The following is a 57,671-nucleotide window of genomic DNA, read 5'->3' on the forward strand; positions in this document are numbered from 1 at the left end:
GGTTCTGCTAATATCTTTTACGGTGCTGGGGTCGGTAATAAAAAAATCGATGTACGGAATATCGCCGAATACCTGCACCAGGTGAAAATAGCTGAAAGCCCGCACAAACCGCGCCTCTGCTATTAAGTGGTTGATTTCGTTCTCCGGTAATTTTAAAGATTCGGCACCCGATATAGCTGCGTTGGAAGCACTGATAACCTGGTACCAAACCGGCCAGAACTGATTTACCATGTTGTTGTTATCGTCCATGTTAAAATCGTTTACCTGCTGCCGTTCGGCCGGTGTACCGCGGTCGCCAATATCGGCCATATCGCCGCGCAACATTAAGGCCGTTACAAACTGCCGGCCATAGAGCCGCTCCGTAGCTATCCAGCCATAAGCGCCAAAGATGGCAGTTTCTACATCTTTGGTGGTTTTAAACATACTTTCGGGAGCCAGAATACCAACCGGCTTTTCTTCCAGATCTACACAACTCAGGAGCAAACCCGATAGCGTGAGTACCAGAAATTTATTTACAAACTTTTTCATTTTAATATTTTCGGTTAAAAAACGCTTAGAAACCAATATTGATACCTACTGTGTAAGATTTGGCATTAGGATAGCTACCATAATCCAAGCCCAGGTTACGGTTACTGTTGGTAGCACCTTCCGACATATAATTTACTTCCGGATCGTAGCCTTTGTATTTGGTTATGGTCCAGATGTTCTGGGCACTAATGTACACCCGCAGCTTACTCATTTTTAACGAATTAGTAATTGAATCTAGCAAATTGTAGCCCAGGGCTACGTTTTTCAGACGGGCGTAACTACCATCCATTACCCAGCGCGTAGATACCCGACGGGTACGGCCAGAAGCAGCTTTGGGTATATCGGTATTGGTATTTGTGGGGGTCCAGCGTTTCAGGGCATCGGTAGTAGCATTGTTAATACCCGATAACAGGTTAAGCTCCATGAGGGTATAACTTAGAATATCGTTGCCCTGCGAGCCCTGAAAGAAAATATTTAGGTCAAAACCTTTATAACTGAAATCGTTGTTGAAACCCCAGATAAATTTAGGGTGCGGGTTACCAATAATGGTGCGATCGTCGCTGTTCAGCACCCCATCGGGCTCGCCGGTTAAATTACCCTGGGCATCTCTCTTACCATTAATATCTCTAAATTTCTCGCCGCCGGCCATTCTTTCAAAACCGCCACCGGCTAAAAATTCATCTCCTTCCTGGTATACGCCATCGTAAATCCAACCAAAAATAGTACCTACCGGATAACCTTCGCGCAGTACGTGGGTATTGCCTAAACCTACTAAGTGGCCCGGCGCAGCCGAGTACTGCAACTCATTGCCGCCGGGTAATTCCAGTACTTTATTGCGGTTCCGCGAAATATTAATATCAGAACTCCACTGAAATTCGCCTACCAGGTTCCGGGAGTTGAGCGTAAATTCAAAGCCCTTGTTTTCTACGGAGCCTATATTCTGTAACTGGTTAGGATAGCCGGAATATTGCGGCAGTTGTACACTAAAAAGCAAATCGCGGGTTACACTCCGGTAATAATCCAGGATAAAATTCAGCCGGTTGTCCAGCAAACTAATATCGGTACCTATATCTAGTTGGGCCGTTGTTTCCCAGGTTAAGTCGTTATTGGCTACTACCGTTGGTCTTACTGCATTTACGGCTAACCCGTCAATAATTGTGTATACGTTCGAGAAGCGGGCCAGCGTCTGGTAAGGGGTAATGGCCTGGTTGCCGGTTAAGCCATAACTAGCCCGCCATTTCCATTGGGTAATTGCACTAATTCCTTGCATAAAAGGCTCGCTCGACATTTTCCAGGCAAAAGCGCCGGAAGGGAAAGTGGCCCATTTATGGTTTTTACTAAAGTTAGAAGAACCATCGCGCCGGATAGTAGCGGTAAATAAATATCGGTCGAGTAAAGACAAATTAGCCCGGCCATAGAAAGAACCCAGTTGCCACTCGGTAAGGCCGGAAGACGGACTTTGCCATACAGAGGCGCCTCCCAGGTTCCAGTAAGATACTGCGTTTGAGATAAAAGACTGTCCCGTGCCACCCCAGTTTTCGCTGGAAGAAGTTTGGAAAGAATAGCCGCCCATTACCGAAAAATTGCTTGATGTTCCAAAGTCTCTGGTATAGGTTAAATAATTTTCGTTCAGGAGCAGGGTACTTTTAGCACCTGATACCGTAGCCTCACCACCTACCGTACGGCCAACATTAAGAGTAGTAGGCGCAAAATAGCCGGTACGGCCGCTGTTGGTGGTGGCCCCAATGGTTGTCCGGAATTTAAGTTCTTTTAAAATATCGTACTCGCCGTAGAAGTTACCCTGAATGCGGTCGTTCAGCGACTCGTTTTCTAATTGCGTGGCTACGGCATACGGGTTATCCTGCGGGTCGTTTAACCGGGCAACGGTAAACCGGCCGGTATTAGGGTCAGTAATAGGTTGATCGGGCTCAAACTTAAAGGCCGCCGAAATTACGCCCGGCGTAAGACCACCGGAACCTTCCTGCGTATAGGCTTGCTGTTGCGAAGCGCGTTGGGCAAATAAATTTAACCCTACTTTCAGCTTTTCGGAAGCTTTAATATCAATATTACTGGTAACCGAAAAACGCTTAAAGCCGGAGTTCAGGATTACCCCTTTCTGATCGTAATAATTACCGGAGATGTAATAATTTACGTTTTCACTGCCACCCGAAAAAGAAAGCTGATGGTTTTGAATAGCGCCTCTTCTGAATATTAAATCCTGCCAGTCGGTGTTGGCGTTGGCCGATCCTAAATCGAAAGCAGGCCGGGCTTCTTTGATATAAGCTCTAAACTGATCGGCATTTAATAAATCAAGCCGGTTAATCTCGTTCTGCGAAGAAACCGATGAATTAATATTAATGCGGGGTTTGCCGGCTTTTCCTCGTTTGGTCGTAATCATGATTACCCCGTTGGCCCCTCTTGACCCGTAAATAGCGGTAGCCGAAGCATCTTTTAATACTTCCAGCGATTCAATATCTTCTGGTGGCGGCAAAGCCCCGCCCACAAAACCATCTACTACATAAATTGGGTCGGAGCTGGCATTTATAGAGGTTCCACCCCGAATACGCACTTTAAAAGAAGCCCCCGGCTGGCCGTTATTGGCCTGAATTTGAACTCCAGCCGCTCGCCCCTGCAAAGCCTGCACGGTGCCCTGGGCCGGGTAAGCCGATAATTCTTCTGACGATACAGATGATACCGCACCGGTTACATCGCTTTTCTTGACGGTACCATAACCCACCACCACTACTTCTTCCATGGCTTTGGCATCCATCACCAGGCTTACGTTTAGGGTAGTGCGGTTATTAATAACTACTTCCTGCGAAACATAACCAATGTAAGAAAATACCAAGGTACCGTTTGCGTTGGGTAGATTAAGCGAATAATTTCCTGCTACATCAGAAGTAGTTCCGACGCTAGATCCTTTCAGCACAATTGTTACCCCGGGCAAGGCTTCTCCGCCATTACCGGTAACTTTTCCGCTAACCAGTATGCCTTGCGCGAAAGCCCCAACTACCAGAAACAAAAAGAATGGTAGCAGCAGTAGCCACTTTAATTTAAATGATAAAATTCTATTCATAATCTATTTAGTAACTGGTTGAAAAATAAATAAATACATTTTAAAACAGAAAACAAAGGAAATTAAAGCTAGTACATTTTTATTTTTTTATTGTACTTAATAATGTTACGAAAATCTTAGTTTTTAAGTTGGTTCAGGGTATAACAGATTATTTTGTCTTTCAAAATATTACCGTCTGTGCCGCTAATATTGCCTAATTGCAGTTCGTACACGTACCCGGGCTTTAAGGCAGCCAACGTTAAAAACACCTTTTTCCGATCCGCCGAAACCTGCACATCCGTAACCGCTACTTTTTGCGCATTAAACTGGTCGGAGCCGTATTTGGCGTGATACGCGTAATAATATTCTTTAAATTTATAGTTCTCCGGCTTACTGGCAGCAGTTACTTCGATTGGTTGAGTAAAAGTTAAAGCAAAACCGGTGGGGGTTAATTGCATATTAAGAATATCCAGCGGCAACTGACCGGCAAAAACAATGCGCTGAATGCCTTCGTCACCGGCCCAGCCGTGGTCGCTTTGGCCCACCCACAAGCTGCCATCGGGGGCAAAAGCCAGCCGGTTGTTGCCTTTGCGCAAACCCTGCCCATCCAGAAAAGGCGTACAAGCACCCTGCAACGTACCATTTACCCGTTCCAGCATTACCCGCACAATCCGTTCCTGGTTCATTTCGCCCACCAATAATTGGCCGCCAAACGGACCGAATTTGCCATTGGTATTATCAAAAACTGGTTGGGTAATAGAATTGGCTATAATATTGTGCGGAAATAATACTGCTGCCTGAGCCCGCTTTTTATTTAACTCCGCTACGGGTATTTCGAAAGGGTTCTGCTTTTTCGAGCCTTGTTCCCAAACGAGCCCCGCCGGGTGACCGTAAAATTTGCCTGCTTGCACTTCGTACAACGGACTGGTTCCCACCCAGTCGCCCTGGTTATCAGTAACCAATAAATTATTTTCGCCATCCAGCACCAAACCATTAGGCGAGCGAAAGCCGCTGGCATAAGGCAATAATTTACCCGTCGGCGTTAATTGCATAACCCAACCCCGGTAGGGCACCACCGAAAACATTTGCCGCCCATACTTGCCCAAGGTAGTAGAATCCAGTTTGCCCCGTACTTCGGGCCGCACGCCACCATTGGGCGAACCAGTATTTAAGGCGATAAATAAATTGCCTTGTTTATCTTTTACCGGCCCGTAATTAAACTCATGAAAATTACCCGAAATGCCGAAATCATCGGTTAAGGTTTCGTACAAATCGGCTTGCCCATCGCCGTCGGTGTCTTTTACCCGGGTTAGTTCCGGGCGCTGCATTACTAATATTTCCGAATTGCTAACGACTAATATTCCGAGCGGGTCGTGGAGACCGTGGGCAAATACCCGCCATTGTTTCTTTTGCGGGTTATAAATCATTATTTCGCCCCGACTAAACCCAGCCACCAACTCGCCGTTGGGCAAAAATTCTATAGCCCCGGTTTCACTTACCAGGTTGTCCGGCATTGGAATCGACTCTACGCGGTAAGCTGGGGCAGCATTAACGCCAGGTGTAGGTTTAACCGGGTCGGCGGCCATAAACCAGAAAGAGAAAAAGATTGATAAAAGCAACCAGGCTGATTTCATAACTTTACTCCCTCCTTCCGGGTCATGGTAATGCTAAAGTGCCGGGCTTGCCGCGCTGTAAGTTTTAATTTGCCACCAATCCATTTACCGGCCGTAGCTTCGTACTGCACACCATCTACCGAATCTGTTACAAACCAAACCTTTTGGCTATTATCAGGTATCCGGAAAGTCCGGATTAAGCCAGCCCCGTCGGCTTTGGGTTTAATCAGTTCGTATACTGTTATCCCGTTCAGGTTGTATTTAAATTCCGGGTAGCGTTCTCTCAGTTGATATCCTTTAAAAGCCACGGACGGAATATTTTCGGGTTGATTCAGCCGTAGCGGGTATGGCGTTTTATCGCGGTAAAATACCTGGCCTATAATAATGCCGTAAGAATCGCCTTTGCCTTTCCATGAATCTGAATTATCTAAAAAGCCACCTTGCCAGGCGTAACGCAACCGGCAGGTACCGGCATCCCAACAGTAAGATAGCTCCTGGGGTAAACTAACCGCAATAGCCGCCGGACTCGCATCGGGCATAAAAACCCGGTACAAAAAAGGTGCTTGCAGTTCGTACGGATGAGCCGGTTTGGCCGTAGTTGCGGGGTGAGCAGTATGCCTATTACCGTTGGCAGCACCCCTAGCAGCAATAATATTTTCGGTACGGCGAGCAGGCGGAATATTTAAATCATTTGCTAGCGGCAAAGCAACTTCGCCCACGTACATGGCGCCGTACATAATAACTCCGTGGCCGGGATAGGTGCACACGTACGGATAAACGCCCGTAGTTTTAGGTGTAGTAAAAGTTATGGATTTTGTTTCGTCTGGCTCCAGCACGGGTATGCTCCAAAGCACTTGTGGCGAAGGGGGAATAAAATTCAGTTTCAGACCCTGCTCACCCAACTTTAAAGCCGCATTTACCACCGCATCGCGGGCTCCCGGCCGGGTAATTACCAGGTTATGGCTCATATCGTCGGTGTTCGTTAAAATTAATTTAACCCGGGCATTCGGCTTCACCTGAAAACGCACCACATTGTACTGCAAACCGGCTATGGCTTTTATATGCACCGTCGTAACCGAATCTGCTACCGGATGGGCGTGCACCGGCAAAGCCAGCAGCAAAACCAGCCACACGTATATCCATTGGTAATATTTAAGCACGCGGAACAGAAGCAAATTATTTTCTGGCACTTTCAACTACTTCAACAAATTCAGGGTTTTCTATTTTGTACCCGACCAAAACGGTATGTCTGCCTCCCCAGTCCGTAAGTACCCGCTGATTGGCTTCACGACATGTACCTGGTTAAACTGCCGGGAACATTTGCTGGTAGTGAGCCGAAGGTTCCATGATACCGGCACTGCGCTGGTAAAACTCCTTAGATAACTCAAAAACGCCGTTGCGGGCCTGCGACCACGAAGCGCCCGCCGCCGGATTATATTTTATCATCTCGGCCCAGTTGCGGTAATTCATATCGCCGTTAGTTTCCATCAGCCCCATGCCTAAGCCCGGGAAAGGTGCAATCCGGCCGGCCAGGTTGCGGTGCCAGTCTATTAAAATGGGGTTTACCGTTAAATCGGCGCACAAGCACGGCACATTGCGGTCGGCGGCCAGTTTGGCTAATTTCATAGATAAGCTCAGGGTTTTGGCAATGCCTTTGAGTACAATAGCACCGTAGCCTTGCTGCAACCGGCGCATGGCGCCGGCTTCGTCGTGTACGCTTTCGTCGCCGGCAACCCGGATACCCACATCGCCTACTTCTTCGTCATTTTTTTCGCTTAGGGGCTCTTCAATTAATAATATCTGCTCAAATGCACCTATTTTTTTGGCGTGGTCGAGATAACGCAAGAGGGTTTCTTTTTTCTCGTAGCGGGCATTGGCATCCAATGTATAAATCAGCTTGCCGTTCTTGGTTTGGTTTGTACGGGCATCTTTCAGGGTATTATGAATTTGGGTTAACTTATCGATGTCCTTCTGCAGCATTTCGGCCTGGGTGCCGGGGTGGCCGGTTTTGATTTTAATCACAAAATAACCTTGCTGCGCGGCTTTCTTTAAATCCTCCATCGGCATACCGTAAGGCACCTGGTACATAATGGCAATTTTATCGCTTTGGTGGGCAAGTGCTTTCCGGTAAGGGGCCGGAATCATGGCATCGAAGGTTTTAAAATTATTTTCGGCAGCGTACAACAGCCAGGCGGCGTTATCAACGCTTACCATGGCATTGTAAATAAAATTCAGGTTCAAATCCTGCTTACCCGTAATGCGCTTGCCCTGGGATATTACGGACGGCAATATTTTATCGAATAATTCTACCGGCGTGGTAAAAGGTACTTTCTTTGCCGTTTGCAGCGCCTTTTCGGTAAGAGCATACATCATGGCATTACCACCGGTTTCGGAGTGCGCGGCAAATAAATCGGCATCGCCGTACAAAACGCTTTGGGTACCCAGGCCTATGTTCCCTTTATAGTTTTCCGAATCTAACCGGGCTACGGCTTGCCATAACTCTGTTAAAAAACCACCTTTAAATCCAAACGGACGAATTAATTTTTCGCGTTCAAAATTAGAATCGGTACGGGTAATCCGAATGGATTTTAACTGGTCTGGCATAGCTGATTTAAATATTTCGCTCGGGCTGATATTACTCAAAGCCGCAAAAGCACCCGCATTTTTTATAAAATTTCTTCTGTTCATTTTTAAAAAATCAATTGCATTTAAGCACTGAAAAGTCCCCCTTAGGAGAGAGTAGGGGAAGGATTAATTTGAAATAAATAAGTAGCAAAAATATTCCTGCTCATAATGCTATTCTTCTTTCTTGACAGGCAATTCTATTTGCTGCTGTACTGGTCCTCCCCCTACCCCCTCCCAAGGGGGACGAAATACCTGAACAGCATAATGTGATTTATCTGAATTGCGATCGTACTTAAACTTTCCGGCTGCCTAAACTTCTTTACTTATTTTTCATACAATTCCTTACACCTTGGGTTCCCAACCTGGTTCGTAGGTGCGGCTCCAATATTTCATGGCTTCGCTGTCGTTTAGAATGTGGCCGTTTTCAGGGTTGATGTTTAGGGTATGGCCGGTACGCAGCGCAATATTGCCTAATTGGCAAAGCAGTGTACTTTTATGGCCACCCAAAATATCAGCGTTTTGTTTGGCACCTTTGCGAATGCCGTCGAAGAAGTTCTGAATATGGAAAGCATCCAGTTCTTGGGCTGGGTTGGTGAGGTTGCGGGCATCTACCAGGGTTTGGTTTTTAGCTTCTTTTACGAGTTTGTTCTTCTCGTCAAAAACCTGGTAACTATTGCCGTCAATCAGCAAAGAACCGTTTTCAGCGTAAAAAATAATGCCTGCGGTGTTGCCTTCTATTGGCCGGCCGTTGCAACTGCGGCCTTCCCATAACACGCTGGTATTATTCGGAAATTCGAGGGTGATTACCTGGGTATCGGGAGTTTGCCAGTCGTCCTGGTAACGGTAACGGCCGCCGGCCGAGGTAACACGGGTCGGGAAATCAACACCTAAGCCCCAACGAGCCAAATCTACCATGTGGGTACCGTTGTTCAGGGCTTCGCCGGTGCCCCAGTTCCAGAACCAATGCCAGTTGTAATGTACTACGTTGTCGCGGAAGGCTTGTCGGGGAGCTGGGCCTTGCCACAATTCGTAATTCAGCCAGGCCGGTACAGCGGTTTCTTTGCCTTTACCAATAGATGCCCGGTTATTGGTATACCAGGTTTTGGCAAAATAAGGCCGACCAATAATGCCGTTTTTTAAATCCTGAATAGCCGCCATTACGTTGGGCCAGGAACGCCGCTGGTTGCCCATTTGCACCACCCGCTTGTATTTGGCCGCAGCGGCCGTTACCAGTTCGCCTTCGTTGGGATTATGGCTGGCGGGTTTTTCGAGGTATACGTGCTTGCCGGCTTTACAAGCCAATATTGCCGCCGGAGCATGCCAGTGGTCTGGGGCGGCTACTACCAACGCATCTAAATTTTTATCTTCCAGCGCTTTCCGGAAGTCCGGCGCAGCTTTTGGTTTCTTTTTCTGAATGGACTCTACTGCTGCCATGCATTTTTCAGCCGCACGGCTATCAACATCGCTAATATATAAAACCTCGCAGTTTTGTTGGTTGGCATAATTGGCTGCCAGCGCCGATCCGCGACCGTTTACGCCCATTATGGCAACTTTTATACGGTCGTTGGCACCTAAAATATTGCCGTAGCTTTTGGGGCTAAACCCTGGCAAAATGCCGCCTACCGATACGGCTGCCACACCCGTAATAGCTTTTTTAATAAATTCCCGGCGATTATTATTTAAATCTTCCATAAAATAGTTGGTTGTAATAATTAAAAGCGGTGGTGTTTGAAAAATATTAAATTTTTATGAATATTTTCTTTTTGTACATCCAGTACAAAACATAGAATTCTATTAGCAATACCAGCGTACCTTTTACCAGCGAGGCATACGGCAGGCCAAATATTTTATCAAAATCCTGGCCCAAATGAATATACAGCGAACCCGAAATAAAAGAACCCAGGCCATCGGCAATAATGTAAGCCGCAATAGAATTCATCCCGATTACCATTAAAGGGAAAGCCCACTTCCGGTAATTGGCTACATCAATCAGGCCGTAAAAAAAGGTTAACAGCAAAAAGCACCAGCCCCCACTAAATAAAGTCCAGGCGGGCGTCCAGATGCGTTTTACAACGGGATTAACGCCGGTAAAATGCAGCAAAGCACCCAAGGCCAATAAAGCCAAACCAGTAATTAAGAAAAAGCGGATTTTCTCGCGGGCAGTGGTAGCGGCTTTTAACGCATTGCCAGCCAATAAACCCAAAATCATGGTACCCAGCGTAGGAATAAAGCTTAAAGTAGAATAACCACCGCCGTTGTTGGTAAAGGTATTTTCGCGCGGAAAAAGATTCAGAAACCATTGGTCGAAGGCCCAGGCAAAGTTGGTATTTTTGTTCCAGTGCGCGGCAAAACCCTGTAAGTTATGTTCCCAATCGGGCGTAACACCGGCAGCGGCATAATCGAAGGCTGCACCGGGCAAAGGATATAAAGCAAAAGCCGCCCAGTACCCAATCAGCAATAATACCAGCGCACCAATTTGTACCCGCTGCGAGTAAAAACCCAATATAAACAGGAAAACGTAGCCTAAACCAATTTGGGTTAAGGTATCCTCAAAGGTAAAATTGGTCTGCTCCGAGTGCATCGACCGCAGAAATATTCCCAGAAAGATTAATATTAGGGCTCTTACCATGGCGTGCCGCAGCAATGCACTAAAAGTGGCACCTTTGGCTAAGCGGCTGCCAATGGAAAACGGCAAGGCCACGCCCACCAGAAAAGAAAAAGAAGGCTGAATTAAATCGTGGAGCGAGCAGCCCACCCAGGGCACGTGGCTCTGGTGAAAACTCAGAAACTGCCAGAAATCGCTATCAGGCAAGGCCCGCGCTACCCGCGACAGCGACAATACTTCGGCCATCATTAGCAACATAACGAAGCCCCGGTATACATCAACGGAGGCAATGCGGCGGGTGGCTATGGTGGGGTTTATAATGGGGGCAGAAGCAACAGGAGCAGTGGCGGTTTGCATAAAGATTTAGCTTAAATATTTAATTATTAGCCAGCACCAATATTTTGGCACTAGCTAATGGCCTAATAATTTAGTTATTCTGAACTAATTTCCCAACGCCGGGTAACCATTTCAGGGCATTCTGGCGGTATATTTTATCTACTACTGTGCGCGGCAATTGCATACCTTTAAAAGCGCCGGTAACTTTGGGCACCTGCATTTGCTCGTCGGTGGTAAAAAAGCGCCAGTGCCGCAGCCAAATATTATGGGCATTTTCTTTTACTTCGGCCGGATTCTGGTTATCCTGCGCAATAAAATCGGTGGCATAAATAAGCCGATCCTGGTATTTAATAAAAAAGTCGTGTACTTTCTGCCAATCGGTTTTGGCCTGGTGCTGCAGGTGCGAAATTCGCTCGGCCATATCCACGGCCATGTTGGGGTATTTATCCAGGCGTTTGGCCAACTCGTCTACGCTCCATTCCAGGCTACCCAAATGCGCACCCACAAACCTAAGTTTCGGGTGTTTTTCCAGCATCCGGTCGCGGGCGGCAATTTGTTCTTCGTACGACGGATATTCAGGATGCAGGTACATGTGGTACTCGGGGTTTTGGCTGAAATAATCCCGGTCGCCTTTTACCGTCATTTGGGCTACCGGCAACCAGCAATTCTTGGGCTCGCTGAAATGCCCAATCATCGGAATATTATTTGCTTCCAGCAGGTTTATAATCGGGTCGAAACGCGGGTCATCAATCATTACAAACTTTCCGTCTTTGTCCCGCAACTCCAAGCCAATATTTTTCCAGCCTTTCACGGCAATAGCCCCTTTCGCAAAAGCATCTTTTAAATGGGCTAAGGTTTTTTCCTGCCAGTCAGGTTCGTGCCAGTTCTCTACCGAAAAACTAGCCACAAAAACTAGTCGCTCCGGATTAGCTTTTACCACCTGCTCTTCCATGGCGATAGAAGGCGAATTAACGCTAACCGTTATTAGCTTAAAATTATCGGCGGCCGCCTGCTGCACATAAGCCGGGTTGCTTATTGTCCGGACGTGCACGTGCGCATCAATTTTTTCGACGGAAGAAAAATCTTCAACCGTATAATATTCATTATTGGTTTTTGGCGAGTTTGTGCAGGATTGCAAAAACACAGCAAAAAAGCAAAATAGCAACTTAGCGTAAACAGGCCACTTCATAGGTAAAGTATTTACTGCGCATTAAAAAGTCATTTGGTCTTAATAATCTATTCTTTCTTCCAAAAGAATATTTGGCAAGCCAAAATAGTTGAACCGCAGCCCTATTTTAAGTTGCCGCGAAATATTAGGTTAGGACTTTCGCAAAAAATTAAAAACCTACCGCTATAGCTGTTAATCCCAGAGAACTGGCCGGTGAAAACACACGGCCAAGGCGGCTATTGCAAAAGTTCTGTAGGTAATATTTTAATTTCGGGAGGCCTGCTTCGCCTTTTGGAGCATACTTTCCAAAGAAACCGGTACACCGCCTTGCCGCTTGCTTTCGTCGGCGGCTTCCATAAACGCAAACATTTCGGTGGTTTCTTCGGCGCTCACGGGTGGCTGCCCCGTCTGGAAGAATTTAATAATCTGGGCCAGTAAAGCGTTGTAGCCGCCGTAAGGGCCTAAAGCCAAATTACCTTTCTCGCCGTAGACCATGCCGCCGTAATCTAGTTTACCGCTGCGCAAACCCCGGAACGTGCCAATCCGGCCATCGGCCCAGGTACCTACTACTACATCGGTATCGGGCGTATGCACCCGCACCACACTTTTGCAACCGGTACCCATTACGGTATAAAGCGTTTCTACCCCGTGAATACCGTACCAAACCAAATCCGGGTGGGTACTTTCCAGGTGCATCGGGCTGAAGGCTTCGGCGCCCAGTACTTTGCCTACTTTACCCTGCACTACTTCCTGGGCGCTGGGCATGTACCGCAACGACGACGACGAAAAAACCGGCACTTTGTATTTTTTAGCGACCTCAAATATTGCCATGGTATCGGCCAGCGAAGCCGCAATGGGTTTATCAATAAAAGTGGGCTTACCCGCTTTAAAAACCTGCAGGGCTTGTTCCAGGTGCAAACGACCGTCGTTGGTTTCCAGCAGCACCACATCTACCTCGTTCAGCAGTTTTTTAACAGAGTCTACAATTTTAACCCCATATTTTTGTACTTCCTCGGTGTAGCCGGGTATACGCTTGGTGCTCGATTCAATGTCGTTGCTGCCTTTGGGGTAAGCCGCCACTACTTTGTAGCCGCCGTATTCCGGAGCAGCCTGCGGGTCGTTCAGCACTTTGGTAAATGCCACACTGTGTGAGGTATCTAACCCAATAATGCCCACGCGTTTTTTTTCACGGGAAACATTCTGGCCGTATAAAGAAAAAGCACTGCCGGTAAGGCCTAATGCCAGCCCGGTGGTGGCCATACTTTTAATAAAATTTCTTCGGGAAGAACTGGATTCCTGCATTATTTAGTGGCTTTAGAAATGGTTATTGGATTAGTAACTTCAGGTTATTTTGTTATTGGCTTAGACCGAAACGGTACCGGATAATTTCGTTTTCTTATCCTGTGCCAGAAACTCTTTTACAAACTCATCGTCGTGGAGGTGCGGGTAAGCCGCGTACACCCGGTCAATTTCTTCCATTTGTCCCGCCGACAATTCTTCGTTCGGGTTTAAACACCAGCGACCTTCCAAAAGGCCTTGCCGCCGCAACACTTCGTGAATGCCCGGAATACAGCCGTGAAAATTATGGCTTGGGTCGAAGAAAGCCGCGTTGCTATCGGTAACTTCAATATTCAGGCTTAGCATCCGGTCGAAGCAGCCATTGCCGTTATTTTTAGAGGCTTTCACTTCTTCCAGCAAGGCTACGGCTTTCTTCGTCCAAACGGCCCAATGCCCGAGTAAACCGCCCACAAATTCTTTTTCAACCGGTTTTCCGTCAACCGTAAACCGATACGTGGTTAGCAAATCGGCCACAATATTATCGTCGTTGCCGGTATACAACGCAATTTCGTCGCGCCGGCTGGAGAAGCAAACAGCCCGCACCACATCCAAAGTTTGATAACGGTTAAAAGACGCCACTTTAATCGCCTGCACATTCGGAATTTCGGCAAAGGCATGCCAGAACTCGTAACTGAATATCCGGCCACCCACCGAAGGCTGCAAGTAAAAACCAAATACCGGAATTACGTCGGCTACGGCTCTTACCCGGTCTAATATTTCTTTTTCGGTCCAGCCCTGCAAACCACCCATGCTCAGCAAACCCAAATGATAACCGTGTTTCAGCGCTATCCGGGCTTCTTTAACAGCCTGTTCTGTAGGCCCCACTAGGCCGGCTACTTTAAGAAAAGGTCGGTTTAGGTTAGCAGCGGCTATTTCTTCAGCGGCCAGTTGCAGTACAGTCTCGTAAAGATTTACTTCCGGGTCGCGGATTTCGAACTGGGTACTGTGTACACCTACGGCTACCCCGCCCGCACCGCTGGCTATATAATAGCGGGTCAGGCCGCGTTGCCGGGCTTCATCGAGTTTGCGGTCTTGGTTTAGGGCCAGCGGGTGCGCCGGAATAACGGTACCCGCGTCTAAAAATGCTTTTAATTGAGGATCTAAGGTTGCTGTGCTCATATCTTAAAACTTGCCGTCTCTTTCCTGAAAATGGGTAGGTTTGTTGTGGGTTTTACCGCCGCCCTGCAGCCAGGTAACGGTTACATCTATCATTTGCCGCAAGGTTACACGGGGATAACCAAACAAGCGGTGCGCTTCGGAAGCGTTGCTGAGCAGTGCCGTAGGCTGTACTTCGTTTATAAATATGGGCTCTTTGTTCAGCAGCACACCAAACTGCTCGGCCAGCCATTTGATAGATACGGTTTCAGGGCCAGTTACATTTAATATTTTAGCGGGTACACTGGTGTGTTTCAGCGCCCGGATAGCTATTTCGTTCGCATCGCCCTGCCAGATAACATTTACGTTGCCGGTGGTTAAATCAATGGCGCGACCTTCATTTACGGCTTTCGCTACTTCCAGTAATATACCGTACTTAAAATCGACGGCATAATTCAGGCGGTACAACAGGGTCGGAATCTGATACTTATCAGAAAAATATTGAAATATTCGTTCACGGCCCAGGCAGGACTGCCCGTACTCGCCTACCGGACCGGTCGGATGATCTTCGGTTAAACCGCCGGAAGTTACGGGTGCAAACGGATAAACATTACCAGTAGAAAACGCCACAATGCGCGAATTTTTATATCGCTCGGCCACCCGGCCCGGCAAGTAAGCGTTCATGGCCCAGGTAAAAGCTTCTTTACCGGTAGTTCCAAATTTATTACCCGCCAGATAAAGCACATTGGCAGCATCGGGCAAAGCCGCTAAATGATCTTCGTTTAATAAATCGGCGGCATAGGTCTCAATGCCATCGGCTTCCAGTTCGGCTTGCGTTTGCGGATCAGAGAAGCGGGAAACGCCAATGATGCGTTTTTTTATACCGGCCTGATCTACGGCTTGTTTGGCTAAACGGGCCATGCTAGGCCCCATCTTACCGCCCACGCCTAACAAAATAATATCGCCTTCTATGTCGTACAGATCGGTAATTAAGGCATCCGAAGGCCGTAATAATTCTCTTTCTAAAGCTTCTAAATCACTCATTTTAATATTTTAATCTGGAAATCTTTATTTCAGAAACAATTCGTTTACATTACTAAAAGCCAGGCCTATTAATATTACTAAGCCTAAAGCACCGAATATTTTAACCGTTAAGGAGTTTTTCAGTGGCCCCATAATTTTACCATCGTTGGCTACCGCAAACATGGCAATACCAATAAATGGCACCAGGAAAATCGTAACACTTTGGGCAAAAACAATTAGTTCGAGGGGCAGTTTACCAAACTGAATGGCTATGACAGCGCCTACCACCATTACCAGGGCAATAAGTAACCGAACCACTTTGGAATTTAAACTGCTGCCGTAGCCCAAAGCATCGCCCAGCAACGTACCGCCTACCGAGGCATTACCTACCAGCGAAGAAAATGAAGCGCCGAACAAGCCGGTTAAAAACAAGGTAGAAGCATAATGACCAAAAAGCGGCTCCAGCGCTTTGGCCATTTCGGAAGCGCTGCTCACTTTAATGCCCTGCGGATTTAAAACCGCCGCCGCACAGATTAGCACAATTGCACTCATTACGCCCAAAATAATAATACCGGTAATGCTATCGCTCCGGCTACCCGCCGCTTGCGGGTTATTCTTCTTTCTTTCCTGCACCAAATAAGATTGGTAAAAAGCACCTACAATAGAAAAACAGGAAGCCGTAAAAGCAATTACCAGCCCCAGCGAACCAGTTGGCACCGAAGGCACAAAACCGCCGGCAATACCGGCTACATCAGGCTTGGCCAGAAACAAAGTGGTAATAAAAGCAAACAGCATCAGCCCCACCAGAAAAATCATGAGCTTTTCGAGTACTTTGTAAAAGGCCCGGAAAAACAACAAAGCAATACCCAACACATTAAATATTATTACCCAAAGTATGGGCGAAGTGCCATTGGCTTCGGCGATGGAAATACCCACTCCGATAGAATTACCCGCCTGAAAGGAAGTAGTCACAAAAAATACGCCCAGGCCAATAGCAATGGCCGCGCCTTTTCCCCATTTCTGCCGGATAGCGCTCAGCAACGATTGATCCGTAGCTTCGCCAATGCGGGCACTCATTACGGTAAAAATGGTCATGAAAAATATGGCCACTGCCACAATCCACAACAAAGCGTAGCCGTATTCGGCGCCCAGTTTAGACGTGATGGTCATTTTGCTGGGCCCAAATACCAGTGCCGCTGTAATAATCCCCGGTCCTAAGGAGCGTAGCCACCGCATGGCCGAAGGTAAAAAGCCCTCCGCCTGGTAATCTGCCGCCGCTGCCGGTTTAACACCCGTTTGTGCCTCTTTAGTATTTGTGTTCATGCTATCTTTTATGGTTTTGTTCAGCGCTTATGTGGTGGTGCTATTTGCCCCGGCAGAATATTTAATAACAACTTCAGGTTTAGGCAATCATTCCTTTACCGGAATAAAAGCCAGCTCCTGAAGCTGTTAATATACTTAAATTTTATTAATACCCTTCGTTCTGTGCCAACACATTGGGTGCTGCCTGATCAATTTGGGGCAGCGGAATTGGCAAATATTTATGGAAAGCTTTTGGTGCAAGGCTTACGACCAGCGGCGTTTTGGTGGTATTGTTGTAAATTCTTTCCTCCGCTGTCATTACGGTGGTATACCGGCTGGTACGCATTAAATCAAACCAACGCTCATTTTCGTAAGCAAATTCTAATTGGCGCTCTAACAACAATTTATCTATAAAAGCATCCCGGTTCGGAATATCTGCTAAAGAATAATTATGAGCAGCATCGCCAAAAGCCCGCTCTCTAACTTTGTTTAATTGCGCTAAAGCCTGGTCGGGCTGGTTTAGTTCATAAAGCGTTTCGGCGTACAATAAAATCATATCGGCTAAGCGCAGTACCGGCAAATCTAAACCAGAAGCCCCGTAGGTGTGCGGCACGGCGTATTTGCTTACGAAAGGTAACCACACCAATGGGTCATTAGGCCGATTTGGGGCGCGCCACATTTCGGTAATAGTAGCGGCTTTGCGGGTATCGCCTTCTTCGTATTTTTTGTGCAGGCTCCAGGAAGGCAACGCTACTTCCGCACCACGGTCAACTACGCCCGGTGCCCCCGCATTCGGAATAAAATCGGTAGACAAGCCGTGCCCGTTGGTACCTTCTACGTATTTTAAGGCAAATATTACTTCGCTGTTATCTTCGGTGGTTAACTTCCAGAGATTGGCAAAATTTGGCACCAGGCTGTAGTTAAAATCGCGGAATAATTGTTCCAGGTAGGTTTTGGCATTTGGCCAGTCTTTCCGGTAAACATAAACTTTTCCCAGTAAGGCTACCGCCGCGGCTTTAGAGGCCCGGCCCCGGGCAATGCTGGTTTGTACCGGCAGCTTGTCAATAGCATCTTTTAAGTCTTCTATAATCAGGTTATAGATTTCTTCCTCGGAGTTCCGGGGTACCTGGCGCGATTCATCAATACGCGTAAGCGGAACGGTAACTTTAGGCACCCCGCCAAATACCCGCACCAAATCAAAATAGGTCAGGGCCCGCATAAATTTAGCCTCGCCAATAAATTGGTCTTTCTGAGCGGCTTTGTAATCGGTAGGTTTATCAATATTATTCAGCACCGAATTGGCCCGGAAAATAATATTGTAATTGCTTATCCAAAAATTATTTAACAAGGGGTTGGCCGAAGTAGGCGCCAGTACATCCAGTTCGGGCGCACCAGCTACCGAAGTATTAGACGATAAATAAAGATTATCGGTGGGCACCTCTAGCAATAAATAATCGCCGGGTTTTCGGGCTTGCATGCGGCTGTAAACCCCCAAAACCGCTTGATCCATATCTTTGGCCGAGTTAAAGAAATTAGCCGTGGTTAATAATGATTCCGGATTTGGTTCTAATAATTCCTGGTGGCAAGCGCCCAAACCCAACGACCAGCATAACAGGCTTGTAATTAATATTTTATTCTTTTTCATTGCTGCTTAAATTAAACTTTAGAAACTTACATTAAGGCCCACCGTGAATACCCGGTTAATGGGCTCCGAACCATTAGCATTGTAACCCGGCATACTGTTTACCCCGCCAATTTCGCCGGCCGTATAGCCTTCCGGATTGTAGCCATGGAAATTTTTATCGGTTACCATTAGTAAGTTATTAATGGAAGTATACACCCGTAAACTGTTCATGCGGAACTTTTCGGCAATGCCAACCGGCAAGGTATAGCCCAGGTTTAAGTTCCGGACGCTCAGGAAAGAAGCATTTTCGATGTAAATATCAGAAGCCCCCTGGAAGTTTAGCTGGCTAAGTGCGGCGGCTGGCATTTTGCCATCGCCGGGTTCTGCCGGCGACCACCACTGGGTTTCTACCAAAGAGCGGCGCATGGCACCCAGCACGTTGCCCTGGTAAGACTGGTTTTCGAAAGTGTACATTTTAGCCCCCAAAGAAGCTTGCATAGTAATATTTAAATCAAAATTCTTCCAGGCAAAATCATTAGACATACCCAGGAATAATTTAGGCTGAAAGTTGCCCAAAATAACCCGATCTTGCGGATCAATTTTATTATCGCCGTTAACGTCCTGGTATTTAGGGTTACCGGGTTTTGAACCAGCCAGTACCGGCGAATTCTTTACTTCTTCAGCATTTTGTAAAACACCAATGGTGCGGTAACCATAGTACGAGAACATCGGCTCCCCTACCCGCAATAACCAACTCATGCCGTAAGTATCGGTAACCGTTCTTTCCTGAAGGCCGCCCAAAGAAACTACTTCGTTGCGGTTCCGCGACACATTGAAGAAAGTCGACCATTTAAAATCGCCGGTCAGGTTTTTGGTGTTTAATTCTAATTCTACCCCTTTGTTCCGGATTTCGCCAATATTAGAGAGCGTTCCGGTAAAGCCGGTAATAGCCGGAATGGCCACATTGTATAATTGATCGGTGGTGGTTTTATCGTAAAAATCCAGAACCATATTTATCCGGTTCTGAAACAAGCCTAACTCAACGCCAAAATCATAGCTGTTGGTTTTTTCCCATTTGAGTTTATCGTTCCCGAACGAAGTCTGCGCCATGCCTTTCGCAAACACATTATTAGGCGAATAATTAACGCTCGTGATTCCACCTAAATAACTAAAATTACCAATGTTAAAATTACCGGTAGCACCGTAGCTTCCGCGCAGCTTCAGTTCACTAACAGCCGGAATATCTTGCATAAAACCTTCCTGCGATACGCGCCAGCCCACAGAAGCCGAAGGGAAATATCCCCATTTATTATCCGGCGCAAACCGCGAACTGCCATCGGCGCGTAAGGAACCCGACAGTAAATATTTTTCTTTAAAAGCATAATGCAGGCGGCTGAAATAAGAAACCAGACCCCAACCTTCGCGGTAAGAAGAAGTACCAGCCGGGTTAATAATGGCATTATTTAGGGTATGAATAATATCGTTGTTAAAAGAACCAGGCACCGCGGCTAATGAGGTACTGCGGGAAGTACTTTGCTGGTAAGACGCTCCCAATAAACCACTAACCTCATGTATGTCTTTAAAAGTACGGTTATAGTTCAGGGTATTTTCGTTTAACAGGTTGATGGTGCGGTAGTCGCTGGCCGAACCGCTGGTGGAGCCGCTGTTGGTAGCAAAACTGGCCTGGAAATAATCCGAAGAACCAGAAGAAATATTGGTACCCACCGAGGTTCTGAAGTTCAGGCCTTTTAATAGTTCAAGGCTCAGGTACGCTTCTCCTACATTATTTAAAGCGCTGGAAGTATTAAAAGTACCGTTCAGAATGCCGTTTGGGTTGGCTTGCGAGGTAACATTCTGGCCCCAGTAATCTCTGGCCTTCGGATAAGTACCATCGGGATTGCGGGGCGCTACAAACGGCGGATATTTTACCAGGCTTACCATTAAAGAACCGGCATCGCGTCGTTTGGCATACGATGGATTCAGCAAGAAACCCATGTTAATTATTTTATTGACTTTTACATCTACGTTGGCCCGCACGCCATAAAATTTATAAGAAGCCGTTTTAACAATTCCTTCTTCGCCGTTGTGCGTGGCCGATACATAATATTTAACGGCATCGGTACCGCCACTTACCGAAAAATTATAGCTTTGGATAGGCGCCCGCTGCAAAACTTCGTCCTGCCAAATGGTTTGGGGTTCTTCTTTAATAATGGGGTTTACCTGGTATTGCGCCGGACGACGCGGATCGCCCCAAACCGGGATAGACGGATCGCCGCCCGCCCAGGCAAATTCGCGGTTCTGATATTTTACTACGTAATTGTAATATTCCTCTCCGGTTACCCAGTCGTCGTGCAACATGGGTTTGGAAACGCCATAGTAGGTATTAAAATTTAATTTAGGTTTACCGGTCTGGCCTTTTTTGGTGGTAACAATAATTACCCCGCCGGCCGCTCTGGAACCGTAAATAGCCGCCGAAGAAGCATCTTTTAACACCTCAATCGATTCTACATCGTTCATGTTTATCTGCCCCAGGCTACCCCCCGGAAAACCATCAATCACCACCAGCGGATCGTTACCGGCATCAATAGAACCCGCTCCCCGAATCCGGATTAAAGGCGCTGCACCCGGTGTACTACGGGTTTGCGCAATATTAACCCCGGCCAAACGGCCTACGAGCGCTGTTTCGGGCCGGCCCGCTGGTACCTGATCCAATATTTTATTTTCAATTTTTGCAACTGCTGCGGTAACAGAACTTTTTTTCATGGTGCCATAACCCACTACCACTACTTCTTGCAGGGCTTTGGCATCATCAGACAAAGTTACATTTATCGCGCCTGCGCCGGAAAAAGAGACTTCTTTGGTAACCGAACCAATGTAAGAAAATATTAAAGTGCCGGCCGTTTCGGGTACGCGTAAAGCAAAATTGCCATTGGCATCGGTAGTGGCCCCCACCGAGCCGCCTTTTAATAACACCGTTACCCCAGGCAATGCCTCGCCCCGTTCCGATACTACCTTGCCCGTAATTTCCCAGTCAACTAACCTTACTGCTGCGCGGGCTGCGGCCACACTACTGCTGGTGCTGGCCGTGGCGCCCTGCCCTGGCCCGGCCAGGAGCAGCAAACAGGCCAGATAAGGCCAACCATTCGTAAATTTTTTCATGCTACTTAATTATTAGGTTTTTGTTTGGTGTTAAAATCTATCTTATCTAAAAGGCTTCAAGCAAATAATACTTATGTAAATAGATAAATTTAAATTAAATGTGTTCGTACACGCATTATGTTAAATTTTCAGTTCTTAAATCTATACTTTCAAGAAATTTTCGATTAAATTACTTAAAGGGTGCAGGCGTAATTTATATAGCTGTATTTTATTGTTAATAGTAGATTTTAAGGTAGAAGCTAACTTAAAAAGAAGCGCTATTCTGCTTTATATTAATTTCAATCTACGCTGCCGTTCTCTTTTACGCGCTCCTGCACCCTTAAATTACACGGAAAAAATTATAAAAAAAATACTTTAAGTAATTTTAGTAGGAGAAAATCAAAATTTAAGGTTCGTACACACAAAAGAATAATTACATTGCTTTATGTTATTACCTTAAATTAATAGGAAGAGAACTTTAATTATTTAGACCAGACAAGATTGTTAGCTTAAATATTGAAGTTGCTTGTTATCCAAAGCGAACCAATCACCTATAAAGCACCAAAACTTAATCCCTTGGCTGGTTGTTTTCACTTATAATAGTTTAGCAGAAGTTTTAAGATTGACGGTAAAAACACCATAACTCGGGCTAAACGCAGCCTTGCATTGCCCGGGTACTTTAGCCCCGGGTTTTTAGCACCCCTGACTGAAGTCAGGGGCCATTCAAAGGCAGGCGATTGAAAAAGGTGTATGTAGTGTATATTTTCTCTTAGCTGACAACTATGGCGCTGGCTTCCGCTCAAAATCAAAACACCAAACAGCTTCCATATTAGCCCACAAAATTAGTAGCGGTACCAATATTACCCCCGTCTACGCTGGTTTAATTCTTACCGGCTGTTCTTAAGTTCTTTACTTCCTCGGCAGCAACGGCACTGGCTTTGTTGCCAAACTGGTAGCGCACATACGTAAGCACCTCAGCAATATTTTTATCGCTTAGGAATGTAAATGCCGGCATTTGCTGGTTATATTCTACGCCTTTTACTTTTACCGGGCCCGATAAGCCGTGCAGCACAATTTTAATTAAAGCATTTTTATCCAGTACCTGCTCCGCACCCTGCAAAGGCGGAAACGTTTCGGCTACGCCGTTACCATCTTTTTTATGACAGGAAACACAATATTGCTCGTACACAATTTTGCCGGGAGCAATTAAATCAGGTAAGGTTGACGGGGTAGCTGACGCGGTTGTTTGGGCTACAATTTGTACGGGTGCTTTGGTTATAGGCTCTCCTTGCTTTATCCGGTAAAGCCGGATGATGCGATCGTCAGCGGGTTTAGGAAAGCCTTCGGCGGGGTTCCAGTCTTTGTTGCTTGTAGCTATATAAATATCGCCGGCCGGCGAAACCACCACATCGCGCAAGCGGCCATAAGCTTTATCTAAATATATTTCTTCTTTTGTTATTGCTGTGCCGGCGCTGTTTAGTTTAAGCACCCGGAACGTTTGGGTTTTAAGCGTAGTGAGTAAAACCGCATTGCGCCACTCCGGTATGGCAGTGCCATTGTAAAACTCGATGCCGGCCGGCGCAATTACAGGCGTCCAGGCGATTAAAGGTTCTGTTACTTGGGTGGTGGTGCAAAAAGCTTTTTCTGCCGGCTGGTCGCAGTAGCCTTCTACCGTGGGCCAGCCGTAATTATTACTTTTCTGAATTAGGTTCAACTCGTCGTTGCTGGCATCGCCGTGCTCGGAACTGTAGAGGTTACCGTTGGGGCCCCAAACCAAACCCTGTGCATTGCGGTGCCCCCACGACCACACCAGGCTGCCGGGTATCGGGTTATCGGCCGGCACCGAGCCATCCAGGTTCATTCTTAATATTTTGCCATTGATAGAGCTCTTATCCTGCGCGTTTTTTCCTACGTTCAGGTCGCCGGTAGTCATAATAATTTTGTTATCCGGCGAAATTACCAACCGCGATCCGTTGTGGCCGTTTGCCCCCGGAATATTATCTAGTAAAACAACCGGGCTAGTTAAGGTATCGCGCTGATAAGTATACCGCACCAACCGCGACTTCACCGCTTCGCCTTGCAGGTAAGTATAATCCAGAAACACATAAGGCGATTTTTTAAAATCGGGATGCAGCGCCATGCCCAATAAACCCATAGAGCGGCGGCGGTAAACATCCGGAATTTTCAGCATTATTTTTTTCTCGCCGGTAGCCGGGTTTAGTTTGCTCACGGCACCACCCTGCTCGGTAAACCAAATATTATTATCGGGTCCCCACACCATTTCCCAGGGTACATCCAAACCCGATGCCACCGTACCCACCCCAATTTGGGTAGAATCCAGGGTAATTAATGTTTCTACGGGAGTGGTAAACAGTAGCGCTTTCCCTGGGCTATTACTACCCATCCCTAATTTATGCTGACAGCCCAACAGCGGCAGAAAACAAAACAGCAAAGCGCTTAAAGAAGAAATTTTCATGTAATTCGTAATCAGAAAACCGGCCTCGCCTGAAGGCTGCAAGCGGCTAACGCATTAACCGCTAATATTATAAGCTTACCTTTAACGGCGACCAGCTATTTAGTTTTTTGTTCATTTCCAGTTCAAAAACGTACATCCAGTCGCTGTTATTTGTGCCGTTGGCCAGGTGGTGGTGCCCGTTCTGATCGAGCTGGTATCCGGCCGGATTCTGCAGAAACCGGGTTTTCGAGAACACTTCTTCGTACTGTTTCCGGAGCACCGGAAAATTATTAACGTACTGTTGAACCTGCTGCGCAGCTTCCTTCTTTTGCCGGGCAACTTTGGTTTTGTCGTATTCGGCCAGGAGCAATAATAATTTAGCCGGATAAATCTGGAGTTCGTTCATCTGGTTAAAAAGTGCCAGGTTATAAGTATTGCGTATAGCGGCGGTTTGGGCTTTGGCAATGGTTTCCTTAATCTGGTTATAACGCTGTACCTCGGCCTGGGCTTTATTTATTTTTTCCTGGTATTGCTTACTCCAGTCACCATTTTTCCGGGCATCGGGCAACTCTATTAAATCAATATCTTGGGGGTAATTATTCCGGTAACCTTTGTCCAGGAGGGCTTTCTCCCAGAATACCAGCGCATCCTCCAAATTATTCTGAAACTCAAAGGAAGCACTGCTTAAAGCCGGACCGTAAAAACGATGGCGGTATAAGGCATTCACCGCATCGGCCGAAAGGTCTTCGTGGTTCCAGCTAAACAAAGCAAAATTGTAAAGTCCGCGCCAGACGGTTTCGTGGTGCGGCGAGCAATCGTCCCAAACGGTGCATAAAATACCGTCCATCTTCTTTTCGGCGGCAATGCGACTAAAATCTTTTATAGATTCTAAATTCGAATTTTCGCGCGGTAACATCGGCCACATGGTTTGGGCCGCTGTGGCCGCCATTACTTTTAAATTATTTTGTTTGTACCAGTCAATCGCCTTTTTATTGCCGTAAATATCGGGTGTTTTGTAGTTCCAGCGCATGTAAACGCATTCTTTCGGAAACAAAGGCAAATTTTGAGTTAGTTGCGATTGCTTGGCTTGCCAGATGCTATCAATCCGCTGTTTGGGCATACGTTCGTTGTGAGTAGTTTCGTAAACGCCCGATAATTTAAAAAGCATATCGTCCCAGAATATGGGAATGCGGTTGTGCTGGCGGGCATACTCGGTTACCTTGCCTAACCAGTACATTTGCAATTCCAGCGGGCTTTTGCCGGATTTTTTCGCCAGTTCCGATACGCCTAGTTTGCCTACTTCGTCGCCGCCAATGTGCAAATATTTGCCGCTGGGGGTTGCGGCCAGCGCATCGTCGTAAAGCGAAAACTGCAACTCATAGGTTCTGGGATTGAGCGGGTCGAAAGCCCAGTCAGATTGAGCATCGTCGCGTAAAGGCTTGTACTGGTCGTGCTTTAAAATAAAAGAAGCATGGCCTAAACCTTGTACCAAAGGGCTGATTTGGATATTTCGTTCCTGGGCGTAGCGGCTGATGGCGGCAAATTCTTCTATCGAAATAGCGTGGCTGGCCCCTACTACCGGCGCGCCCCGGTACCGCAGCTTATCTTCAAACTCTACTATAATGGCGTTTACCTTTACCTGGGCCAGGCGGTCGATCATGTCGTAATAATAATGGCCGGCATCCAGGTGGTGTTTTAAATCCAGGTGCACCGAGCGGTAAGCCACTTCCGGAAAATCGGTAATTTTAACGGCCGGAATAGCAATATTCTGGTCACGGGCATCTTCCAGGAGCTGGTTCAGGGTTTGGCAGCCGTAAAACAAGCCGGCCTGGTCGCGGGCCGAAATATTAATGCCGTTAGGCGTTACCTGCAACAAATAGCTTTCGGGCGCTGCGGGTACCTGGTTATCCTGGGTAATGGTTAGGGTAATTATTTCTTTGCCGGCGTTAGCGGCCAGGGGTATATTTTTGAGTAAGCCGTACAAAACCGGTTTGGTAGCCGCACCTTGCAGGTAAATACCCTTTACGGTGGTATAAGGCAAGTTGCCTCCGGGTAGCATTTCTATCTTTTGGGGTTGCGGCAATAATTTAAACTGCGCCGGAAAATCTGCCGGCACCGGATCGGCCGCCAGGTTTTTGAATAAGACTAAAACAAGTAAGAGTTGGCCGAAGATAAATTTCATTTGTTTAAAGTTAAGCTACAGAAAAAATTATTGCTTGCGCGGAATACACTGCTTTACTAAAAATCCGGAATGCTTTACAGGTAATATTTGCCAGATTTTTACAGTTTTTATTTTTGTATTAACCAAACATAAACATTTCCGAGTACAACTCAAACAGGTAAGCGTAAAAAATGTGCTCGTACACATTAATATTTTTCGGATAGCTTTATAACTACTTTCTTTACTGTCTTAAATAATTATTTATAGCCTGTGTAAACAGCCAATTTTTATTTTAACTGTTATAGGTGATAGAATTATTAAGCGTATGCTTAATCTTAGAGCAGACCATTGAAAAAGAAGATTAAGTAAATAAAAATTATATATTGCACTAACGGCGTATATACCGGCATAAAGCATCTATCGGAAGAGGTAAATTTAGTAAGTAGTGAAAAATAAGATTGTCAGAATAAAAGATATTGCCGAGAAAGCAGAAGTATCGAAGGGAACAGTAGATCGGGTTTTGCATAACCGCGGTCGGGTATCGGAAGAAGCCCGCGAAAGGGTGTTGAAAATTATTCAGGAAATGAATTACGAACCTAACCTGATTGCCCGCACCCTTAAAAGTAATAAAGTTTACCACATTGCCGCCATTATTCCAGACCCTTTAATAGACCCGTACTGGGAAGCGCCTAAATCGGGCTTAGAAAAAGCCGAGAAAGAATTGCGCCACTACGGCATTTCGGTTACACCCTTTATTTTTAACCCATACAACGTAGATTCTTTTCTGAAAAAAGCCAAAGAAGCAACGCAATCGGAGCCAGATGGCATATTATTAGCGCCGGTTTTTTACCGCGAAGTTTTGTCTTTTTTCGACCAGTGGAATGTTAAAAGAATACCTTTCGTATTATTTAACACCCAAATTCCGGATGCCGCGCCGCTGAGTTATATTGGCCAGGACTCGTACCAGAGTGGTTATTTGGTAGCTAAACTGCTCACCTTTGGCTTGCCCGAGCCTTGTACTTTTTTAGTGGCCCACATCAACGAAGATATTCCCAACTCGGCGCACCTGATAAAAAAAGAAGAAGGCTTCCGCAATTATTTCGTAGATAAAAAGCTGGAAGATAAATATAAGGTAGTGCGGCTGGAGTTAGGCAACCCCGATAGTGGCTTGTTTACGGAACAGCTTAATAAAGTAAGGCAACAACACCCCGACCTGAAAGCCATTTTTGTAACTAATTCTAAAGCCTACGAAATTGCTTTTTACCTCGAAAAACACCGCATAGATAATATTAAGCTTATCGGCTACGACTTGCTGCCCAAAAACTTGTACTACCTCGAAAACAGCATTATTAATTTCCTAATCAACCAGAATCCCAAAGGCCAGGGTTACTGGGGCATTCAGCAGCTAACCGATTTCTTAGTATTCAAGAAAGAAATTCAGCCTATTAAATATTTACCCTTAGATATTATTACCCAAGAAAACTTAAGTTATTACGTTGATAATGAAGCTTAATGAATGGCTGTGTGCATAAACACCGGAAGCTCTTAAAAAGAGCTTCCGGTGAGCTTTCATAGCTTCTATGACTAAAGGCAATTGGGCATTCCAAATTCAGGAAAGCTGGTTATTCAGGATAAACGCGGTGTTTTATTGGTAGTGAATAATATTGCAGTTTATTAGCAGATATTAGCCTTGAAATATATAAAAGCAATGTTCTCTTCTAAATATTTAAGGCGATGATCCCACCTCTGTCATTCTGGGAATACAAGTATTCCAGGAGGAACCTATTGGGCTACCGGCTAAATAGGTTCCTCCTGAATGACAGAGATGGATTACTTAAACGCTATTTTTGTTGCACCTCAACCTTTCTATACTTTCAGGCAACAACAGTACTAATACTAAATTTTAACATTGGTGGTACCACCACCGCGGAAGGTAATATCTACGGGGGTATTTTTTTGCCAGGCGCCGCCGGTAAAATCAGGTACATCAATAGAATTAGAGCGGTTGGCTACCGACCATTCGCTTAATGGCGCAATGGCACTCCAGAGCGCGGCATCATACACATCCTGATCCAAAGGCAAGCCGTTGCGCAATAAATCAATCAGGCGCCAATCCATTAAAAAGTCCATGCCGCCGTGGCCGCCTACTTGCTTGGCCATTTCGCCTAAACGCCGGATTAATTCGGGCTGATATTTTTCTTCTACGGCTTTAAACTCGGTTTCGGATAACCATTTTTCGTGCGAGGTGGCTATTTTGGCTGGGGTAGGCCACTTACGGGCCGCGCCTTGGGTACCGGTAATGGCATGAATACGGGAATACGGCATGTTAGAAGATACATCGTGCTGCACCATAATGGTACGGCCTTTTTTGGTGCGAATGGTAGTGGTATTCATGTTGCCACGGTATTTTTTATTCGCAAACTCGTTGTAAAAACTATCCTGGCTTGCCAGTTTTTTAGCGGTTTCGCCCATGGTAAAATCATTACTCGACATAGACACCAAATAATCCATCTGGTCGCCGCGGTTAATATTCATGACCTGGCAAATAGGACCTAAACCGTGCGTAGGATATAAATTGCCGTCCCGGAAATTTTCTTTTAGCCGCCACATGCCCTGGTAGCCTTTTTTACTAAAGTTTAAATCTACCAGGTTGTGCAGGTAAGCGCCTTCGCCGTGCACAATTTCCCCGAAAAAGCCTTGGCGGGCCATGTTCAGGGTAAGCATTTCGAAAAAATCGTAGCAGCAGTTTTCCAGCATCATGCAGTGTTTGCGCGTGCGTTCCGAAGTTTCTACTAATTGCCAGCATTCTTCCAAAGTAGTGGCCGCCGGCACTTCTACAGCTACGTGCTTGCCGTGCTCCATGGCGTAAACCGCCATAGGCGTGTGTAAATGCCAGGGCGTAGCAATATAAATTAAGTCAATATCGTCCCGGTCTACCATTTCTTTCCAGGCCTCTTCTTTGCCCGAGTAAGTTGTTGGTTTATGCGTAGAGTTAGCCAATATTTTCTGCGCCGAAGCTACATTTTCGGGCCGCAGGTCGCACAAACCTTTAATATCTACGCCTTCTATCCGGTTAATGCGGTTTACGGCGCCCGGTCCCCGCTGCCCCAAACCAATAAAACCAATGCGTACGGTTTCGAGTTTAGGAGCGGCATAACCACTCATGTTAAATACCTGGCGGTGGCTTTTAGCGGCTTGTTTGGGCACGTTGCCCGCACTGGCGCCCGCCGTAGCACAAGCGTTTAACATGCTGGTTCCGGCCAGCCCTACGCCGGCCAATCCGGCCAGCTTTAAAAATTCTCTGCGGTTATTACTCATGATTTTAAATAGCTGTGGTTATAGTAGTCGTTTTGGTTTTCAGGCGGAATATTTCAAGCTAGATTATTTTTATTATAGTTTGCGGCAGCGCTTTGCCTTAAATTTAAGCAAATTGTACTTCCCCGAAGAATTCCGGCAAATGAAAATTTGGTTCTTCGGCCAGAATATTATTCCAGGCTAAAAAATGAGGTTGCGGCAAATCATCGCCGCATTTATAAAAATTTACTTTGCCCTGCACGCCCTGGAAAGAAGTTAAATCATGTACACAAAATACTTCCACGGGTAATACCAGGGTTAACTGCCAGTTGGTTAATAAATGGCCGCTGGCCGCTGTTTTTTGCATTACGGCCCACCGGTTTATTTTACCAATTACATGCTCGGGCAACAACGTACGGTTTTCTTTGCCGTTGCCAAACCCACCCAAACAGGTTCCCATACAGTTAAACTCAAAGTTATAATAGGCGTCTTCGTCGTTAAAAGCGATAAAAAACTCGACGCAGCTATCTTTAAATACCGGGTCGTTGGTTTGGCGGTACCGGGCCCGGACGGCGTTTTCGCTGACATAAAATTTAATAAACAGGCAGTTAAGGCTATGCGCCAACGAAAATTTAACCGAAGGCACGTAATCGTATGCCGGCCAGGGCGCTTTATCGATGCTTAATTTCGCTTGTTCATCCAGCGCAGCCGAAATATCTTCGATGGGCATATCCCGGTCTAGTTGCGACAAATACGGCACATGCAGTTGTTTCAGGTTGGTTGGCATACTTATTCCCCCGCTACGGCCACCTGGTTTTGCACCGGCGCAACTTCCAGAATAATGGCCATCATCTCTTTAAAGTGAACTTCTAAATTTTTAACAAGTTGCAATTGGGCCCGGGCCCGCTGCAGGTTGTGTTCCGGAAAATGAATTTTATAATAATTATCGCCGTCGATGTAATCGGTTAAGAAGCGCAGGCCCATAATATAGGGCAATAACAACACGCCGTAAGCCAGCGAGGTAAGCTCGGTGCGGGAAAGGAACGTACCGGTTTCGGCTAGAAAGCCTTCGGTAAAGCCCCGGAATAACGCTAAATCAACGTTTATTTTAGTTAAATCTTTTTCGTCTTCGGCGGCGGTATTTACTGTAGTCCGGATGGCATCGCCAAAATCATAAGCTACGTAACCGGGCATTACCGTATCCAGGTCAATAACACACTGGGCTTTACCAGCAGCATCGAGCAGCACATTATTAAACTTGGTATCGTTGTGGGTAATCCGGAGCGGAATCTGGCCGCTTTCGCCCAGGTTTAGCACGGTAAGCATGATAGCAATGCGCTCTTCAATCGCCTGAATTTCCGGCTGTACTTCTTTTACCCGCCCTACCGAATCTTTCGCTAAGGCTTCCCGGAATAGCCGCAGGCGGCTTTCTATATTATGGAAATTTGGAATGGTTTCGTGTAGTTGGTTTACCGGCAAATCGGCTAATAACCTTTGAAATTTACCGAAAGCTTTACCGCCTTCGTAAGCCTGCTGCGAATTTTCTACAATATCGTAGGTGCGGGTATTATCCAGAAAATAATACACCCGCCAGTAATTGCCGTCGGCATCGGTGTAATACCATTGGCCCGATTGGGTTGGAATTAAAGTAAGTACTTCTTTTTCCGGGTTAGCATTGGGCAAGTTGTTCAGTTTTTCCCGCAGGTGCTTTGTTACCACCTGAATATTTTCCATCAGGCCCGGCACATTCTTAAATACATGATGATTAACGCGCTGCAACAAATAATCGGGTGCGCCGGCCTGGGCATTAGTTACCCGGAACGTATCATGAATGTGGCCCGACCCGTGCGGTTCGATGGCTGCTGCCTCGCCCTGAATATTAAACTGCGCTACAATGGCCGCTAAGTTGTAGCCGGTCTTACTGCTCTCTTTCATTTTATTTCCGCACTGCTAAAGGTTCATTCCATAAATTTTCGGGGTAAACGTTTTGCGCTATTAACTGCCGCAAAGTTTGCTCCGCCACTGGTTTATCGGCCGGATACGTTACCCCAAACCACTTTTCGGGGGTAGGCAATATTTTTACCGAAGTAATATTCTTTTGCACCAGATTATCTACCACCACCGGCAAATAAAATTCGGCTTTGGGCTGATGCGCTTGCTTTTCTAAAAACTCCCGGAAATATTCTTCAAAATATCGAAATATAGTAGCCGGAAAACCGGTCAGGTTCATCGATACCACTTCGTTGCCGGTAAGCTTTATTTCCTGGTTATTGGGTGTTTTGGCAATAATGCCGCTGGGCGTTTGTTCTATATGCGTTTGTTCGGTAATACTTACCAGGTTGCCCGCCGCATCTACCTCGCAAATACCCCGCGATACCGCCCCGTGCTCCGACAAGGTATTGAGTAACTTAAAACCCACCATGGCCGGCTGACCCGTAGTATCTTCTTTTAAATAATCGGCCATTATTTTAAAAGAATAATAGCCGTAAAAATCATCGCCGTTAATAACCGCAAAAGGGCTGGTTACTTTAGCCGCCGCTACCCAAACGGCGTGCCCGGTACCCCAGGGTTTTACCCGGTTTTCGGGTACGGTAAAGCCTTCGGGTAAAATATCGAGTTCCTGCAACACATAATCTACGGCTATTTTACCGGCAAACCGGGGCAGCAGCGTTTCTTTAAAACTGGCTAACAACGACTCCCGGATTACAAACACGACCTGCCCAAAACCGGCCTTAATTGCATCGTAAATAGAATAATCTATAATGGTTTCGCCGCTGGGGCCAAATTGTTCCAGTTGTTTTAAGCTGCCGTAGCGGGTTGCCATGCCCGCTGCCATCACCACCAATGTTGGTTTTATAGCCATTTTTTACTTTATATTTTGCGCCGCCGATAAAAAATTCTGTATCAGCTTTTATTAACTTTTTATTTATATCAGGATTTTCGCAAATCTTTTTTAATCTTTAAACCTTCCCCGCTAAAGGAAAATTTTTGACTCTTTTGCGGAAGTCCTATTTAAATATTATTAAAACCAGATCTTCTGGGAGCATAAAACCTCATTAGCCTAATCGCCAGAAGATTGTTTCTGTTGAAGGAATCATCTCTTGGGCCGGAAAATCTTCGGCATTTGGGATTTAATACCCATGGTTAAGCTGCGCGTAAAAACCACTTAATTTAAAGCTTTACCTATACAGACTCATTATTTTGCTGCACCCATCTCATTGCAGCGGTAACTTACCGGTTTACTTAGGATAAGATACCGCTGTAATGCGGCGAATACATTAAAATAATTGTGGTGGATAGATTTTACTTTTGTATGCTAAATTTTAGTTTGCATTCGCTTTTCAAACCCAATTAAACCAGACTGGTTTTTCTAATTTAACTTTTGGTTATTAAACATAAGCATTAGTTTTTAAAGATCAAACTAATCTTAAAAAAAATGTGCTCGTACACACATGTATAATATCCTAAATGTGCACGTACATCATAAAAACAGGTACAATAACAATTAGCGTGTTTGCATTACTGGTTGCGCCTAACGGCACTATCCGCCACAATTCTTTATGATTGTGGCTTAATAATTTTGGGGTGATCTTAACAGTATTATTATTAGTTGTTTTATGCGCTTAAATTACAAGAGCCCTGCTGCGCTCGTCGAAACAACTAATATTTACTTTATGAGGTTGTAATAGATCCTTCGACAAGCTCAGGATGACTCAGTAGTAAACATTTAAGCGCAAGTTTTATCTTAATAATGGTATTAATACTACTATTATATAGCCCTGAATGGGCTTAATAATACAGCCCAGGGTGCAGCCCTGGGAACACGCACATACCAGTAAAAAGCCCTGAAAGGGCGAAATATTGCTTTTAGAATATTCCGCCCTTTCAGGGCTTTTGTACTGGTATGTGGCTTTTCGATGGGCGCTGCCCATCGCTAGAATATTTCGCCCCGTTGGGGCTGAACAGTTATTGAGGAGGATTAAACACTATAATAATTACCATTAGCTAAAACTTTACAGGCCTTAAAGACCTGCGAAGTTTTAACCAATGGCTGCTGGTTTAGACAATTTGGAATAAACTCTGCCCTTAAAAAGCCGGCAAACTTGCCTTAACGGAACACTTCAAGTACTCTACTTCTGGACTTTATAGAAAATAGCGCCGAACAGGAAAATAACTACGTAGCAAATAATTGGTAGGTAATAGGCGGCTGCTACATCTTGGTTGGCCACAATACCCATAATGGGCGGAAACACAGCCCCGCCAACTACGCCCATTACAATAAAAGACGAACCCTGCTGCGTGTGTTTACCTAAATTTTTCAGACCCAAGCTGAAAATAGTCGGGAACATGATACTGAAAAAGAAGTTGAGCAGCAGCAAGGCCACAAAAGAAACTGTACCCCAGCTTTGCGCAATAATTAGGCACATTAGAATATTAGCCAGCGCGTAAGTAGCCAGTAATTTGTTAGGAGCAATAAATTTCATCAGGAAGGTGCCCACAAAGCGGCCTACCATCATCATTACCATAAATATTAATCCAAAATAATAGGCGGCTATTTCGGGGGTAAGGCCCATTTTTTCTTCGCCGTAAAAAATAAAGAAAGCCCAGGTACCCGATTGGGCGGCCACGTTAAAGAACTGCGCAATACAAGCCCAAATAAAATGCCGGTGCTGAAATAATTTTTTGGGTGCTTTTAAAGTTGCCGGCTCCATGCCTACCTCGTAGGTATCGGTGCTAACCACGTGCGGATCGGTGAGGGTGGGTACTTTTACAAAAGCAAACGCAATGGCCAGTAAGGTAATAACCACGCCTATTATGGTGTATAATATTTTAACCGAATCGAGTTCGCCGGGGGTGCCGGTGCGCAATAAGAAATAACCACCAATTACCGGGCCTATAACGGCACCCAACCCGTTAAACGCCTGGGCAAAATTTAAGCGCTGGTCGCTGGTACGCTGGTCGCCGAGCGAAGCAATAAACGGGTGCGCTACGGCTTCTAAGGTGGCCAGGCCGCAACCCAGAATAAATAAAGCTACCCGGAAAAACCCAAACGACTCGGAACCGGCCGCCGGCACAAATAAAAAGGCCCCTACCGCATACAAAAATAAACCCAACAAAACGCCCATTTTATACCCGAAGCGCTTCATAAACAAACCGGCCGGCACACCCATAATAAAATAAGCACCAAACACCGAAAACTGCACCAAACCCGACTGGGTCTTAGATACATTCAATACATTCTGAAAATGTTTGTTTAGTACATCGCCCATGGTAATGGCAATGCCCCACAGCATAAATAAGGAGGTAACAAAAACAAAGGTGGTGAAATACTTTTTTTCGGTAAAAGCGGCCGGCTGCGCAGGTACCCTGGCTTCGGACGAGGAAACGGGAGACATCATGATTTAAATAAAATAAGCTAATTGGCGGTATAAAAAGGTAAAGAAACTAATAATTTCGTTTTAGCGGCATATTTTTCGGTCTGGCAGTATAAAATTATCGGTTTGTTAACGGCTACAGTTTCTGGTTAACCAGCAAATATTGCTTACCCCAGCAGCTTAAATATTGCCGGAGCAAAAGCAATATTGCGGCCAGCCAGACCTGGAATTACGGACTGATTAAACCAGTTTATCTTTTCTAAATTTTGGTTTCGCGCCGGTTCTTTCTAATTTCATCTTATGATTTCGCTTAAAGTATTTACCCGCTTACTGCTTTTCTTCTTTGTTTACGGCGCTTTCAGCTCCTTTGCCCTGGCCCAGCAACCAACTTTGCCAACGGTAATCCCCTCACCCGCTGCTGATTCGCTAAAGTTAACGCCTAAGCCTTTTGTGTTGTTCGATAGCCTGAATTACCGTTTTATTGGCGATGGTAACTTCACGCGGGGCAATATAAACCGCACACTGGCGGTTGCCCGCGCCGAAATAATTGTAAACGGACCGGTAATTTCGGTATCTACGAACCCACGGTTTGCTTACGGCAAGCAAAACCACGTACTCGCCGAGCGCGACGCATACATAGATTTATTTATTGATGTTTATAAACAGAAGCGGGTTTATGCCTTTAGTTTGGCTACGCTGGAAAACAGTAATTTACGGGGCATTACGTTGCGGCAATTAGCCGGGGTAGGTTTGGGTTTGCGGCTGCTCCGGAAAGAACACCACACCTTATCTTTTACTAATGCGGTTATTCACGAATCTACTAATTTCCGGAGCCGCTCTACCGTAACCACCCAGCGCAATTCGGCCCGGTTAAAAGGCAGCCACACTTTTCTGGAAAATAAAATCAGGTTTAACCACATTACCTTTGTACAGCCATCTTTAGCCGATATTTCTAATTTTCGCTGGAACACGGTGGTTTCGGTGGAGCTACCCTTAACCAAATGGGTAACCCTGCGCACGGCTTTCGAAAATACCTACGAAAGCATTGTAGAGCCCAACCGCAAAAAAAACGACAGCCGCTTAACGGTGGGGATTGCTTTTGGCAACCGGCCGTAAGCGCATAGCTTCTACTTAACTTAATTTAGGCCCCAAACGCTAAAAAAAGAAGCTGACCGGTTTAGCTGTTAATCTGGCTTCTGTCATTAGCGGCAGCTTTGTCATGCGCTTATTTAAGCCTAGATTAAGCATAGTTGTTTTAGCCTCATTGGTGCTTATGCGCAGCACATGATAAACGGTCAACTGCTTTGCCTGGTTAATTTCTAACTTAGCGACACTTATAATATTCAGACGCTTCGCGGAAAAACGTTACTGGTCTAAAATATTTTTTCAATATTTCACCATCATATTATAACCTTTTTATTTGGTTATTATAACCGCTATCCGCTTTATTAAATATATTATTTATTTAATATAACGTGTTTTAACGCCTGCTTTCCTATCAGGTGATTTACCACCAGCTATCCTGTTCTAAATAGTGCAGCTAATAATTTCAGCAGAAAATACCATCTTGTTTTTTGTACCTATACTATGCTAATGCAGAATAGAAATTTTACAAGCATTTTCTAAAATCCGGAAAAAACCATCCCATTTCCGGATTTGCAACTACCTCTTACAATTCAAATAAATACGCTAAAAACCTAATTTGGCCTTTAAACATATATTTTATCATATATTTATATTCTGGCATATATTTAGACTTATAAAAGAGGAAATCCTAGTAAAACTAACTTAAATGAACATGAACAAGCAAACTACTGGCGCAACTAACACCAAATTTGTTACCAACCCTGCTGAAAAGGTTGAATCATTTAAGGCTATAATAAAACTGTTTGTAATCTCAATGGAACATCCAGCTTATATAAAAATACCGAGAATAATCAGAACCCCTATTAGATAATATTACTTGTTGTTTCAGGAAGGCCATTCCTACTGCAATAACTAATACATATATTAATTAAAATATATTAATTTTTTATTTTAATATTTACGTTTTAAATTCGAACTATTAATTTATAATCCTAAAAATTAAATAATAAATGCCACGGCTTACAACCTTTACCCAAACCTGTTTTAGCAGGGGCAGAAAACCTTAACAAACGCTATTAAATACCCGATAATCGCTTAAACTAATACTTTAGTTACCAAACATAAGTAACTAAAGGAAGGAAAAACTGAATAATTCAGCTATTGCTCTAAACCAAACCTACTAAGCAAGCCTCATCAGCTGCGACTAAATAGCTTACTAAGTCCGTAGCGAGTTGTTTAATCCAAAAAAATCATAGATTACTTAAACCCTAATAAAAACGCTTAACCCTTTAACCCTAATTTTATGCAAAAGAATTTTACCCATTTAATTACCGCTATCAGTCGGGCCCGCAACCACCGGGCTGTGATAGCAACTTTATTGTTATTTATGCTGCTGTTGCTAGCGAAGTCAGCATCGGCACAGACATTATCAATTTACAACAATGATTTTAGCAACAGTTCTAGTGTTAGCATAACAAGAACTCGTGGAGAATCAATGACAGTAACATCTGGTCTTCTCTCAATTAAAGGTAACCAAGGTGGGACCAAAGGCTACGAGGGATACGTTGTAACCGCAAATTCAATTACTTTCTATCCAGGGATCACCTATACAATCTCGATAAAAGCGCGAACGCCAAATTCTACGTTGGGTAAAATTGAAATTACCCGGGGAACAACACAAGCAAATGCTCGGAGTAGTTCAGGAAATAGAATACTGTCTTCAAATACAAATAACATTACAGCTACTAACCCCAGCACTAATTTCAATGAAATTTCGACCCAATTTACAGTAACATCTACTCAAAGCTTATACATTGGGTTTTATTTAGTAAGTACTGGCAATGGCGCGGACGCGGATTTAGATGATATAATAATTACTGGTACATGTAATACCTCCCCAACAGTAAATATCACTAACCCAGCCGCAGTTTGTACTCCTAGCACTGTGGACTTAACGGAGTCGGCCATTATAAACGGAAGTACCACGAATTTAACCTATACATATTTCACCGACGCTGCTGCTACTACGGCACTAAATAATCCCAGTGCTGTAACGACCTCTGGCACTTACTATATCAAAGGAACCAATGCTGTTGGATGTTTTGCTATCAAGCCAGTAGTTGTTACTATAAATACGGTACCAACTGCTCCTACTACTACTAATGCGGATCGGTGTGGTACAGGCAAAGTTACTTTAAGAGCAGTGGGTGCACCATCAGGCAGTTCCTACCGCTGGTATGATGCCTTTGGGGATATTATTTCTGGAGAAACAGGGCCTACCTATGAGCCTACTATTAGCAGCACGCAAAATTTCTACGCTACGGTGGTAAGAAATGGCTGTGAAAGCCCCAAAACCCTTGTTACAGCTACTGTAAATAGCCTTCCAGATGCACCAACTGTCTCAGGAATTCCATTAAAAGCAGGAACAACCGAAATCACGGTTTGTACTGGTAGTACAGCAACGCTTACGGCTAACGGCGCTCCTGATGGAGGTTCTTATAAATGGTTTACAACAGAATCAGACGGAACAGCAATAAGTACGAACCTTTCTGGAACAGGTAATACTACTTACAGCCCTACTTTAATAAATAATACTACTTCTCCAATAATAACTTCTTTCTATGTAGAAGCAATCAATCCTAGTAGCCTGGGTGGTTGTACAAGCGCTACCAGAACTAAAGTAGATATTACCGTTAACCCACTACCTACTGTTACATTAGGCGCAATCACTCCTGTATGTGTTACTGCTACAGCCTTTGAACTTACAATTGGCTCACCTGCAGGCGGAAGCTATAGCGGCACAGGTGTAACTGCTGTTTCCAATCCGGATCAAACTACTACCTGGATGTTTGACCCAACTGTTGCTGGTGCCGGCGTACATATTATTACTTATACTTACCAAGACCCAACTACTACTTGCTTAAACAAAGCAACAACTCCAATACAAGTTTCTCCGGTTGCCACTGCTGGCACATTTGCTCCGGTATGCTCCGGTAGCACTTTGACTTTAGGAACACCGACTGCTCCTAATTTAACTGGTATGACTTATACCTGGACAGCTACTAACCCTGCTAACCAAGGCTTATTATCAGCCAATAATGTAGCCCAGCCAATTGTTACTTTAACTAATCCAGGTACTGAACCCCTAGATTATACTTTTAATTTAGAGGTTAATTCTCCTGGTTGCGAAACTACCAGCAGTAGTGTTACCATAACTGTTAAGCCAGCCATAACAAGTAACAATCTGACTGCTCCGGAAAAAGTTACTTTTTGTGATAGCGGTGACCCAGCAGAAATAACTGGCACAGCAGCCGCTGGTGGTAATGGAATCTTTTCTTACGTTTGGGAGAGCAGCACGATTTCAACAACGGCTGGTTTTACCCAAATAATTGGCGCTACTGAAATAAACTATAATCCTGGTTTACTTACCAAAACCACCTACTTCCGGCGGGTAGTAACTTCCGATGGCTGCCCTAGTACCAGCAATGTTATTACAATTACCATAAACCCTAATCCAACTGTAGCCGAAATTTTTGGCAATGGCCCTGTATGTGTTGGAAAAACTATTAACCTAACTAATAATACACCTAATGGTGTTTGGAGCAGTTCTGATGAAAATATAGCTACAGTTAGCTCTATTGGTATTGTAACAGGTATTAGAGCAGGTATTGTAACTATCAGTTATGAAGTAACTCAAAATGGCTGTTATAACAAAGCTACAAAATCCATCACGGTTAATGCCTTACCACCAGTTTCCATATCTGGTTTGCCAACCGGGCCTATTTACTCTGGCGATAACAACATTACCCTTATTGGTTCTCCGGCAGGGGGAACCTTTAAATTAAACGGTATGAATATCGCTACTACAACTACCAATGGTGTTACTACGGCTATCTTTGTACCTTGCAATGCAAGCACTACTAGTTCAAATACTATTACTTATGAGTACAACGGTACCTGTGCTAATACTGCAACTATCAATGTAAATGTTATTAAATCTGTTTACAGAGTAATAGTTCGTCCGGTTTCTTTCCCGGTATGCCCAAGTGTTAATACTAATTACTTTGCTACCGTAGTAAGAGACGCCGAAATTATCTACCCGTATAAAGTAAATGCTAACGGCCAGGCCATTGATGCTAATAATGTTCCCATAGTTCAGGATAATTCCTACCCTATTCCGAATCCGGATTATCCGTTTCCTACCGGCACACCACAGTTCAAAAAAGACCAGGCTTACCGTTACTTCCGGCCTATAGTTGTAAGTGCTAGAGACTCTTTAGCTACAAATAAGCTTACTTACCAGTGGACCAAAAATGACAAGGTATTTAATGGTCCTGAAGATAATGGTCCTACTGTTAAAAATTCAGGCCTTACTTCTCAAGATTTTTATGCCGCTAAAATAACCGGGTTAGTATCAGCAAGCAACCCACTTGCTTGTAACATTTCAGCTTCTTCTATCCCAATGTCTAACAGAATTTACCTGGGCATACCCAATACCTACAGTATCTCTTTAGCAGCTCAGAATACCACTTTCTGCCGTAACCAGGATGGTACTGTAAACTTCAGCACCACCTTAGGCGCTGGTTTCCCTACCGCAGATGCTACCGGATTAACGATTAACTGGTATAAAAACAATTTGCTTATAAAAGATAGTAATGGCAACCCTGTTACTGGTACTACCTACTCTGCTCCATACAGCAGTTTTAACAACGGCGACAAAATATCAATTGCCTTTACTTCGGCAATCAGCGGTTGTTCTATAGTGCAAACCGGTGGTGCTGATGCAGCAATTAATATTACAGTTAATCCTACAATTATTAATTCGTTCACTTTACAAGAACCAGAAGAGACGCTATACTTTAAGGAAGCAACCTACATAGCGAAGCCAACCAATACATCTATTGCCTGGCGTTATGAATGGACTATTAATTATTTACCTGGTCCGAATGAAGTACAAACAGTAACTGGGTCTACGCTGACTATACCCGCTGACAAGATGCACTTAGGATTTCAGAGTGTAACAGTTAAACAAATAGCTCCAGATGGAATTTGTTTTAGTGAGAAAACTATTACTGCGAGTTCAAATCTTAATGTTATTCAACCAGTAGAGTTGCTCTACCTGAAAGCTACCAAACAAGCAAACGATGTAGTGGCAGTAGAATGGGCTACCGCTATGGAACAAAACAGCGAAGGTTTTGAAGTACAAGTATCACAGGATGCTAAAAACTACCGCAGCTTGGCCTTTGTCGCTTCTAAAGCGGGCGGCAACACCAACCAAAAGCAGGTATATACTTTCCACGATAAAGAAAACGGCAAATACGGCACCCGCTATTACCGCTTAATGCAGCGCGACATAAACGGCGACTCGGAATATTTTGGCCCGAAAGCTGTAAAAATAGGCGCTGCCGTAGAAAGTTTAAGCGCTTATCCGAATCCGTTCAGCAGCGAAGTAAGCCTGGAGTTTAACGCCGAAGAAGCAGGCACCATGCAGGTACTGGTAACCGATGCCGCCGGCGCCAAAATACTGGAACGTTCGCTGCCCGCAGCTAAAGGCAACAACCGCACCCTGCTGCAGTTAAACAGCCGCTTACCACAGGGCATGTATATTATTACTACGCGCCTGAATGGTAAAACCAACCACATTAAATTGCTTAAAAGATAGTAAGCTTTATTAGGGTTAAAGCTGAAAGGGGTGGGTATTTTACCTGCCCCTTTTTTTATTTACGGTTAGTGAAAGTCGAGCAGCGCACCCGTTTAATAAATGCATCCTGGTTAATCAGCCCAAGGCACAAACTTTTTTTGAACAATTAGTAAACTGGTGGTATTGACGCAAAACCCATTCTGACTCCCGTATCTAATATATAAATTTTTAAATATTTTATTTATCCTTTTCAAAACGCTATTAGCCACAACTGGTTGCTCGAAGTTTTATAAACGAGCCTGATTAAACATTATCTGTAGAGAGTACCATTAGACAAAATTATCTACGACTAAAATTATTTAGAATTGAACCGTATCAAGCTTTTTCCGGCCGCCGGAAAATCACTTCCGAAATCCGGAAAATAAGCTACGGCACACAAGCTAAAATATTAACGAAAAAACCTTATTCCGCTACAGTACATAGCTTTATAAATATATTTTCTTTCTGGCATATTATTAGACTTATAAAAGCCGGAATCCTATAAATACTAACTTAAATGAACCTTATACCAGAACCTACTACCCTATTAAACACCACTGCGCGCCTGGCTCCGGAACCAGCGCAAAAAACAGGCAAAGTTAAGTTAAGGTTATTTGTACTCTCTATGCAGCTCCCTGTATATATAAATATACCAGGAAATAATTAAAGTACAATCGGAATGTATTTCAGGAGGTTTAAAGGTTGTTAAGTAACATCAATAAAATATTCTTTAAAAATTTACACAACAAAATTTTTTATTACATTATTTTAATATAAATTCGTCGCCCTTATAAAATATAGATAAATTTTTGCTAAATGTATCCTGTTTTAAGCCAAAGCCAACTCCTGCTGTTAACTTCCAAAAACTGGAATTTAATTATACCAGTCCTTTTAACAGCTCCGGACAATAATTTAGTAAAATTTAACAGGGCGCAACATAATAACCCAGAATATTTGCAAAGCTTAAACCTTAAGTTAAACTAAATATTAAATAAGGCCAAAACAATGCTGCTAAGCCATTTTATGGCCGTCGCAGTTAAACAGAAAAGTTTACACGAACCAATTAATACCTAATAAAACCAAACCCTAATAATACGCTTAACCATTTAACCCTAATTTTATGCAAAAGAATTTTACCCATTTTATTACGGCTGTTAACCGGAGCAAAAACCACCGGACTTTGTTAGCTGCTTTGTTATTATTTATGCTGCTGTTGCTGGCGAAGTCGGCTTCAGCGCAGACCACTAGCCTGTATACGGATGATTTTAATACAACCAAATATACAACTGCGCAGATCTTATCCACAGGAACGACAATAGGAATAGTTAATGTTGATGGAAATAATCAATTACGTATTAGGGGAAATAATCCTAGCTCTGGTCGGGGTTATAACCTTTATATTGTAACGCAAAAAATTACTTTGCGTCCTGGTTTTACATATAAAGTTAATGTAAAGGCAAGGATTGGCTCAAATAACCCAACCGCAAACGGAAAATTAGAAATAACTAGAGGCTCTACCATTGCACAAGCAACTGCATCTGGTTCAACAAATAGAATCCTTAGTTCTCCACCGGCTCCTCCAAGTAACCCGAATGGTTATAATGTATCGAGTACTTCATTTCAAGATTTTTCTTCTAGTACTTTTCAGGGTACAGGAGATCAATATATAGGTTTTTATGTATTTAGAACGGGTACCTCAAATTTCGAAGAACTATATTTAGACGATATTGAAATTACCGAAACTTGTAATAGTTCTCCAACATTGACTATAAATCAGCCAGCCGCCGTATGTGGTGGCACAGTAGATATAACGACAACAATAAATACTAATTCAACTACTCCGGGCCTAACTTTTAAATATTATACAGATGCCAATGCAACCAACGAAATAACTGCTGCTGCGGCGAAAATTGTCGGAACTACTGGTACTTACTACATAAAAGGTACTTCCATTGCTGGTTGTTATGACATTAAACCGGTAACAGTTACCATAAATCAAAAGCCAGAAGTTGCTATTATTACCGGTTCTGATGATGTTTGTATAAACTCAACCATTACTCTAGCCAATGCTACTCTGGGTGGCGTTTGGAGTAGTTCTGATGAAAATATAGCTATTGTAAGTACCAATGGCGTAGTTTTGGGTAAAGTTGCAGGAATTGTTACCATTAGTTACACTGTAACAACTCCAAATACTACCTGCTCTACTACTGCAACAAAACAGATAACTGTAAATACATTACCAATAGCACCTACTTTAGCTGCTTCAAGCACTACTTCCATTTGTAGCGGTGGTACGGCAACTTTAACTGCCGAAAATGGTCCTGCTAATGGTTCTTACAAATGGTATTCAACTTCAACTGGCGGAAGTTCTCTATTTACTGGTCCAACTTATACTACAGATATCTTAACCAATACAAATGCAGCGGCTTCAAGTTTTGTTTACTATGTAGAGTCTGTAAATGAAGGTGGTTGCGCAAGTGAAACCAGAACACCGGTAACAGTATTTGTTTATGCATTGCCAACAGCAGGCCCTGACCAAGCTAAATGCGCGGTAGGCCCTACTAGCAAGACCACATTTACCCTTTTTGGTAGTACACCATTTGGCTCTCTTGAGTGGTCTGTGGTAAATGGTAATGCCACCATTGATGATGATAACAAAAATAATGCTTTTCCAACTATAACCGTAACCGGCATAGGTTCTGCAATTATTCGCTTAACTTCAACCGGAGAGCCAAATAATCCATGCGGAGTTAAAACCGATGATATAGTATTAACTGTTAATCCAATCTACAACAATGCATTGGATGCTACACCGATAACTGTACCAGAAGAATTAGAGTATTTCAAACCAGCCAAGTTTGTGGCAAATCCGGCAAATAATGATTTAAACTGGACTTACAAGTGGACAGTATTTTACAAAAATGCTCCTGCTGTGACAGTTCTTACTGATAATAACAATGATGCAGAACTAAATTTAACGGCCGAAGAAATGAATATAAATTTCGATTATGTGGAGGTAATACAAGTTGCTCCAACTGGTGTACCTTGTGTAGCAATAGAATCGGCGCGTGAAAGAACTCCTATACAAACCATATTACCAGTAGAACTCATTTACCTGAAAGCCGATAAGAAAAACGATAACGTAGTGGCTTTGGAATGGGCCACGGCTATGGAAAAGAACAGCGAAGGTTTTGAAGTACAGGTATCGCAAGATGCCCAAAACTACCGCACCTTAGCTTTTGTAGCTTCTAAAGCCGGTGGCAACACCAACCAAAAGCAGGTATATACTTTCCACGACAAAGAAAACGGCAAGTACGGCGTTCGCTACTACCGCTTAATGCAACGCGACATAAACGGCGACTCGGAATATTTCGGACCTAAAGCTGTGCAGATTGGAGAAGCTATAGCAGGTTTAAGCGCTTTCCCCAACGCCTTTACCAGCGAAGTAAATCTGGAAGTTAACACCGAAGAAGCCGGCACCATGCACGTACTAGTAACCAATACCACCGGCGCTACTGTACTGGAGCGCACCGTAAAAGTAGCCAAAGGCAATAACCGGGAATTACTACAGTTTAACAATGGCTTGCCTAAAGGGTTATATTTTGTTACTACCCGCCTGAATGGCAAAACCAACCATATTAAACTACTGAAAAGATAGTAAGCTTTATTAGGGTAAAGCTAAGGGGCGGGTATTTTACCTGCCCCTTTTTATTTTACCTCTACCCAAGTATAAAGCATTACCCAAGTTCCGGTAATTTTTAACGCTAAAGTTCTCCTCGCAAAATATCAATCCTCGCAAAAAGCTAAATCGAATAAAAGCCTCTAGCGGCCTTTATAGGGGTATTTAGCTATTTGTTATTATTATTTATAGTTGTAATTACAAAAATTGTAATTAAAATAATTTTTATTTTACCTTTTTTGTAATATATTCAAAATCTAACCCCGAATAATTTTAAATTCTTACAAATGCACCGTAACACTATACCCAATATTGTTGCCAACTTATTCTCGCGGCAAGCGCAGGAAGCAAGTTTATACCTTAGCAGGAATTGCCGTTATGCTAACTTATCTGCTTCTCCGCCAGGCTAATATTGCCTCATTTATAAATGCTAAAGCGCCAGCATTTACTTCCTAACCCACTTTTATCAGAACAACAACCGCTACCTGGCCGGTCTGCTGTTTACCACCGTCCTCCTGAACTATCTCTAAATACCAGCAAATTAGGTTTACGCTTAACCCTATAACTATACCATTATGCAAAACAACTTTACTAAACTTATCGCCCCTATCCGCCAGGCTCGGAATTACCTGCTCATTGCTGCCGCCTTATTGTTTATGTTGTTGCTACTGGCAAAGTCAGCTTCAGCGCAGACTGTTAATTCTATTGATCCAATTTGTACAAACACCAGGAGTTCACCTTTGAACCTAACCATAAATGGAAGTGGGTTTACCACAGGTAGTTCTAATAACATAGCATTAGTTAGAATAAATGGAGACGATGTAAATCTTCTCACTCCGAATCAAAACACAAGCACGGCAACCCAATTATTTGTATCTATACCATCAAGTTACTTTACAACTGCAAGGACTTTAACAATTCAAGCTGCAAATAGATCGGGAGGTGTGCGAAATTGGCAAACTGCCACAACTTATACTCTTACTGTACTTGCTGCACCTACCACCACGGGTGGCAGCCGTTGCGGATCTGGTACTGTACAATTATCAGCTTCCGGTGCTCCCACCGGTGCTAGTTACCGTTGGTATACAACTTCTACTGGCGGGTCTCCTGATGCAAGCCAAACTGGCGCTACTTTCACTACACCAAATATCAGCAGCACCACTACATATTACGTTTCAATGGCTACTAGTAGTTGCGAAAGTCCCAGAACAGCAGTAACTGCTACCATAAATGAGATACCCAATGCAGTAATAGTAGGAACTACCACCATCTGTAGCGGCAGCATCGCAACACTTAATGCTAGTGGAGCACCTACCGGTGGCTCATACAGATGGTACACAACTGCTACGGGCGGAACTGCTATTTCCACAAATCTTTCCGGAACCGGAAATAGTACTTATAGCCCAACCTTAACCAATTTAACGAATACGCCTGCCATTACTTCATATTATGTAGAAGCCATAAATCCAGGCAATTTGGGCAGCTGCGTAAGTACTACCAGAACCCGTGTAGATGTTACTGTTAATCCCCTGCCCACAGTAACTTTAAACTATACGCCAACTTGCGAAGACGCCGAAACCACTTTAACAGTAAATGCCAGTGGCGGCACCGGCCCAGGTACCTATACTTACGAATGGATAGTACCAAATACCGTTACGAATCCAGGTAATGTAGCCAGTTTCAAAACAACAACGGCTGGTTACTATAGCGTAAGAGTAATTGACCAAAATAGCTGTCAAAATAGTGTAACCGCGGAGCAACAAGTAACATTTATTCCCCGACCAACCGCTACCTTAAACTACACGCCTACCTGCGTAGGTACCGCAACTACCATCGTGGCAAACCCGAGTGGTGGCACCGGACCTTATACTTATAACTGGACCGTGTTACCAGCCGGTGTAAACAATCCGGGCAACGTAGCTTCCTTTCCTACCGAAATTCCTGGTACTTATAGTGTTGTTGTAACCGATAAAAATGGCACTGGTTGTACGAGTACAACTATATCTGCTAATGTAATATTTAACCCCTTACCTACCGTTACATTAACCAGTCCACCCGCTTGTATTGGCACCGATGCAATCGTCACAGCCAATGTAACCAACGGTACCGGTCCTTTTATTTATAACTGGGTTGTTCCAACGGGGGCAACTGCACCCGGCAACACCATAGGTAGTTTTACCACTTCTGTACCCGGAGAATATCGCGTGTCTGTTACCGATAATAATGGTTGTACTTCTAGTGCTGTTGCTACTATTACCATCGCCTTTAATCCGTTGCCGGCAACACCAACTATTGCAGCGGATGGTTCCACTACTTTCTGCCTGGGTGGCTCCGTAAATTTAACGGCTGATGGTAGCCCTACAGCAACCACTTTTACCTGGTACAAGGGCAATACAGTAGTGCAAACAGGACCAAATCCTAGTTATTCAGCTAATGAAACCGGTAATTATACTGTTATTGCTACTGATAGCAATACTTGCAGCAGCCTTGCTTCAAATATTATAGAAGTTTTTGTATTAACACCTCAAAATATTATTACCGGCGGCCCCGGTAACCAGCGTTCTTTTTGCGAAGGCAATACAGCTACCCTTACCGCTTTAACCGGGGGTACCTATACTTACCAATGGTTTTTTAGTACAGATGCCACAATTAATAATGGTAATGAAACGCCTGCTGGCCAAACATCTAGTATAACAGTTAATACGCCTGGGTTCTATTACTTGGTTTTAACGGGTGCTAACAACTGCGAAGTAATTTCTGAAGTTATTACGTTAGAACGAACACCGGCTATAGATACCAACGAACTTGACCCTAAAACTCCTATTTGTGAGGGTACCGCTCCCGGATTAATAACCGGAAATGTTACTGGCGGGAACGGTTCTTACGTGTATAAATGGGAGATGAGCACGACTTCTGCTACTACTGGTTTTTCCGAAATAGCTGGTGCTATTTCTCAAACTTTAAATTACACCCAAACCCTTACCCAAACCACCTGGTTCCGCCGGACAGTTACTTCCGTTAATTGCTTTGATGTTAGTGAGGCCCTAGAAGTTACCGTAATACCGCTACCTACTGCTGCTGTTAATGCTGATGGCCCACTTAGTTTCTGCTTTGGCGGGAACGTAACTTTAACCGCTAGCGCCGGCGACTCCTGGGCCTGGTACAAAGCAGGCAATTCGCAACCGGTAGCTACATCGCAATCTTACATTGTTGCAGAAAACGGCAACTATACCGTTGTGGTTACCACTAATAATTGCTCCGCTACTTCTAATGCGGTTACTGTTACGGTTAATCCTTTGCCTGTAGTTTCTATTACTTCAAGTGTAGCGCCAGTTAATGGATCTATTGCTATTTGCGATGGTACAACGGTAACTTTAACTGCTAATCCTGGCCCTCCAACAGGTACCTCTTATGCCTGGAGCAACGGTGAAACAAGCCGGTCGATAACGGTAGATGCAGGCGGCAATTATACTGTAACGGTAACAAACGCCAATTCTTGCTTTGCTCCTGCCACTGCTTCGGTTACTGTAAAATCAGTACCTACTGTTTCTATCCAGAATTTTAGTAATCCTAACGCGATTTACACCGTTTATACTGGCGATTTAAATATCCCGCTTCAAGGGTTAGCTGACGGGCTTCCTGTAATAGGCACTTTTGCCGTAAACGGAACCCCAATTTCCGGTAATACCTTAACTACTTGCAATGGTGGCAACTTAGGTCCCGTAAATGGGATAGTTGATAATGTTACTTTTACTTATGAAATTAATGGATGTCCGGTAACTGCTACGGCTAAGTTTCTTTTAAAACAATCTACTTTCGCTGTTATTATCACTGCCAATCCTTTTCCGGTATGTTCCGGTACCAATACAACATATACCGCAACCATATACCGGGATGCAGTTGTAACTTTGCCATATTTAACAAACGCTGCAGGTGAGCCAATAAATGATGCCGGTCAACCGGTAACAGGGCCAAACGCAGTTCCAGCAAAGAATCCCCTATATCCATTTCCACCAACAGATCCCCCATATAAATTAGCTAATTATCAGCGTTATTATAAGCCAATTGTTACCGGGGGAGCAATTGTTGATGCCAATCTGTTTGATTATCAGTGGAAGAAAAATAATGTTAATGATATTGGAAATAATACCCCGTCTCGTAGTTTAGCCGGCTTATCATCCACAGACTATTATACGGTTGAAGCAACGCTGAAAAACAATCAAACCATTGGCTGTAATGTATCTACCTATTCTTCCGAATCAAACCGCATATATTTAGGTACACCAGATGCATATTCAATAGATATTTCGGCTAGCCCTAACATAATTTGCAGCAACAGTACAACCCCGGTAGTATTTACCGCTCTTCCAAATCAAAACTCACCTTACGATTGGAGTACAATTGGGCTTGTTGTAAACTGGTTCCGCAACAATGAAACACAGCCGTTTAGAACAGGTTTAACATTCTCTTTATTACCTAGCGAGATAAACAACGGCGATAGATTCAGAATAGAATTTACCACTACGTTAGGCGGGTGCAAAACAGGAGCTAATAACGGTGAAATTACCATAACAGTAAACCAGCCACCCGCTATTACCGCAACCGGTCAGCCACAAGTTACTGTTGCTGCTTGCGTTGGGCAATCTGCTAATTTCTCAGTTCAGGCAACCGGCACCAACTTAGGTTTTGCCTGGTTTAAAGTAGGCGACCCAAATTCCATATCTGCCGGTACTAGCACTAACAATAATGGTGTAATTACCAATACACTTACCCTTAGCAATGTGCAGCTAGCGGATAATAACTCACAATATTATGTTATTATTTCCGGTACTTGTAGCCCCACAGTTCAATCAAATAATGCTACCTTAACCGTAAATCCGTTGCCGGTAACACAACCTATAACCGCTCCTAATTATTGTGCTTTAACCAGTACCGGTAGTACCATAAGTTTAACCAGCACTCAGGCTGGCGTAACTTATCGCCTCAAACAAGGCAACACCGTATTGGCAACATTAACCGGGAATGGCACCGGCCCGCTTGCTTTTACCGGAACTTATGTTGCAGGCAATTATACTATTGAAGGCACCTCAGCTACCACCCCTAGCTGTACAGCCACGGTTGGCTCGGTTACGGTTATCGAAACCACGCCTATTCAGAATGTGATTGAAGAGTTAATACAAAACCCTAACCCATTGGTTTATTTTCAACCCGCAACCTTTACTGCCACGCCACAAACTACAACCAGACCTGACGGCACTTCTATTGCATGGCTATACAAATGGACCATTGATTATGGTGCAGCAGGTAAAGTTCAGAAGCCTATTAGCAATAGTAATGTTTTACAATTAACCGGCGAAGAAATGAACATGAACTTTGTAGGCGTAATAGTAGAACAACTAATTCCTACGAATGATAATTCTACCTGCTATAATGCGGTAACTTCGGGCGAAACCCCTTCTAACAGTGGCAATGTTTTACCGGTAGAGTTGCTGTACCTGAAAGCCACCAAACAAAATAACGATGTAGTGGAAGTAGAATGGGCTACGGCTATGGAAAAGAACAGCGAAGGTTTTGAAGTACAGGTATCACAAGATGCTAAAAACTACCGTACCCTGGCCTTTGTAGCTTCTAAAGCCGGTGGCAACACCAACCAAAAGCAGGTATACACCTTCCACGACAAAGAAAACGGCAAGTACGGCACCCGCTACTACCGCTTAATGCAGCGCGACATGAACGGCGACTCCGAATATTTTGGTCCTAAAGCTGTAAAAATTGGCGAAGCCGCTGAAAGCATGAGTGTTTACCCGAATCCGTTTAGCCAGGAAGTTACCTTATCTGTAAACGCCGAAGCGGGTGGTAGTATGCACGTGCTGGTAACCAATGCCATTGGCGCCAAAGTACTGGAACGCACCTTAACCATTCAGAAGGGTAGCAACAAACAAAGCTTGCAGTTTAATGGCAATCTGCCGCAGGGTATGTACCACATTACTACCCACCTTAACGGCAAAGTGCAGCACTTTAAACTCCTGAAACAACAGTAAGCTTTATTAGGGTTAAAGCTGAAAGGGGTGGGTATTTTACCTGCCCCTTTTTTTTGTACCTGGTCTGGGTGCCATAGCCTTCAGGTTAAGACGTCCATAATCTGTACACCTGATTTTAATTGATAAAGATTGTACTGGATTCTATTCAAATATTTATTAAGACAGCCAAAGTAGCATTCTCCATACAAAACAGCTATAACTAAAGCAGCAGGAATGCGGGGCAAATTAATGCTAAGTAATGGCTGCTTCGGCATAAACACCTTAAAACCAGCAACAGAACTGAGGCAAGCGCGTAAATTATATGTAAAGTCTAAAAGCGTTAGGACTTTCGCAAAACTATTAAAAGTCTCTTCGGAGAGGCAGGGGGAGGATTTACAATGAAGCTGTTTCGAATTTCTATTTCAAACCGAATCTGGTGCTTTTGGTGGTGTTATTACCGCCAATTCTAAAGCTCCTGTTAAACCACTTGCTGGTGCCTCCACAGCCAAGGTAGCGGCATATACCAATTTAGTAAATGCTAAACAACTTCGATGTTTAAAAACCAATAGACGAAAACCCTGGCAGTAATATTTTATATACTCCTCTCTAATAATTTACTAAGCCGCCAACACATGTACAGTTCTTTAGCCCTGATATTATGCAAAAAATATTTACACAGCGTTTTAGGCTACTATGGGGGTATATCCTAAAACCATATAGTTTCGGGTTAACTTTTTTACTATTTTTTATTTTAGCTAATACAGCAAATACTACTGTTGTTAAAGGCAAATCCATAATTAACAACAAAATTATTAATACAACCGCGAAGAAAACTTCCGAAACCCTCACCAGCCTCCGGCCAGCAATTACCCGTAATTCCTTCGTTGCCGATAATCCACTACCCCAATTAGATTCCTTATCAAAATATTGTATTACGCAAGGTTTTCAGGGCGATCTGCACGTTACTTTATATGGTAAGAACTTTGTGCAAGGAGCTAAAGTACGTATTTCCTATTCAGTGTTTCAAGTAAGCGACTTTACACCTACTTCTGTTAGTGCCGATGGCAAACAGATAGCGTCTGAAGTGCCAGCCAATTGGCTTTTTTTCTTCCAACTTGTGCCTGGTCCGTATAGAATACAAGTTGTTAATCCGGCACCAGCCGTTCAAGGCGGCGTATCCAAAGAAAAAATATTTACGGTTTATGCATTTGCTAATACAAGCAATATTTCGGGTAAAACCGCTGTTTGTGCCGATGAAACAGATGTAGTGTATTCGGTACCGCCAGTAGCAGGCGCTTCCTATATTTGGGGGCTGCCGCCCGGCGCAACAATTGTTGGCAGCTCGGGTGGTAACCAGATTACCGTGAATTTTACCAATGCGGCTTCCGGTGATGTATCGGTAACGGGCATTAGTGGCTGCGGCGATGTAGGTGCTACCTCTACTTTAGCAGTAACGGTAAACAGCCCGCCTGTTATTGATAAAATTTCTAGTAGCGTACCGGTATGTTTTAACGGTGCCATTACCTTAACGGTAAATGCATTAGGCTCTAATTTAAACTATAAATGGTATAAACGGGCGGGAAGTACCTCCAGCAATGGTTTTCCTTTAACCGATGAGGGTACCATATCGGGTTCTGGTAGCGCTACCTTAAAAATAAGTAAAGCCGCCGCTGCCGATGCCGGCTATTATTATGTAGTAGTAAGTAATACTTGTAATCCGCATGGCACTGAGTCTACTAACGTGCAAATAATAGTAAACCCTGGTTATACCAACACCATCCAGAGTGTACAAGAACCCATAGAACTTCTGGTTGATAGTTCCGCAACCTATTCTGTAACACCGGATAATAATAGTCTTGCCTGGCGGTACACCTGGACTATTTTTTACAACACCAGCCCCGCTAGTTCAGAAACTCACTATACCCTTACAACTCCTACCTTTACCATACCTCGTGTGCGCCCCGATATGTCAGGAATAAGAATAACGCAATCGCCACCTCCTGGTACGCTCTGTGTTGAAGCATTTAACAATGTGGTTGATATATTAAGAGCCCCTTTACCAGTAGAGTTGCTGTACCTGAAAGCGACTAAACTAGCAAACGATGTAGTGGCAGTAGAATGGGCTACCGCGATGGAACAAAACAGCGAAGGCTTTGAAGTACAAGTATCACAGGATGCCCAAAACTACCGTACCCTGGCCTTTGTGGCTTCTAAAGCCGGTGGCAACACCAACCAAAAGCAGGTATACACTTTCCACGACAAAGAAAACGGCAAATACGGCACCCGCTACTACCGCTTAATGCAGCGCGACATAAACGGTGATGCGGAATATTTTGGCCCGAAAGCTGTACAGATTGGCGAAGCCACTGAAAGCTTAAGTGTTTACCCGAATCCGTTCAGCAGCGAAGTAAGTTTGGAACTGAACGCCGAAGAAGCCGGTATCATGCACGTAGTAGTAACCAACGCTATTGGGGCCAAAGTGCTGGAGCGTACCTTAACCATTCAGAAAGGCAATAACAAACAAAGCTTGCTGTTTAAGGCTGATTTACCACTGGGCATGTACCACATTACTACCCGCCTGAACGGTAAAACCAAACACATTAAACTCATGAAACAATAACCTTAGTTAAGATTAAAGCGAAAAACCCACCTATGTTATTCTCTTAAACCCAACAGCACTAAATAATAATTTCCGAAATAATCAGCAAGATTTATCATACGCCGGCTCGAACAATATTCCCCGAGGTACTGGTAAATTATTATTGCTTCACATAACTAAACGAGTACCTGCGCGCTTCAGCAGAACGCCAAAACCTGTAAGCGTTCTACTTGGTTTAGCCTCTTTCTATCGGCAAAAAAACACCTAAAAGAAAGCATAACTTAACCCGTATAATCTGCGTACAAGATGCTATTCTAATCCGGCATAATTTATTACACGTTTTATATATATAAAATTTGCATTTGTTTAATCAATGTGCAAATTTAACTATTTACCCTGTTTTAGAAATATTACTCAAAAATCCTTTTCGATACCATTTAAACCCGATAACTAAGTAAAAATACTTATAAATATAGATTTTTACATATAAATATATTTAAATATAAAGTATTGCTTAAGTTAGTTCCAACTAAAAATTTAAGACAAATTTTAACTTTTTAGTTTCTTTTTTTCTTTAACCAAACCTGCAAAATGTTTAATTATTTACCAGCTAGCTGCTATTTTAATTATTGCTCAAGCACTTGAATTCCTTTACCTTAAGCAACCCAACAAATAACATAAAATATTAATAAAGTATAATTTATTAGTTTATACAGGCATTTATAGCGGTTTTTTTCAAGTAATAATACTTTAAATTAAATTTCTATTTTTACAACCTTCGTAGAACAAGTTCGTTACCCGCTAAGGCATTAATAAAATGCAGCATTAACCCATTAACTACAATTCTCAGCAAAACCAGCAAAATATTAACCCTAATTAGTTCTGTTTAAGCTTACGTTTATGAAAAAAAACTTTACCCAACTCATTCCCGCTTCTACTTGGCTCCAACCGCAGCTCGCCGTAAAAGCAACTTTATTGTTTCTCCTAATGCTGGTATTTCATGCAGCTTCGGCTCAAGCACCAAGTATTAACACCACCAATCCTAGCTGTGTTGCTGTACAACAAGGTTTTGAACTAACCATAAATGGTTCTGATTTTGATGACAATGGTGCTACAGTAGTAATTACCGGAAACGCCTTTTCAGGTGAGTTTGCATTTACGCCCAAATCGAGAACTAGCAGTCAACTAAAAGTTGATATTCCGGCGGGTGATACGGTTTTGGCTGCTCCCGGCGCTTTAACAATAACTGTAAGACAAAATGGTACGGATGTTTCTAATCCGGTGCAGATATCGGTAAATCCTACCACTACAACCATAACTGGCCCAGCGAGTGTTTGTGTTAGCACCACTGCTAATACTGCTAATTTCAGAGTACCAGCCTTGGCTGGTTCAACCACTTACGCCTGGCGTATAATATCTGGTCCTGCCACCATAACATCTGGTGGTACTACTCCCGAAGCAATAGTTAGGTTTAATAATACCTCCGGTACAGTTAAAATTGGGGTTACTATTGACCCTGATTGCAATGGCACTCCTAACATAACCTCTACCCATGATATAATTCTAAATGCTGCCCCCGACGTTACCCTGTCCACATTCGGAGATAACGGTAATATTTGTACCAATGCGGGCGTTCTTACCTTAACTGGGGGGCAACCACTTGGAGGGGAGTATACTGTTGACGGCATAGTAGCTACTACCTTCGACCCAACTAACGCATTAGGTGAACACACAATTGTTTACTACTATACAACCCTGGAGGGTTGTCAGGGCAGCGCAACCCAAAAAATAAATGTAGTAAAACCTCCTGTAGTAAGCCTGGGACAATTTGCTGATGTATGTGTAAATGCAGCAGCTTTCCCACTCATTGGGGGAACACCTGGCAATGGCACCTATTTGGTTAATGACGAACCAGCTACCGAATTTAACCCTGCTTTAGTAGGTGTTGGCACCCATACCATTACTTATGTCGTTGTACAAGGCGGCTGCAGGAGCATTGCTACCCAATCTATTACGGTTTTAGAAGCCCCTGATGTTAGTTTGACTGAATTTGCCGATGTTTGTTCTGATGCAGGTCTGATTACCCTAACTGGTGGGTTCCCGTTAGGTGGGACTTATTCTGGCCCTGGTGTTACTAACGGACAGTTTAACCCTGCTGTTGCCGGAGTAGGCACCCACAATATTAGTTACACCTTTAAACAAGGTGACTGTATCATCATAGAGTCACAAACTATTACGGTTCTGCAAGCGCATACCGCCAATCTGGCACCATTTACTAATGTATGTGTAAATGCAGCAGCTTTCCCACTTAGCGGGGGAACACCTGATAATGGCATCTATTCCGGGCCTGGGGTAAGCGATGGGCAATTTAATCCGGCGGTTGCTGGGGTGGGCACTCACACCATTACTTATACTTTTGACCAGAATGGTTGTAAGAGTTCTGCGACTAGAACTATTACTGTTGTTCAGCCGGTTTCGGTTACCATAACTACTCCCATCGGCACTCAGGGCTGTCCGGAACAGGGAGGCATTAAACCTGCTGTACCTTTAACCGTTGCTAACATAGCAGGTGCCGCCTACCAATGGCTCCTGAATGGTAATGAAATCCCGGGCGCTACAACTATTAATTTAAATGCAACCCAGTCTGGCAATTATAGTGTAAGGGTAACTAATAATGGTTGTAGTATAATATCGGCAGCCGTAGCAGTAACCATTTTAGATCCTGCTACCTTTATAAGTGAGGGGGCACTTGTTAGGAAGTGTCTTAACCAAACTATAGTTTTACACGCCATAGCCGGAAATTATACTTATCAATGGTATAAAGATGGCCAACCGCTTACTGGACAAACTACTGCCGAACTTTCAGTTAATCAACCCGGCGAATACACCGTTGTGCTAACTACACAAATTGGCAGTTGCCGGACTATAACTTCTACTCCTACAACCGTGCTGGAAGAGCCTGCAATTACGAACAATAATATTAATGCCCCTACGGACCCTGTCTGTTCGGGTGGTACTATTACTATTGTCGGCGTTCCGGCAACTGGCGGCACAGGTGGCCCCTATATTTATCAGTGGCAGATTAGCTCTGCTATTGGAGGTCCTTATAGCAATGTTCCTGCTAATGGCAACGGACAGAACTATCTTTATGAGCCAGGAGCCTTTTCCGGAACCCAATATTTCCGTCGGATAGTTATTTCTGGAGGTTGTAACAATATTAGTGACCCAGTGCCTGTAATCGTAGTTCCGGCAATTGCAGGTAATACCATTAATAATACCAACACCAAGAATATTTGTGAAGGTGGCTCAATAACAATTGGAGCTTCCCCACAAACCGGACTAACCGGAGGCGGAGGCCCCAGGACTTATGCTTACCAATGGCAGGAAAGCACCGATAACGCAACCTTCACAAATATTCAGGGAGCTACTACTCAGAATTATACTTATAATTCTGGCAGCTTTGTGGGCACTAAATATCTTCGGCGGGTAGTTTCTTCCGGCAGTTGCACCAGCACCACCGTAGCCGTAGCTGTAAACGTTAATCCGGCAATTGTTGGAAATACCATTTCACCAAATAGAAACCCTATTTGTGCAACTACTTCTGTTGTTATTACAGGGTCGTCGCCAGAAGGCGGTACCGGAAGTTATAGTTACCAGTGGCAAAGCAGTACTGATAGTGTGAACTTTTCCGATATCCCAGGTGCTACCGCTAAGAATTACAGCTTCACTTCAAACAACTTTGTTGGTACTCAATATTTCCGGCGGATAGTTACTTCTCGTCCTGTTAATACTAACTCCTGCTCCAGCACAAGTGATGCAGTATCTGTTACCGTAAATCCACCAATTGCTGGCAATAACGAGATTATTACTGA

General features: G+C 44.1%; 28 protein-coding genes (2 of these 28 cut by a window edge). 7 read left to right on the forward strand and 21 right to left on the reverse strand.

Going from position 1 to position 57,671, the window contains the following annotated elements; all coding sequences use genetic code 11:
* The 16 genes from F0145_RS13010 to F0145_RS13085 all read right to left on the reverse strand — a co-directional run.
* A protein-coding gene (locus F0145_RS13010) for a RagB/SusD family nutrient uptake outer membrane protein (protein WP_150088853.1) crosses the window boundary here: on the reverse strand, positions 1-528 show its beginning. 990 nt of this gene lie to the left of the window's left edge; 528 of the gene's 1,518 nt are visible here — the first part of the coding sequence; the start codon lies at positions 526-528; its stop codon lies off the left edge, out of view.
* 25 nt (positions 529-553) lie between these two features.
* Entirely contained in the window at positions 554-3,604 is a 3,051-nt protein-coding gene (locus tag F0145_RS13015; protein WP_150088854.1) for a SusC/RagA family TonB-linked outer membrane protein, read from the reverse strand.
* Positions 3,605-3,720: 116 nt separating this feature from the next.
* Complete coding sequence (locus F0145_RS13020) at positions 3,721-5,217, reverse strand: PQQ-dependent sugar dehydrogenase (RefSeq protein WP_223816032.1); 1,497 nt, start codon at positions 5,215-5,217, stop codon at positions 3,721-3,723.
* Entirely contained in the window at positions 5,214-6,371 is a 1,158-nt protein-coding gene (locus tag F0145_RS13025; protein WP_223816033.1) for a plastocyanin/azurin family copper-binding protein, read from the reverse strand. The genes F0145_RS13020 and F0145_RS13025 overlap by 4 nt, the downstream gene beginning before the upstream one ends.
* A gap of 127 nt (positions 6,372-6,498) precedes the next feature.
* A complete protein-coding gene (locus tag F0145_RS13030) occupies positions 6,499-7,884 on the reverse strand; it encodes an enolase C-terminal domain-like protein (RefSeq protein WP_150088855.1) in 1,386 nt (461 codons plus the stop codon).
* A 279-nt stretch (positions 7,885-8,163) separates the two neighbouring features.
* On the reverse strand, positions 8,164-9,513 hold the full coding sequence (locus tag F0145_RS13035) for a Gfo/Idh/MocA family protein (RefSeq protein ID WP_150088856.1): 1,350 nt from the start codon (positions 9,511-9,513) through the stop codon (positions 8,164-8,166).
* A gap of 46 nt (positions 9,514-9,559) precedes the next feature.
* A complete protein-coding gene (locus tag F0145_RS13040) occupies positions 9,560-10,783 on the reverse strand; it encodes an acyltransferase family protein (protein WP_150088857.1) in 1,224 nt (407 codons plus the stop codon).
* Between the two features lie 70 nt (positions 10,784-10,853).
* Entirely contained in the window at positions 10,854-11,951 is a 1,098-nt protein-coding gene (locus tag F0145_RS13045; protein ID WP_150088858.1) for an amidohydrolase family protein, read from the reverse strand.
* Between the two features lie 243 nt (positions 11,952-12,194).
* Positions 12,195-13,232 (reverse strand): Gfo/Idh/MocA family protein, encoded by a 1,038-nt coding sequence (locus tag F0145_RS13050; protein ID WP_150088859.1) that lies wholly within the window; start codon positions 13,230-13,232, stop codon positions 12,195-12,197.
* Between the two features lie 60 nt (positions 13,233-13,292).
* Entirely contained in the window at positions 13,293-14,387 is a 1,095-nt protein-coding gene (locus tag F0145_RS13055) for a dihydrodipicolinate synthase family protein (RefSeq protein WP_150088860.1), read from the reverse strand.
* Between the two features lie 3 nt (positions 14,388-14,390).
* Positions 14,391-15,407 (reverse strand): NAD-dependent epimerase/dehydratase family protein, encoded by a 1,017-nt coding sequence (locus tag F0145_RS13060; protein WP_150088861.1) that lies wholly within the window; start codon positions 15,405-15,407, stop codon positions 14,391-14,393.
* A 24-nt stretch (positions 15,408-15,431) separates the two neighbouring features.
* A complete protein-coding gene (locus tag F0145_RS13065) occupies positions 15,432-16,709 on the reverse strand; it encodes an Nramp family divalent metal transporter (protein ID WP_223816036.1) in 1,278 nt (425 codons plus the stop codon).
* Positions 16,710-16,854: 145 nt separating this feature from the next.
* Entirely contained in the window at positions 16,855-18,333 is a 1,479-nt protein-coding gene (locus F0145_RS13070) for a RagB/SusD family nutrient uptake outer membrane protein (protein ID WP_150088862.1), read from the reverse strand.
* A gap of 18 nt (positions 18,334-18,351) precedes the next feature.
* Entirely contained in the window at positions 18,352-21,471 is a 3,120-nt protein-coding gene (locus F0145_RS13075; protein ID WP_150088863.1) for a SusC/RagA family TonB-linked outer membrane protein, read from the reverse strand.
* An 859-nt stretch (positions 21,472-22,330) separates the two neighbouring features.
* Positions 22,331-23,926: a PQQ-dependent sugar dehydrogenase gene (locus F0145_RS13080; RefSeq protein ID WP_223816038.1), complete on the reverse strand. Its 1,596-nt coding sequence runs from the start codon at positions 23,924-23,926 to the stop codon at positions 22,331-22,333.
* 67 nt (positions 23,927-23,993) lie between these two features.
* Positions 23,994-26,087: a glycoside hydrolase family 20 zincin-like fold domain-containing protein gene (locus F0145_RS13085; RefSeq protein ID WP_150088864.1), complete on the reverse strand. Its 2,094-nt coding sequence runs from the start codon at positions 26,085-26,087 to the stop codon at positions 23,994-23,996.
* Between the two features lie 424 nt (positions 26,088-26,511).
* Between F0145_RS13085 and F0145_RS13090 the strand changes: the two genes are divergently transcribed.
* Complete coding sequence (locus F0145_RS13090; RefSeq protein WP_150088865.1) at positions 26,512-27,579, forward strand: LacI family DNA-binding transcriptional regulator; 1,068 nt, start codon at positions 26,512-26,514, stop codon at positions 27,577-27,579.
* A 383-nt stretch (positions 27,580-27,962) separates the two neighbouring features.
* Here F0145_RS13090 and F0145_RS13095 read toward each other — a convergent pair whose 3' ends face one another.
* From F0145_RS13095 to F0145_RS13115, 5 genes are all read right to left on the reverse strand, one after another.
* The gene (locus F0145_RS13095) at positions 27,963-29,384 is read right to left on the reverse strand and encodes a Gfo/Idh/MocA family protein (protein ID WP_150088866.1); all 1,422 of its coding nucleotides are present in this window, start codon (positions 29,382-29,384) and stop codon (positions 27,963-27,965) included.
* Positions 29,385-29,487: 103 nt separating this feature from the next.
* On the reverse strand, positions 29,488-30,147 hold the full coding sequence (locus F0145_RS13100) for a carbohydrate-binding family 9-like protein (protein WP_150088867.1): 660 nt from the start codon (positions 30,145-30,147) through the stop codon (positions 29,488-29,490).
* Between the two features lie 2 nt (positions 30,148-30,149).
* A complete protein-coding gene (locus tag F0145_RS13105; protein WP_150088868.1) occupies positions 30,150-31,295 on the reverse strand; it encodes a phosphotransferase enzyme family protein in 1,146 nt (381 codons plus the stop codon).
* A 1-nt stretch (position 31,296) separates the two neighbouring features.
* The gene (locus tag F0145_RS13110) at positions 31,297-32,223 is read right to left on the reverse strand and encodes a glycosyltransferase family protein (protein WP_150088869.1); all 927 of its coding nucleotides are present in this window, start codon (positions 32,221-32,223) and stop codon (positions 31,297-31,299) included.
* Between the two features lie 1,267 nt (positions 32,224-33,490).
* Positions 33,491-34,759 (reverse strand): sugar MFS transporter, encoded by a 1,269-nt coding sequence (locus F0145_RS13115; protein WP_150088870.1) that lies wholly within the window; start codon positions 34,757-34,759, stop codon positions 33,491-33,493.
* Positions 34,760-35,035: 276 nt separating this feature from the next.
* Between F0145_RS13115 and F0145_RS13120 the strand changes: the two genes are divergently transcribed.
* The 6 genes from F0145_RS13120 to F0145_RS13145 form a co-directional block, all read left to right on the forward strand.
* On the forward strand, positions 35,036-35,851 hold the full coding sequence (locus F0145_RS13120; protein ID WP_150088871.1) for a DUF481 domain-containing protein: 816 nt from the start codon (positions 35,036-35,038) through the stop codon (positions 35,849-35,851).
* A 1,357-nt stretch (positions 35,852-37,208) separates the two neighbouring features.
* The gene (locus tag F0145_RS13125) at positions 37,209-41,483 is read left to right on the forward strand and encodes an Ig-like domain-containing protein (RefSeq protein WP_223816045.1); all 4,275 of its coding nucleotides are present in this window, start codon (positions 37,209-37,211) and stop codon (positions 41,481-41,483) included.
* A 1,138-nt stretch (positions 41,484-42,621) separates the two neighbouring features.
* Entirely contained in the window at positions 42,622-45,159 is a 2,538-nt protein-coding gene (locus tag F0145_RS13130) for an Ig-like domain-containing protein (RefSeq protein ID WP_150088873.1), read from the forward strand.
* 965 nt (positions 45,160-46,124) lie between these two features.
* Positions 46,125-51,221: an Ig-like domain-containing protein gene (locus F0145_RS13135; protein ID WP_190277546.1), complete on the forward strand. Its 5,097-nt coding sequence runs from the start codon at positions 46,125-46,127 to the stop codon at positions 51,219-51,221.
* Between the two features lie 637 nt (positions 51,222-51,858).
* Complete coding sequence (locus tag F0145_RS13140) at positions 51,859-53,820, forward strand: T9SS type A sorting domain-containing protein (RefSeq protein ID WP_150088875.1); 1,962 nt, start codon at positions 51,859-51,861, stop codon at positions 53,818-53,820.
* Between the two features lie 879 nt (positions 53,821-54,699).
* Positions 54,700-57,671: the 5' portion of a T9SS type A sorting domain-containing protein gene (locus F0145_RS13145; protein WP_150088876.1), read on the forward strand. Its footprint extends 2,050 nt past the window's final position; 2,972 of the gene's 5,022 nt are visible here — the first part of the coding sequence; its start codon is at positions 54,700-54,702; its stop codon lies off the right edge, out of view.

It is taken from the genome of Adhaeribacter rhizoryzae (assembly GCF_008629685.1).
Taxonomy (GTDB): domain Bacteria; phylum Bacteroidota; class Bacteroidia; order Cytophagales; family Hymenobacteraceae; genus Adhaeribacter; species Adhaeribacter rhizoryzae.

What these genes read in the sequence shown, in the direction of transcription:
- F0145_RS13015 (WP_150088854.1), bottom strand. Translation starts at nt 3,604, where the DNA reads ATGAATAGAATTTTATCATTTAAATTAAAGTGGCTACTGCTGCTACCA.
- F0145_RS13020 (WP_223816032.1), bottom strand. Translation starts at nt 5,217, where the DNA reads ATGAAATCAGCCTGGTTGCTTTTATCAATCTTTTTCTCTTTCTGGTTT.
- F0145_RS13030 (WP_150088855.1), bottom strand. Translation starts at nt 7,884, where the DNA reads ATGAACAGAAGAAATTTTATAAAAAATGCGGGTGCTTTTGCGGCTTTG.
- F0145_RS13035 (WP_150088856.1), bottom strand. Translation starts at nt 9,513, where the DNA reads ATGGAAGATTTAAATAATAATCGCCGGGAATTTATTAAAAAAGCTATT.
- F0145_RS13040 (WP_150088857.1), bottom strand. Translation starts at nt 10,783, where the DNA reads ATGCAAACCGCCACTGCTCCTGTTGCTTCTGCCCCCATTATAAACCCC.
- F0145_RS13045 (WP_150088858.1), bottom strand. Translation starts at nt 11,951, where the DNA reads ATGAAGTGGCCTGTTTACGCTAAGTTGCTATTTTGCTTTTTTGCTGTG.
- F0145_RS13050 (WP_150088859.1), bottom strand. Translation starts at nt 13,232, where the DNA reads ATGCAGGAATCCAGTTCTTCCCGAAGAAATTTTATTAAAAGTATGGCC.
- F0145_RS13055 (WP_150088860.1), bottom strand. Translation starts at nt 14,387, where the DNA reads ATGAGCACAGCAACCTTAGATCCTCAATTAAAAGCATTTTTAGACGCG.
- F0145_RS13060 (WP_150088861.1), bottom strand. Translation starts at nt 15,407, where the DNA reads ATGAGTGATTTAGAAGCTTTAGAAAGAGAATTATTACGGCCTTCGGAT.
- F0145_RS13065 (WP_223816036.1), bottom strand. Translation starts at nt 16,709, where the DNA reads ATGAACACAAATACTAAAGAGGCACAAACGGGTGTTAAACCGGCAGCG.
- F0145_RS13070 (WP_150088862.1), bottom strand. Translation starts at nt 18,333, where the DNA reads ATGAAAAAGAATAAAATATTAATTACAAGCCTGTTATGCTGGTCGTTG.
- F0145_RS13075 (WP_150088863.1), bottom strand. Translation starts at nt 21,471, where the DNA reads ATGAAAAAATTTACGAATGGTTGGCCTTATCTGGCCTGTTTGCTGCTC.
- F0145_RS13080 (WP_223816038.1), bottom strand. Translation starts at nt 23,926, where the DNA reads ATGAAAATTTCTTCTTTAAGCGCTTTGCTGTTTTGTTTTCTGCCGCTG.
- F0145_RS13085 (WP_150088864.1), bottom strand. Translation starts at nt 26,087, where the DNA reads ATGAAATTTATCTTCGGCCAACTCTTACTTGTTTTAGTCTTATTCAAA.
- F0145_RS13095 (WP_150088866.1), bottom strand. Translation starts at nt 29,384, where the DNA reads ATGAGTAATAACCGCAGAGAATTTTTAAAGCTGGCCGGATTGGCCGGC.
- F0145_RS13100 (WP_150088867.1), bottom strand. Translation starts at nt 30,147, where the DNA reads ATGCCAACCAACCTGAAACAACTGCATGTGCCGTATTTGTCGCAACTA.
- F0145_RS13105 (WP_150088868.1), bottom strand. Translation starts at nt 31,295, where the DNA reads ATGAAAGAGAGCAGTAAGACCGGCTACAACTTAGCGGCCATTGTAGCG.
- F0145_RS13110 (WP_150088869.1), bottom strand. Translation starts at nt 32,223, where the DNA reads ATGGCTATAAAACCAACATTGGTGGTGATGGCAGCGGGCATGGCAACC.
- F0145_RS13115 (WP_150088870.1), bottom strand. Translation starts at nt 34,759, where the DNA reads ATGATGTCTCCCGTTTCCTCGTCCGAAGCCAGGGTACCTGCGCAGCCG.
- F0145_RS13120 (WP_150088871.1), top strand. Translation starts at nt 35,036, where the DNA reads ATGATTTCGCTTAAAGTATTTACCCGCTTACTGCTTTTCTTCTTTGTT.
- F0145_RS13125 (WP_223816045.1), top strand. Translation starts at nt 37,209, where the DNA reads ATGCTGCTGTTGCTAGCGAAGTCAGCATCGGCACAGACATTATCAATT.
- F0145_RS13130 (WP_150088873.1), top strand. Translation starts at nt 42,622, where the DNA reads ATGCAAAAGAATTTTACCCATTTTATTACGGCTGTTAACCGGAGCAAA.
- F0145_RS13140 (WP_150088875.1), top strand. Translation starts at nt 51,859, where the DNA reads ATGCAAAAAATATTTACACAGCGTTTTAGGCTACTATGGGGGTATATC.